Consider the following 53,828-nt stretch of genomic DNA (forward strand, 5'->3'; position numbering starts at 1 on the left):
GTCGCCGCCGGTGGCGTCGGAGCTCCAGATGTCGGTGGTGTCGCCCGAGCGCAGCTCGGTGAACACCGGCCGGCCGTTCGCGCGGAACGTCGGCTCGGTCTCGCCGGTGCCGGACAACGCCGAGATGATCGAGACCTTGCCGTCGGCGATCTGCTTGACGTCGCCGAGTGGGTCCTGCGCGTGCGTGGTGAACGCCAGCCGGGCGCCGTCGCGCGACCACGCAGGCTCGGATGAATCGCCCGGGTCCGGGACCGCACGGGTGACCGCGCCGCCGGTTTCGGCCATCAGCACCACATCGCCCGCGGGGTGGAAGCGGGTCGTGGTGAACGCGATCCGCGCCGGCCCCCACGCGGGCTGGGTGTCCGCGGCCGGGTCGGCGGTCAGGCGCACCGGGGCTCCGCCGGTGAGCGGGACGGTGTAGATGTCCCCGGCCGGGTCGTCGCGCGTGCTGCTGAACGCCAGGCGCGTGCCGTCGGGCGACCAGCTCGGCGAGTCGTCGGCGGCGGGGCCGGAGGTGACCTGACGCAGGCCGCGGCCGTCCACGCCGATCACGAAGAGCTTCCTGCTGCCGGTGCGTTCCGAGGCGAACGCGACCGAACGGCCGTCGGGCGAAAGCGCCGGGTGGGTGTCGACGGCGTCGTCGTCGGTCAGCCGTACCGGAGCCTTGGCGCCGTCACGGAAGGAGAACAGCTCGCCGTCGCGTTCGGCGCCGCCGGGGGAAGCGGGGCGGTGGCTCACCCACACGAGGACGCCGTCGCCCGCGGACGCGTCGGAGTCGACGTTCCCGATGCCGCTCGGCAGCGCCGCCACCGGGCCTTCCCCGGTCGCCTCGGCCAGGCCGGTGGTGGCCGCGCTGACGTACCCGACGCGGTACGGCGCCGCCACCGGTGCGGGCGCCTGCGCCGCGGTCGGCGAAAGTGCTCCGCCGATCGCCCAGCCGCCGAGCACCGCGACGACCGCGCTGCCCGCCACCACTCGGTTCGCGCGCATGGTCGGTCCTCCCCAAACTGTCGGTGACTCAGCCGGCCTCGAACAGCTCGATCTCGGAGATCGCGACGTCCGTGCCGTTGAGCGAGCGGTGCAACCCGACCACGTGCAGCTCGACGCCGGTCGCGCCCGCGCTGTTCTCGATCGGGACTTCCTGGGCGTCCGGCGTGTCGGCCAGCACCATGTCGTAGGTCTTGCCGGTGGAGAACACGAGGTGCAGCTTCTGCGGCCGGTGCGCGGCCTGGAAGTTCGCCGCGTCGCCGGAGTAGACGATCGCCTTCCGCAGGTCCGCCGGGTGGTCGAAGGTGAACACCAGCGCCGGTTCCCGGTCGGTCGGGGCGGCCCAGAACGTGTTCTTGGCGTTGTCGGTGACCAGCGGCGCCGCGTGCCCGGCCGCCTGCGCGGTCGCGGTCACCTTGACCGGGTGCACCGGGTTCAGCTTGGCCTCGAAGATCCCGGTCACCCGGCCCCACAGCCCGGCCCCCGCGGTGTTGATCGCGCCGCGGAACGGCTGGTAGAGCGCGTAGACCAGCGCCAAGAGCACCAGCATCACCGCGATCACCCGGCGGATCATCTTGCCGGCGGTCCGGCGCGCGGCCCCGGCCCGGCCGGTCCGGCGGCGGACGCCGTCCTTGCCCGGCCGCGCCCCCGCCTTCAGCTCCTTCGGCTTGCGGCCGAACAGCCGTCGCCACCACGACGTCTCGACGACCTGGGACTCGGCCAGCGACGCGCCGCAGCGGCCGCAGAAGTTCCGGGTCGGCGCGTTGCCCTTGCCGCACCGGCCGCAGATCAGGTCCCCGGGGGTGAGGACGTCTTCTTCGACGGTCTGCCGCACCGGCTGCCGCACCGGGGCGAGCGGCTCGGCGGGCTGCACGACCTGCTGCCGCGCCACCGGCTGCGCCGCCGGGGCGGCCACCGGTCCGTCGTCGTCCCACTTCAGGTACCGGCCGCATTCGCCGCAGAACTCGACTTCGGCGGGACCCTGGTGCCCGCACTCCGCGTAGGTGACCATCCGCTAGCCCTCCAGCACTTCGACCGTGACCCGCACGTGGGCGGGCACCGCGTCCACCACCGTCGCCGTCAGCCGGCGCACGTCGATCCGGGCCGGGTCGGGCACCCGCACCTGCACCCGTACCCAGGGCGGCCCCGGGTCCGGCAGCGGTGCCCCCGGCTGCGGCGATGCGACGACACCGCCGCTGTCGGTCACCTCGACCGCGCCACCGGTCAGCAGCCCGACGTGCTCGGCGAGGCCACGCCGCGTCCCGCGCCACCGGTGCAGTTCGACCGAGCGCGTCACCAGCTGCCGCAGCTGCGCCGGGCTCCAGCTTTCGTCGACGCGCAGCGCGACCCAGTGCGCCAGCCAGCCGGCGAAGTCCTCCGGGGCCACCCCCGGGTCGAGGTAGCCCGCGAAGTTGTCCAAAGTGGACAGGACGGGCGCGAGGACCTCGTCGAGCGCGCCGGTGAAGCCCTGCACGAACCGGTCCTCGGCGTACACCGCGGGCAGCTGCTCCCCGATCGGGTGCGGGCTCGGCAGCCCACGGATTCCCGTCCTCATGCGCCCGCCTCCCGGACCCGGAGCTGGTGCCCGAACGAGAAGGCGAGCGCGTTCGGCGGCAGGTCGAGCCGGTCGACCTGATCGCCGCGTTCGCGCGTGATCGGATTCGCGGCGAACAGGCGCACGTCCTCCACCAGCTCGACGCCGGGAAGCCGTTGCAGCACCGCGAACACCTCACCCGACTGCACCGGGCGCCCGAAGGGCCAGCCTTCGCCGTCCGGGCCGCCGCTGATCGGGTTGAAGTAGTCGTACAGGGCCTGGGTCGCCCGGGCGCCGAGCGTGCCGGCCGCCGTCCGGCGCCGGGCACGCAGCCGCGCGACCACCGTGATCCCCTGGTAGAAGGGCGGTTCCACGGACACGAGCGCGCCCACGCAGCGTCGCTCGTCGAGGTACCGCTCGATCCGGGCGCGCATGCCGGCATCGAGCATCAAGGTCGCGAAGGCCAGCTCGCCGGTGTCGGGCACCGCGGGCACGACGAGGACCCGGATCGCGCCGGTCTCGCGGCCGTCGGCGCCGTGCGCCGCGATGCACCGCACCCGGGCCGCTTCCGGCGCCGCTTCGCGCGCGAGCTGCTCGTAGTCCTCGGCCGTGACCGCGCGGTCGCGGGTGCGCAGCAGCAGCGGGCCGCGGACCGCCGCGTCCCGCACCGATTCGCCGTCCACCCCACCGATCGCGGGACGGCGGTTCACCACGCTGCTCACGAACGGGATCGGGTCCCGTTGCACCTCGAGGACTTCGCGGGCGACGTTGCCGCGCCGGCCGCCCCCGGACCGGTATTCGGGCACGCGGATCGCGGCGGACTTGGCCGGGAAGGCCCCGTAGTACCGGAGACCGCCCTCGGGCTGGCGCACCGCCGGGCCGAACGCGACCTGCCCGAGGGCCCGGTCGAGCACGACGTGCCGGTCGTCCGGGCCGGAGTCGGCGAACGACCGGACCTCCGTCCACTGCTGCCAGCCGTCCGGGCCGGAGACCTCGACGACCAGTTCGCCGTCCCCGACGACCACCGGGGGACGGCCGAGCGGGAACCGCTGGCCCGGCGTGCCGTCGGACGTCCCGACGACCTCGTTGCGGATGATCTCGGCGTGCACGGCGCCGACCGTGCCGCCGATGGTCGAGGCCTCGACCGCGTGCAGCCGCGGCGACCGCTGGTAGAACGGCTGGTTCTGCCTGGCTTCGACCAGGCGGCACCGCAGCCAGCCGGCCCGGCGGCGGGCGAGCACCGACATCGTGTGCCCGGGCGGGACGTGCACCACGATGTCGCCGGCCCGGTTGAGCGCGCCGGTGCTGTCCCGGTCGACCTCACAGGCCGCCCAGCCGGTGCCGTCCCAGGCCTCCCACAGCCACGGCGGGTCGCGCGGGTCGACGCCCTGGCCCTCGACCTCGCAGTTCATCCGCAGCAGCACCGCACAGCCGGGGACGGCGTCCGACAGCCCGAAGCAGACTGCGTCACCGGGGGCCGGGGTCTCGGTGAAGGCGGCGGGGCCGCCGCCGACGAGCAGGTCGTCGGTGCGGTCGACCGGCGGCACGCCGGTGTCGGACGTGCTGGTCGCCAGGTGCGCGAACGAGCACGGCACGATGTCGAGCGTGCGTTCCACGGTGAAGACCACCGGGTCCTCCACCTCGTTGCGCACGCTCGCGACCTGCTTGCCGGCCGCGACGACCACCGGGACGTCGCGGGCGGCCGAGAGCCAGAACGTCACGTCCGTCCGCGCGGCGGCGGGCGGGAACAGGCGGACCCCGATCAGGTCGAGGAAGCGCAGGTAGTGCAGGTCGGGCACCCGGTTGAGCCGGTAGAGCAGCTGGTCGACCATCTGCGCGAACGTCTCGATCAGCGTGACGCCGGGGTCGGAGACGTTGTGGTCCGTCCACTCCGGACAGTTGCGCTGGACCAGGTACTTGGCCTCGTCGACCAGGTCCTGGAACCGGCGGTCGTCGAGGTTGGGCATCGGCAGGGACATCACGCACCGTCCGCTTGGGAATCGAGCGCGGCGGACTCGTGCGGTGGGATGACGTAGAACGGGAAGACGAGGTTGCGCGGGTCGTTGGTGCCGCGCAGGCTGTAGCGGATGTCGATCAGCAGGGTCCCGCGGTCGGCCTCGTCGAAGCTGACGACGACGTCGTCGAGGGTGATCCGCGGCTCCCAGCGCTCCAGCGAGGTGCGGACCTCGTAGGCGATCTGCCCGGCGGTCGCCGCGTCGGCGGGCGCGAACACGAGGTCGTGCACCGCGCAGCCGAATTCGGGGCGCATCGGCCGCTCACCCGGCGAGGTCGCGAGGATCAGCCGGATGCTCTCGACGACCTCGCGCTCGCCGCCGACCAGCGCGATCGAGCCGGTCGCGTCCGTGTGCAGCGGGAACGCCAGTCCCCGGCCGAGGAAGTCTTTCCCGGTCACCGTCACGTCAGCCTCCGATCAGGACGGTCGGGCAGCCCATGACGATCGGCGCGCCGCAGGTGGCCATGTCGCCCATCCGGGCGGCCGGCATGCCGCCGACCAGCACCGTCGGGCAGCCCGGCGGCGCGATCGGCGTCGGCGGGTGCACCGCGGGCGGCGGGAACGAGCACGTGTGCAGCGTCCCGACGTTCGCGGCGGGCATCCCGCCGATCAGCACGGTCGGCACGCCGGGCCCGGCGATGACGCCCGGGTGCCCGGTCGGGTCGCCGACCCTCGCGGCTGGTGGCATGTCGCTCCCCCGTCAGTTGATCTTGACCACGCTGCCGCGCACGGTGACGACACCGCTGGCGGTCAGCTCCGTCTGGCCCTGGCCGGCGACCGAAACCGTGGCGCCCTCGACCTTCACACCCGCCGTGCCGTTCAGCTTGAGCTGGCTGCTCGCCTCGATGCTGGCGTCGGTCTGGGACTTCACGGACACCTTCTGGCCCTTGAGCTCCAGCGGCCCGCTCCCGGCGTCGATGCTGACGCCGTTCTGGGCCTTGACCGTGACGCTCTTGCCGCTGGTCACCTCGATGACCTGGTTCTTCTGGTCGATCTTGACCACGAACTTCGCGTCCCCGGAGGACAGGATGATGCCGTCGTCCTCGGCGAACTCCAGTTTGTGGCCCTTCCGCGAGACGAACCCGCGCAGAGCCACTTTCCCGCTGTTGCCGTCGACGACCGGCTTGGTGAACTTCGATGGCGCCGTATCCTTGCTGTTGTAGAGGCCGCCGAGCACGTAGGGCGCTTCGAAGTCGCCGTGTTCGAAGCCCACCAGGACCTCGTCACCGACTTCGGGCAGCACCAGCGCGCCGCGGTCCTTGCCCGCACCCGCCTGGACCGTGCGTGCCCAGGTGCTCGTGAACTCCTTGTCCAGCCACGGGAACGTGAGCTTGACGCGGCCGAGCTTCGCCGGGTCCTTGAGGTCGGTCACCTGCGCGGGGACGACACCCGGCCACGACGAGTTCTTCGCCCCGCCGGCGACCAGGCCGTACAGCGAGCGTTCCTGGCGCCCTGACACGGCGAACTCGGTGGTGTAGCCGACCTCCTCGTTGAACAGGTGGCGGGTGCTGGTCAGCGTGTACTTGCCCGAGAACGGCTGGCCGACGCCGGTGAGCGTGACGGCGGTGCCGGCGCGCAGCTTCGGGTTGCCCTTCGCGACGCCGTCGAGTTCGGTGCAGGCGCCCCCGAACCGGTCGGCCAGCGCCTTGGCGGTCGCGTCCGCCTCGCCCTGGGTGCGCCGGGGTGCGGCGGCGTCGAGGAAGGGCGGGCTCGCGAACTTCCCGGCCAGCGCGACCGGATCCACCCCCGGCACGTCCGTGCCCGCGTTCTTCGGGGTCGCGGTGGCGGTGATCGGCTGCTTGTTCTCGTAGTCCCAGCCGTTGACCCGCACCTCGGGGACCTGCTCGGCCGCGGTGACGCTGGCGCGCAGGCTCAGCAGCGTCCCGTGGGCTTCGAGGACCAGCGGGTCGGCGGTCGCCTTGGTGCTCGTGGAGGGCGCGCCGGACGGCTTCTCCGGCAGCTCGAAGTTCAGCTTCCCGTCCCGGACGGCGATCTGCGCGCCGACCGCGTCGGCCAGCCGGGACAGGAACTCCCAGTCGCTGACGTTGTCCTGGCTCAGCTGGGTGTTCGGCCGGCCGCCGAAGCCCTTGACGTCGTCGATCTTCCCGGTGGGCAGGTTCGCGCGCCGGGCGACTTTGCGCACCACGTCCGCGATCGTCATGTTCGGGTACGCCGCGACCCGGCGGCCGCGGAACAGCCGGTGCGCGTGGTCGTACCCGCGGACCTCGGTGAAGGTGCCGTGCGGGTCCAGGTCGACGGCGACCGCGGTGACCTCGCCCGAGAGCAGGTCCTGCGGGGCTTCGGGGTCGGACGTCTGGACCTTGAGCTTGATCTTCGCCCCGACCTTGAACTTGCCCTTCTCCAGCACGACCGCGCCGGGGTCGCGGAAGCGCAGCACGAAGGTGTCCGGCAGGTTCCGGCTGTCGTCGACGTAGGCGTAGCCGAGCATCACCCGGACATCGTCGGGCAGCGCGGTGCCTTCGACTTCGACGACGAGGGTGTTCGTGAAGGTCTCGTTAGCCATCGAGCTCCTCCAGCGCGGGCACCAGGAGCCGGGTGCCGGGCCGCAGCCGCATCGGGTCGTCGATGTCGTTGGCGTCGGCGATCGCACGCCACTTGCCGGCGTCGCCGTAGGCGCGGAACGCCACCGAGGCCAGCGAGTCCCCGGCGACGAGCACGTGCGTGTCCCGCGCGGCGAGCGCGCCGGACGTCGGGTTCTGGCCGCCCAGCTCGCCCGAGATCTCTTCCAGGTTCACCGTGCAGATCGCCCGCACCGGCGTCCCCGACGGCGTGAACAGCGTGTACTTCGCGGTGACGGAGGCGACGTAGGCCGGGAACCCGGTCATGCCGCCCCACTTGAAGATCACCCACGGCGGCGAGGGCTTTTTGTGCTGGCGGCTGTCCTCGGTGGCCACGCAGCAGGTGAACAGCTGCTCGACCTTCTTGACGACGGCGTCGTTCATCTTGTCGGTGGCGTCGAGGAACATCTCCAGCGCGAGCTTCGCCGGATCGGACCCCTTGAACTGCGGCGGCGCGCTCTTCTTGGCGTTGGGCTGGGCGTCCCGGCCCCATTTGGCGTTCTTGCTGACCGAGAACTCCTTGGGGTTGAACTGGAACTCGATGTCGAACATCCAGTCGCCGGGCGGCTGCCCGGTCCCGCCGGACTGCGGCGGCTTGTGGACTTTCAGCACCGCGCGCTGGAGATTGCTGGGCGCGCCTGAGCTGTAGGCCGCCGTGGACTGGGAGCCGGCCGAGGTGAAGGTGACGGGCGAGGGCATCTGTCAGCCCTTCTTCGCCGGGCTGAGGAAGCCGTGGTGGGCCAGTTCGAGGGTCTCGGTGGCGACCTTGGGCGAGTCGGGCGAGAGCTGCGGCCCGCTCCACCGCACCGGGACGACGCCTTCGAGGGCCCAGCTGGCGATCACCTTGCCTTCGAGGGTGCGCGCCTCGATGGTGGCGGTCTTGCGTTCGATCCCGCTGGCCAGGCTGGCGAACCATTTGGTGATCTGCGAGCTGGCCTCGGTGACCGGGCGCGAAAGCTTGATGTTCGAGTACTTGATCCGGGTCGGCAGCTGCCAGACCATGCCGTTGTTGCCGCCCTCTTCCCGCTGTTCCATGACGAATTCGCAACCGAGCCCGTCGCAGCTGGAGAACGCGCCGAGGTTGCCGAGGTTCTTGTCGTCCAGCTTGACGACGTAGCACACGGCGACGGCCTCTTCGGTGTCCGGCATCGGCGCTCCTCCTTCAGTGCGGGCGATCGGTGAGCGCGCCCCGGCGCTCCCGGTCGAGACGGAGTTCGGTCTTGAGGCGGCGCAGCAGCGGATCGAACAGCTTCTTGACGAGCTCTTCGGTTTCCGGCGGCTGCTGGTGCGGAACCGCGGCCGGCGCGGACGCGGGTGCCGGTGCGGGTGCGGCGGCCGGTTCCGGATCGCGCTGGACGACCGGCGCGGGAGGCGGCGGCGGGTCCGGTGTGGACGGTCGGACCGGGTCGGCGATCCTCGCGACGGGCAGTGCTTCGGTCGCGCGGAAGGCCAGTTCGGCGTGCCGTGCCGGGACGTCGACGGCGTGCGAGAGCGAGGTGGCCGGATTCCCGATGGCCCGAGTCACGGGGAGTGCCGGGATTTCGGCCGCTCGTGCCACCGGGAGCGGCGGCATCGCGGGCGCCACGCCATCAACGGCAGGGGCGGCCGAGAGCTGCGCGGTGGCTCCCGCCATCGGGGCGGGCGCCCCTTGCGGGGTTCGCGCGACCGGGAGGGGCGTGGTTCCGATGGTGTGTGCCGTCGGGAGTGGTGTGGGGGCGAAGTCTTCGGGGGATCTTGCCACCGGGAGCGAGGACATCGCCGTTCCCGCCGTCGAGGCTGCCGGGCCTTCGAGGGACCGTGCCACGGGGAGCAGCGGCACGGCAGTTCCTGCCATCGAGGTCGCCGGGCCTTCGACCGACCGAGCCACCGGGAGCAGCGGCACCGCGGCTCCCGCCATCGGACTCGCCGCTCCCTCGACCGACCGAGCCACCGGCAACGACCCGGCACCTGCCGTCGAGTTCGCCGAGCCTTCAGCGGACCGGGCCACCGGAAGCAGCGGCACCGCAGCTCTTGCCATCGGACTCGCCGAGCCTTCAGCGGACCGGGCCACCGGAAGCAGCGGCACCGCAGCTCTTGCCATCGGACTCGCCGCCCCCTCGAGGGACCCAGCCACCGGTGACGACCCGGTACCTGCTGTCGAGCCTTCGAACACCCCAGCCACCGGGAGCAGCCCGTCGATGGCGCGAGCCACCGGGAGCGGAACACTCTGCGGCGCGTCTGTCGTCGCGGCAGGTGAATCCTCGGCGGCCCGGGCGACCGGAAGGGGCGAACTCTCGCTCGTCCGTGTCACCGGAAGGGATGCGGCCTCTGCCGCGCTCGTCACCGGGAGCGCCGGAGTCTCGAGGGCGCGTGTCACCGGAATCGGTGATTCCTCCGCCGCTCGTGCCACGGAGAGTCCCGAGGCCTCGGCCGCCCGCAGCAGCGGAAGCGGCGGCACCGGGCGCGCCGGGGTCTCGACAGGCCGCAACACCGGCAGCGGCGATCCCGACGCGGCGGAAGGTGCCGGGGACTCGACCATCCGGGACACCGGCACCGGTGACTCATCGGCCACAGGTGCCGCGGAAAGCGCCGAACTGCCTTCCGTTCCCGGCAACGGAAGCGTCGCAGTCCCGACCGTTCGCGCCATCGGCAGCGGCGAATCCTGCGCACCCGGCGCCACCGGGTTCCCGGCCGCCCCTGGCACCTGCCGCGGAGAATCCTGCGCGGCTGGTCCCACCGGCAACGCCGGGGTTTCGATCGCTCGCGCCACCGGCAGCGACGGCTCACGCGCCGCCGACCCCACCGGCACCAGCGGCTCGGCCGCCGGTCGCGAGGTCTCCGCCGCCCGCGACAGAGCCGAATCCGGCACCCTCGACACCGTCAAGGTCTCAGCCGCGCGGGACACCGGCAAAGGTGACTCCTGAGCAGTCGGTACGACAGGAAGCGCCTCGCCCGCCCTCGGCACCTGAGGCAGCGACTCCTCCACCCCTCGTGTCAGCGAAACCCCCGCCGACTCAGCGGCGCCCAGCACCGGAAGCGAAGCACCTTCGACAGCTCGCGAGACCGAAACCGACGAGCCCTCCCCCGTTCGCACGACCGGGTCCTCGCTGCTCCGCGCCACCGGCAAGGACGGGGAAACGCTCGTCGAGCCGCCCGGTGTCCCGGGCGGCTCCGTGGTCCCGGAGCGGATCTCCGGGGTGTCGAACGGGCGAAAGGTGTTCACCGGCGGCGAACCGGTCGTCCGCGATACCGGCTCAGCTGGTGCCCCCGAAGCGCTCGAGACCGGCGCAACGTCGTCCGCGAGCCGCGACACCGGAAGCGGCGGGTTCGACTCCGGCAGCATCGGCGCGCCGAGTCCGAGCCGCCGTGGTGCTGCCTGCTCGGTCCGCTGGACGAGCGGCAACTCGGGCCGCGCCGGCTCAGCCGGGGCCGGGGGTTGGGGTGCCGGGGGTTCCGGCGCCGCCACCGGGACCACCGGGGTGGCGCCGGCCGCCGGAGTGTCCACAGGGGACGGCTCCGCGATCGCCTGGAGGGTCCGCACCGGCGGGCCGCTCTCGGCCGCCGCGGACGTCAGCGGCGGCATGGTCTCGCGTGCGGTGACGACCGGCAACACCAGCGGCAGGTCCCCCGGTTCCCCGGTGGCGCCGGTCCGCTGCACCGAGGCGCCGCGAAGCCGGGACGGCGGTCCCTGCTCAACCAGCGGCATGGGTGTCTCGGCGGGGCGCACCAGATCATCGATGAAGCCGGCGGGTTCCGCCGGGCCGACGCGGTGCCCGAGCGGCTCGAGGTAGCCGGGACTCTGCCAGGACGACAGCGTCGAGCTGAACCGCTGCACCGGGTTGACCAGCGGGTGCTCGGCCAGGACGCGCTGGATCGGCGCCACGCTCCGCCACTCCGCGCGCTTCACCGGCAGCGCGGCCGGCTCAGGCGCGGGCGGCGGGCTCGTCTCCTTCCTGCTCCACCACATTCCAGCGTCACCGTCCCTGGCTCATCCGGGTGTTGATCCGGGCGATCTCGGCGACGTAGGTCAACCGGTCGGGGTGTTCGAGGTCGAGGATGTCGTCGAGGGACCAGTGCAGGTGGTAGGCCACGTACGCGACTTCCTCGTGCAGCCGGTCGGCCGCGTACGTCACGATTCCCCCAGGCGGCCACCGGCGACGTCGACGACGAAGCCGTGACCGCACTCGGGGCAGGCGACGCCCGCCCTGGTGTGGCCCTCGCTGTTGACCCGGCGGTACATGTCCTGCAGGAACGCCAGGTCCGAGGCGAACAGGTTCTCGATGACCCCGGCGTGCACGTCGGTGATGTCGCCGATCCGGGTGACCACCCGGGCCAGCAGCACCACCGTGAGGAACGCCGAGTTCTCGCGCACCCGGTCGTCGCGCAGCGGGATCAGCTCGTCCCGCGCGGTGGCCAGCCGCATCACCCCGGAGTGGTGCACCTTGCCCTCGTCGTCGACGTACCCGCGGGGAAGCTCGAACGCGAACTCCGTCCGCAGCTTCGGCCGTTCCGCCCGGGACTCTCCCGCCACCGCGGAGGCGGGGGCCTCCGCGACCGGCGCCGACGCCATCACCCTGCGCATCGGCTCACTCGACTTCCATCTGCTCGTAGGTGACGACGAGCTTCTCGGTGAGCACGCTCGTGTCGCCGGCCTTCAGCGAACCGATCTCCAGGCTCTTCGGCCAGGCGTTGGTGAGCTTGTAGCGCTTGAGCGCGGTGCCTTCGTAGTCGTAGACGATGATGGCGCCGCCCTTGCGCGCCGTCGCCATCTTGCCGAAGTGCGCGTCCTTGACCCACTTCTCGAAGCTGTTGTCGTCGGTCAGGCCGCGGGTCAGCGTGACCTCGCCCGCCTTCGGACGGCCGGGCAGCTTCTTGATGACGTACTTGCCGTCCGCGGTGTTCTGCTTGAGCTCGATGACGTCCTGCTCCATCTTGAGGCCGGAGACCTCGGAGATCTGCTTGATCTGGACGCCGTCGATCTCGAGCCCGAAGGAGTGGCCTACCGCCTTGTCAAGATCGGGAAGTGCCATGTCGGAGTCCTTTCATCACTCGTTGACCAGGCTGGTGCCACCGGACATCTGAGCCAGCCGGAAGATCACGAACTCCGCCGGCTTCACCGGGGCGATGCCCACTTCGCAGATCACCTGGCCGAGGTCGATTCCCTCGGCGGGGTTGGTCTCCCGGTCGCACTTGACGAAGAAGGCTTCGTCCGGGGTGAGCCCGAACAACGCGCCCTTGCGCCACTCCATCACCAGGAACGCGCTGATCGTGCGCCGGATCCGCGCCCACAGCGCGTCGTCGTTCGGCTCGAACACGACCCACTGCGTGCCGCCGAGGATCGACTCCTCGAGGTAGTTGAACAGCCGCCGGACGTTCAGGTAGCGCCACGCCGGGTCGCTGGAGAGCGTCCGCGCGCCCCAGACCCGGATCCCCTTGCCGGAGAACGACCGCACGCAGTTGACGCCGATCGGGTTGAGCAGCTCCTGCTCCGCCTTCGTCAGGTGCGTCTCGAGCGCGAGCGCGCCGCGGACGACCTCGTTGGCCGGGGCCTTGTGGACGCCGCGGGTGGCGTCGGTGCGGGCCCACACGCCGGCCATGTGGCCGCTCGGCGGGAGGTACGTGTTGGTGCCCGAGGCGGGGTCGAGGACCTGGACCCACGGGTAGTACAGCGCGGCGTACTTCGAGTCGTATCCGGCCGCGTCCATCCGCCAGCTGCGGACTTCCTGCGGGTTGAGCGCCGGCGGCGGGTCGATGATCGCCATCCGGTCGCCCATCAGCTCGCAGTGCGCGATCATCGCGAGCTGCACGGCCTTGACCGTGTCGAGGTCGATCAGGTCGCGCTGGTAGGCGGCCATCAGGTCCGGCGCCGCGACCATGGTGATCTCGTCGATCGCCTCCAGGCCGCCGAACCCGGTCCGGTCGGCCACGTCGCCGACGTAGTCGTTCGCCGCGACCCGGCCCGGGACCGGCGGTGCCTCCGCCTCCTTCGGCGGTGCCGAGAGCACCGCGGTGCCCTTGTCGGGCTTGGTGACCGCGCCGCCGGTGGCGACCTCTTCGATCGTGATCAGGCCGGACTTCTCCCGCACCGCGGTGACGACGTTCTCCTTGGTGCGCTTGGTCGTCACGTTGTGCGTCTCGACGACCTTGCCGTCCTGCTTGACCAGCACGGTGAACCGGTCTTCGGCCGGGTTGTCGCCGCTCGGTTCGGCGACCTCGACGGTGATCTCGCCGCCCTGCTTGCCCTCCGGCAGTTCCTTGGCGACGAAGCGGTAGCCGCCGAGCACGGCCTGGCGGGCGGTGATCTGCTTCGGCGCGGCGCCGTTGTCCTGGGCGCGCGACCCGCCGATGCGGACGATGTAGCAGTTGGTGCCACCGTTGAGGAAGTAGCCGTAGACGGACTGGGCCAGGTAGCAGCCCTCGAGGAAGTCGCCGAAGGTCTGGGTGAACTGACCCCAGTTGGACACCAGCGTCGGGGTGTTGAAGGGACCGTCCGCCGCGAAGCCGACGAAGGCGGCGACGGCGGTACCCACGCCCTCGATCGGCCGTGCGCCCGCCTCGATCTCCTCGACGTACACCCCCGGCGTGAGATAGGTGGGCATGCGTGCCTCCCTTGTCGACGCACAAGTCTTGTCCCGGCGATGCTGCTGCCGGCGCGTTCTTCGCGGAACGGCCGTGCGGCTAGGCCCGCGGGAACCGATCTCTGCCCTTAAAGGCAACTGCCCGTTCGGGCACCCGTGCCCGCCCTTCCGGTCGTTGGCAACCGGCCCGGCGCGGCCGACAGTTGAACCCATGGCAACGGGGCGGGACCAGGCGCCACGAGAGCCGTCCGCGCAGCCCGCGCGTCCGGCCCGTCCCGCGCGCCGGACGTCCCCGCCCGCGCTGCTGCGGCTGCAGGCCTCGGCGGGCAATGCGGCGGTGTCGGGACTGGTCGCGTTGCAGCGGCAGGGTTGTCCCGCTCCCCCGGTCGCGCCGCCCGGCGTGACGCCCGCGGCCGACCCGCAGTTCCAGTCGCTGACGAAGGACGTCGGCGCCCAGGCGAGAGCGGCGAAAGCGCACCCACCCGCCGGCGCGGAGGTCAAGAAGGCGCAGGACGCCGCGGTGGCCCCCGCCGACGACAAGGACGCCCAGGCCAAGGCCGCGCAGGCGGACAAGATGGCGGCGGCGAAACCGGCTGGTTTCGACAAGGCGGCCTTCATCGCCGCGGTGAACGCCGCGATCGCCAAGCAAGCACCGCAGAACCTCGACGAGGCCGACAAGTTCGCCGGCTCCGGCAAAGCCGACCAGGTCAAGACCGAGGTGCTGGGCAAGGTCACCAGCGGCAAGGACGCTTCGGCCAAGGACGTCACCGACCGGACGAAGGAGCCGCCGGACCCCAGCCGGGCCGTGGAAAAGCCGGTCACCCCGCTGCCGGAAGCCCCGGCCCCGCCCGCGCTGGCCCCGCCGGACGCGCGCAAGGCGACGCCGGACAAGGCGCCGCCGGAACAGACCGATCTGCGCGCCGGCCAGTGCGAGACGCAGGGCAAGATGGCCGAGGCCGGGGTCACCGAGGAGCAGCTGGCCCAGTCCAACGAGCCGGACTTCACCGGCGCGCTGGCCGCGAAGCGGGAGGGTGAGCAGCACACGGCTTCGGCGCCCGCCGCGGTCCGCGAGTCCGAAGCCGGGCAGCTGGCCGCCGTGACGGGCGCGGCCCAGGCGTCCGGGCAGGCCGCGATGGCGGGCATGACGGGGGCGCGTTCGTCGTCGGCCCAGCGGGGCCAGGCGGGGAAATCGGCCACGAAGTCGAAGGACGAACAGGACCGGGCGAGGATCACCGGCGAGATCAAGGCGATCTTCGACGAGACGAAGACGAAGGTCGAGGGTGTGCTGGGCGCGCTCGACGACCAGGTGGCGAAGAAGTTCGAGGCCGGCGAGGCCCAGGCCAAGGCGGCGTTCACCGCCGACCACCAGGCCCGGATGAAGCGGTACAAGGACGAGCGCTACGACGGGATCACCGGCGCGGCCCGCTGGGCCTACGACCTGTTCGCGAGCCTGCCCGCCGAAGCGAACAACCTCTTCCTCGAGGCCAAGAAGGTCTACGAGGTCAAGATGCAGGGCGTCATCGGCGACATCGCGGACTTCGTCGGCCAGAAGCTGGGTGAGGCGAAGCAGCTGATCGCCGACGGGCGGACACGGGTGCAGCAGAAGGTGGCGTCCCAGTCGCCGGCGTTGCGCAAGATCGCGGGCGAGGCGGCGAAGGAGTTCGGCAGCCAGTTCGACGACCTCGAGAAGTCCGTCGACGAGAAGCAGGAGTCGCTGGTCGAGGACCTGGCCCAGAAGTACAGCGCGGCCCGCACCGCCGTCGACGAGGAGATCAAGGCGCTGCAGGCGGAGAACAAGGGCCTGTGGGACAAGGCGAAGGAAGCCGTCGGCGGCGCGATCGAGACGATCCTCAAGCTCAAGGACATGCTGCTCGGCGTGCTGTCGAGGGCCGCGAACGCGGTCGGGCTGATCATCGCGAAGCCGATCGAGTTCCTCGGCAACCTCGTCAACGCGGTCAAGACCGGCGTCATGAACTTCGGCGCCAACATCGTGCAGCACCTCAAGGACGGCCTGAAGGGCTGGTTGCTGGGCAACCTGGCCAGTGCGGGCATCGAGATCCCGGAGTCGCTGGACGCGAAGGGCATCCTGACGATGGTCATGTCCCTCCTGGGCCTGACCTGGGCGAGCGTCCGCGCGCGGATCCTCCGGTTCATCCCCGAGCCGGTGCTCGCGAAGCTGGAGCAGACGTTCGAGGTGGTCAAGATCCTGATCACCGAGGGCGTGCCGGGCCTGTGGCGCTGGGTGGTCGAGAAGCTGGGCGACCTCAAGGAGATGGTGCTCGGCCAGATCAAGGAATTCGTGATCGAGAAGATCGTGAAGGCGGGCATCACCTGGATCATCTCGATGCTCAACCCGGCGGCGGCGTTCATCAAGGCGTGCAAGGCGATCTACGACATCGTGATGTTCTTCGTCGACAAGGCGGCGCAGATCAAGGAGTTCGTCGATTCGGTGCTGGACTCGGTGGAGTCCATCGCCCGCGGCGGAGCCGGGGCGGTGGCCGGGCTGATCGAGCGGACGCTGGCGAAGGCGTTGCCGATGGTGCTCGGGTTCCTGGCGAGCCTGCTGGGACTGGGCGGGATCTCGGAGAAGATCAAGTCGATCCTGGAGAAGGTCCAGGCGCCGGTCGGCAAGGTGATCGACTCCGTGGTGGGGACGATCGTCAAGGCGGGGAAGAAGGTCTGGAGCAAGCTCAAGCGCGGGGGCGCCGCGGTTGCCGAAGGCGTCAAGGGTTTCAAGGACGCGTTCCTCAAGAAACTACGGGCGAAAACACCCGTCACCATGAAGGGCAACAGTCACGCGATCTACCTCGACAGCCGAGGCGGCCGCCCGGTCCTCATGATGGCAAGTCATCCTGATCCACTGATCGACAAGATCGACCGGGCACTTGCCCATGGCACCGTGAAGAGCAAGCCCGCCATCGTCGGGCAGCTCGCCACCATGCGCGGCATGGTCGTCGGCCACGAGGGCAAGCTGAGCGCCGCCTTCGACAAGAGCGCGAAGGAAGAAATCCAGAAAGCAGAAGCCGAAATCTGGCAGCAGCGCCAGCTGATCGCGTCGACACTTCAGGCGATCGGTCAGGAAATCGACCTTGAACTCCTCATCGAGTCCACCTATGTACTGGGTGGCGAAATCCGTTCGGAGCACCGAACGAACGGAAAGTTCCGCCCGACGTTCTATGGTGGCTTCAGCGGCGCCGCCAATGCGAAGCGCGCGGGCGAACTCAGTCGCCTGATGAGCCTCAAGTTCAAGGAAGCCGCCAAGTGGAAGAACGATCCCGTCTACCAGCTGGGCTCGTCCTACATCTGCCCGGGGAAGGACTACAATTCGCCACACCTGGTGGCAGGCATCGGAAACACCGCGATCAACCTGGACCACAGAAGTCCGAGCGTGATCCAGCACTGGAACACCATCGGCCGGAAGTCGGACCAAGCCACCCGCAACACGTTCTTCAACAAGCTCGACAATCTCTACGGCATGTGCGGAACGTGCAACAAGTCCAACGGCGCAGCCGAAAGCGGCACGGGGATCTGGAACGTCGAACCAGGGTTCAAGGGCCCGGACGGAACGTAGCCGGCCGGGAGACGACCATCGGAATCAGGAAGCCTCTTCCTCGCCCTCTTCCTCCCGCTGCACATACGTCTGCGCCATCTTCTCCTCCGCGCCTTCTTCGGCCTCAGGCGCTTCCTCCCGCTGAACAGCCGCCGAATCGTCCGGAGAAGCGTGTCCGCCGTCCTCGCACCGTTGAACCGCAGGCCCAGCCGGCGCAGGCGCCGACATCAGCCGGTCCGCGTTCGCGACAGCCTCGCGCTCGAACCGGTCCGAAGGATCCGACACCTTCACCCCACCACCGGTGTCCGTCCCGTCCACCGGTCCGCTCCGCTGCTGGACCACATGCGTCAGCTCGTGCGCCAGCATGTGCTTCCCGCCCTCGGACGCCGGGTCGTACTTGTCGCGCTGGAACACGATGTTCGATCCCACCGTGTAGGCCTGCGCGCTCACCGACTTCGCCGAGTCGTGCGCTGCCCCGTCGGTGTGGACGCGGACGTCGGAGAAGTCAGCGCCGAAGCGGCCCTCCATGTCCGCGCGCGTAGACGTGTCCAGCGGCGCGCCGCCACCGGAACCGACGACGTCGTGGACCGGGGAACGGTCCTCCTCCACCAGCGAGGCGGTCCCAGCGTTGCCGACCGCGCGCTGCAGGCCCAGCATGCCCGCCGGGCCCAGGACGTCCGTGCGGCCGGCCGCCGCCGCGCGGCCCAGCAGGTCGTGGTCGTCCCGCTCGAGCCGGTCGCCCTTGGGTCGCAGGTTCGGTTCGAGATCGTTGTCGTGACTGTGCCCGCGCATGGCCGCTCCCTCCGCCGCCGTCCCAGCTTGCCGCGCCGCGGCGCCGCGCGCCAGACCGGCGGGTTCGGCCGGACGGGCAGCGAACACTGCCCGAACGGGCAGCTCAGCCGTCGGTCACCATCGCCAGGTAGGGCCCGAACTCCCGGTCCAGGCAGAGCCGGCCCAGCTTGCGGTACTCCCGAGCGACCGCGCCGACCAGGTCGCTCATCGCCACCGGGCGCCCCGCCTCGGCGGCCAGGTACGCACCGGTGACCGCGGCCGAGCGGATGTGCCCGCCCGCCAGTTCGAAGGCCTCGGCGAGGAACCCGAGATCGAGGTCCGCGCCCCGCGGCAGCCGGGCGCCGAGGCAGCGGTCCCACAGCCGGTGGCGGAGTGCGACGTCCGGGAGCGGGAAGTCGACGATGACGTCGAGCCGGCGGGTGAAGGCCTCGTCGAGGTTGGCCCGCAGGTTGGTCGCCAGCACCGCGATCCCGTCGAACGTCTCCATCCGCTGCAGCAGGTACGCACTTTCGATGTTGGCGTACCGGTCGTGGGCGTCGCGGACCTCGGACCGCTTGCCGAAGATCGCGTCCGCCTCGTCGAACAGCAGGACGCCGTTGACGCCGGCGGCCTCGGTGAAGATCCGTTCCAGGTTCTTCTCCGTCTCGCCGACGTACTTGTCGACCACGGTCGCCAGGTTCACGGTGTAGAGGTCCAGCCCGAGCGACGAGGCGATGACCTCGGCGGACATCGTCTTGCCGGTCCCCGAGTCGCCCGCGAAGAGCCCGGTCACGCCGCGGCCGCGCCCGCCGCCCGGGCGCATCCGCCACTCGTCGAGCACCTGGTCGCGGTAGCGCGCCCGCGCCGCCAGTTCGTCCAAAAGGGACAGCACACCCGCGGGCAGCACGAGGTCGGGCCAGCCGACGGCCGGTTCGATCCGCCGCGCGAGCCGCTGCAGGCCCGCGGCGTTCTGGCTCCGCGCGCCCGCCCGGACGTGGGCCGTGCGGACCAGCCCGTCGTCGGCCAGCGCCGTCACCCACGCCGCCTTCGCCGCGCGGGCGATCTGTCCCGGGCCCAGCACGAAGTGCGCGGTCGCCTCGCCCGGGTCGACGTCGGGGGCGAGCCTGCCGTCGAGGCGGCTGCGCCAGAGCTCCGCGCGGCTCGCGACGGACAGCGGCACCGCGTCGAGCTGCAACGGCGGAGCCGCGTTCCACCGCGGGTCCCAGGTCCCGGTTCCGTGCACCACCAGCGGGATCGCCGGGTGCGCCAGCGCCTCCAGCCGCGGGTCGTCCACCGGGCCCAGCACGATCCCGGCGCCGCGCAGCAACGCCTCCCGCCGCAGCGACGCGGTGAGCTCGGCGTGGCCGGGTTCGGCCTGCCAGCGCGCCGCGTCCACCACGAGCGCCGGGAACCCGGCCGTGGCGAGGGCGCCGACGCCGAGCTCTTCGGCGCCGCCACCGGGCTGTTCCTTCAGGTAAACCAGGCCGACGTGGCCGCGGATCGCGCGAGCGAGCCGGTCCTGACCGGGCACTTCGACCAGTTCGGTGCCCAGGTGCGCGCAGCCGGCGAGCTCGGGGGCGAGCCGGTCGTCGCCGAGCAGGTGGTTCACCACCCGGTCGGGGACGCGCAGCGTGCGGGAGAGGAACGGCCGTTCGTCGTCGCCCACGGTGAGCAGGCCGCAGGTGATCAGCGGCGAGTCGGCGTCGAGCCGGGCGCGGCCGGCGGCCGACGCCTCGGGGATCCCGCACAGGCGCAGCGCCAGCCCGGCGCTCGCGCGGCGGCGCGTCACGTCGTCGTTGAGGTAGCCGTAGAACTGCTCGAACCGGCTGTCCAGATCGGGTGCGAGCGCGACCAGCAGCAGTTCGACGTCGACGCCGGTGAGTCCCGCGCGCTCGGCGAGCGGGCGCAGCCTGCCGTCCGGGACGGAGTCGGTGAACGGGGTGAACGGCTCCCGGTGGCCGTCCAGCAGCGCGTCGATCGCTTCGTTGGACAGGTACAGGCCGCGGAAGGGGTCGTCGGGGTTCGGGTCGGCCGCGCGACGGCCGTCGACGGCGTCACGGATGCGCTGTTCGAGGCGGGCGAGCCGCTCGAACAGGTACTCCAGGCTCACCGCGGCTTCCGGTGGGTGCGCGCCATGGCGACCCGGCGCTGCCCTTCGACGGCCCCGGCCGCGGACACGTGGTGCCCGATGAGCTCGCCGTCGCCGGTGTCGAGCTTGAGGCCTTCCTTGGCGGGCGGCCCGGCCGGGTACACCCGTCCACTGTGGATCGGAGCGGAGACGACGACGTCCAGCGACGGCTTGAGTTCGCCCCCCAGCGCGGTCCACACGTCGGCGAAGGCGCGGTCTTCGGGTGGCGGCAGCGCGACGGTCATCGGCACCGGCAGCCCCATCTCGGCCAGCGACCCGGTGAGCACCTCGGCCGGTACGGCCTCGTGGCGCAGCAGGCCGAGCAGCAGGTCCGACAGCACGCGGTGTTCGTCCTCCGGACGCTGGGTCCACGCCGTGACCAGGTAGGACAGCTTGACGTGCTTGGGCGGCAGGTGCCGCGCCGCGACTTCCCCGCGCTGGTCGTACTCGTTGAGCAGCCCGCGCGAACGGCGCCGCATGTCCTCGCGCACGTCGTAGAGGTAGATGTTCACGGTCGGAGCGTTGCGCCGGGCCGCCCAGTCCTTGGTGGGCGCGTCGAAGGCGACGTCGACCTCACTGCCGCGCAGCGCCTCGTCCTTCACCAGCCGCCGCAGCGCCTCGTCGACCTCGTGGATCACCGGCGGACCTCCTCGCACTGGCGGTGCCTCCACGATGATCGCGGCGGCCCGGAGTGGCCAGCCGCGCAGCGGCAAACCTTCGGGTACGCCCGGCTGCCCGTACGGGCAATCGCCGGCCCTGCTCGCGCTGTCCGGGGAGGGGCGTTCCGACAGCGTGCCGGTCGAAGACGCGGCCCCGCCGATCTTGTAACCGCGCCCGGTGTCGCGACGACTACCGGTTCAGGAGAACGAGGTGACGCCATGCGATGGATTGCGGGCACGATCGGGCTGGTCTTGGGTGTGCTGGCGGCCGGCTGCGGGGGCCCGAGCCCACCGGAGCCGCGGACTTCGCTCGCCACCGACACCGCGACGACGGCCTCCGCCTCCTCCGCCTCCTCCGCCGAGCCGCCCGCCGGCTCGACGGGGCCGACCTCGGCGGCCGGGCCGGCGACCTCGGCTTCCCGGCCTGCCGGGTCGACCTCCAAGACGACCAGGAAGCCACCGCCGCCGGCGAAGAGCACGCCCACGACGGCGAAACCGCCGGCGAAGGGCTCGCCCGTGCGCACGGCGCCCATCGACATCGTCGGCAGCTCCTACGCTCAGACGGGGCCGTTGACGAAGGCCGAGCTGGCCGACGAATGCGGCGGCACGCTCTGCGTCACGGTCGCCGACACGGTCGAAGGACCGCCGGACCCGGACCTGGACTGCAAGGTCAAGCGGATCATCCAGCAGGTGCCCATCTACCGGGGCGACACGATCACCGTCGTGCTCGCCGACCCCTGTGGCGACTTCACCGAACCGTCCCCGACCACCGGGTAGCCGCGACCATGGTGAAGCGGCTCAGGCACCGCCCTCTTCGGCGCACGCCTTCTCCGGCGGAGGCGAAGCCCGAAAGCCCCTTGAGGGCGCTGCGGCTGCTCGGCTCGGTGATCGCGCCGACGACGCTGCTCACCGGGCTGCTGTTCTTCTTCGGCAGGCAGCACGCCAACTGGCTCCTCGACTACTTCGGGGTGCCCCTCTCCACGATGGGCCTGACCGCGCAGGACTACCTGGTCCGCAGCGCGGACGGTCTCTTCGCCCCGATCGCCGTCGTGATGGCCGCCGTCTTGGCGCTCCTCTGGCTGTACCGCTTCCTCCGTGCACGCCTCACCGAGGCGGCGTGGCGCCGGCTGCTCCGCGTCGCCACGCCGGCAGCCGTCGGGTGCGGGCTGGCCGGGCTCGCGGTGGCGGCTGTCGGCATCGTGAGCCCGGAAGCGTTCGCCGCGTCGTACGCCGTGCCGGGTGCCGGCCTCTCCCTGGGCGTCCTGTTCCTCGTGTCCGCCTCGCGCCTCCTCGCGGCGAGGACGGGACGGCCGCTGCCGGCCGCGGTCGCCACCGCGGAATGGCTGGCGGCGTTCGCCATGGTCAGCGTGGGGCTCTTCTGGGCCGTGGCCGACTATTCCGCGTCGGTCGGCGTGGGCCGGGCCATCCAGATCGAGGCTGCGCTGGCCACACCGCCGGAGACCGTGCTCTACAGCGCGAAAAGCCTGAACCTGACCGCGCCGGGCATCCGGGAAACCCCGTGCCGCAACCCGGACACCGCCTACCACTACCGCTACACCGGGCTGAAGCTGATCCTGCAGTCCGGTGGCCAGTACTTCCTCCTGCCCGTGCAGTGGCACAAGGCCGACGGGACCGCCCTCGTGCTGCCGCGCACCGATTCCCTGCGGCTGGAGTTCACCCCCGTGGCGGATCCGGACGTCCCGTGCTGAGCACGGGACGTCCGGCTGGTCAGCAGTGCGGCATCACGTCGTCGAAGGAGGCGCAGTCGTCCTGGTCCCAGGGGGTCGTCTGCCACTGCTCGGCCGTGAGCGTCCGGGAGGTGTCGCCCGCGACGAACTTCCAGGGCCCGTAGTAGTCGTTGCTGAACCAGTAGTTGCCCTGGTCGTGGGTGATGGCGTCCTGGACGAGCGTGCCCTTGTACGGGGACCACGACGGGTACGTCCCGTAGTTGGCCAGCAGCGCCATCTTGCCGCAGAGGCCGCTCGTGCAGCCGATGTGGGCCGGGTCGAAGCGGAACGTGTTGTCGTGCACCTCGACCAGCTGGGTCTTCCAGCGGCAGTCGTCGTACAGCGGCCCGGACGCGATGCCCGGTGCCGAGCACTGCGTGCGGTCGGTGACGAGCTTGGTGCAGGTGTTGATCGAGGTGTTGGCCGGGCTGTTGCAGAACCGGTCGGCGTTCTCCCATGCGGTGATGCCGGACCAGTTGTCTTCGAAGGTGTTGTCGTAGATGTCGATCAGGTGGGTCCGCGCAGGTACCCGCGGCTCGCCACCCGATTCGGACAGGTACACGCTCGCCACCGGGAAGTTGTCCCCGCGGTCGGAGCGGCGCTTGCCGGCGACCAGGCTGTTGCGCCGCAGGACGTTGTCGCGGAACACGAGGTTGTAGCTGATCTCGTAGAACATGGCCTCGGCGTCGTTGTCCTCGATGAGGTTGTGCTCGACGAGGAAGTCGTTGTTGTCGGTGTCGGCCCAGAGCCCGGCGCCGTGGTTGTGGTGGATCCAGTTCCCGCGGACGTCGGCCTTGTCGACCACCCAGAACTTGATTCCGCCGCTGCAGCCGCAGCCGGGACTGCGGGTTTCCCAGTCGTCGGTGTTGTTGCCCGATATTTCGTTGCCTTCGATGATCAGCGCGGTGATCGTGCTGTCCGACCGGTACGCGTTCATTCCGTATTGCCCGTTGTTGCGCAGGCAGCTGTGCCGCACCTCCTGGCGGGCACCGGCCATGATTCCCGCGCCTTTGTTGTTCTGCACGGTGGTGTTTTCGATGATCCAGTGCTCGCCGGAATCGTGGTTCACCACGCCCTGGTCCTGCGGGGCGACGAAGTTCTGGATCGTGAGCCCGCGGATGACGACGTTCTTCGCCTGCTGGGTGAAGGCCGCCCGGTTGACGCCCTGCCCGTCGAGCACCGCACCGGGGGCGCCGAGGTAGACGTCGCCGTCCTTGGGGATGACCTGCCCGAACGGGTCCAGTGCCAGCGTGTGGACGCCGGGGGGTAGCCAGAACGTCGTGCCCGGCGGCGACTCCTGCGACTTGCGGTAGAGGTCGCCGGGTACCGCGGCGTCGACGGTGACGGCGCCCGCGGGCGCCGTGGCGTTGGCCAGTGGCTGGTGATCGCACACCGGCCCGGGCGTGATGGTGGCCGCGGCCGCGGCCCCCACCGAACCGGGCGGTGCGACGAACGCGGCCAGCAGAACGACGGCCAGAATGGTTCTCATCGGCGACATGCCGTGAACCTACGCAATTTACCGCGAAACGGCTTGGTCCGAACGAGTCGATTCCGGCTCTTTTCGAGTGTACCAGGTAACGAAAAAAACAGTGATTACTCCACGACTGTGAATACCGACGACTGTGAATACCGTGGGAACAATATCTGGACGGCCCTGTTATCGTGGCCGGACGGGGACGCCCGGCCGAAAAACCGCGCCGATGCGCCCTCTGACGCGCGCCGCGGCGTGCCGCCGGGTGCGCCGCCTGCCGCGTTCCGGTCGACCGACCGGCCGAGGGCGCCACCGACGACCGGGGCACGGCGGCCGGGCCGCCCGGCGGCCGGACCCCAACTTTTTCGGCTAAACGGAGAACTACCTGAGCGAGTGATTTCGCGCCATCCATTCCGGCCACCGTCGCAGCGGCGAAGTAAGCTGTTTCGACTCCATTCCGGATCTGTCCTCCACTCGGCGGTTCCCGCGCACCGATCGGGTATTTGCGCAGGTCAAAGCCCTATATCGGCGGTAGCGTCACCTACCGGACAGAACAGCTGCCCCGACGTCCGGGCCCCCGATCAAACCCGGCGTCGCACTCAGGAAGGGAACCCCGAACAATCATGTCCACATTGCGACGACTGGCTGTCGCCGGCGCTTTCGCGTTGCCGCTTTCCCTCGTCATCGCCTGCCCGGCGACCGCTCATCCGCTCGGCTGGCCGAACGACTCCTGGAGCAACGACTCCTGGAGCAACGACTCCTGGAGCGCGGAAAGCTCCGGCAGCTGGGCCGGCATCGGTGGCGCGGGCACGACCGACACCCACGAGGGCGGGACCAGCTGGGGCCACCACTGGTCAGAGCAGGACACCGCGGTGGCCGGCATCGGCGGCGCCTACGTGACGCACAGCGGTGAGTCCGGCAACGACGGCTGGAACCACGCCTGGCACCACACCGTGCACAACGGCTCGGACGACGGTGACTGCGACGACTACGACGGGGACCACCACCACGGCGACTACTACCACCACGGCGACTACGACGACGACACCCCCGCCGTGACCGGGCACCAGGCCGTGAGCCACCCCGACCCGGTGGACCAGGAGCCTGCCGGTTACGTCCACCCGGTGTACGACGCCGATGACGACGCCGATGACGTCGGCTACCACGCCGAGTCGCAGTCGGCAGGCGTGGACGGCGCGTCGTCGGCGCACGTCGTGAGCCACGCGGGTGAGCACCACGCCGCCTACGAGGCGGAGAAGCTGACGGCCGGCCCGTACGGCGCATCGTCGGAGGGTGCGCACGCGCTGGCCGTGCCCGACTACGCCGGCTACCACGCCTGGTACACCGCGGCCGGCGTCGGCGGTGCCGCGACGCACTCGGTGTCTTCGGTGGCCGACGCCACGGACGGCGACCACTGGGTCGTCGACCACGACGTGAACGACGACCACGACTACGACCGGGGCTGACGTCCCCGGGCACAGCCGAGGCTGAGCGAGCCGGGTCCGCACTCCGCGGACCCGGCTCGCTCAGTGCGCGGAAACGGCGGACAGCAAGCCCAGCACCGCGGCCGACTTCGCCTCGTCGAGGAACCGCAGGCCCATGAAGTTGTCACCGGGACTGAAGCCGGGCAACGCCCAGACCGCTTCGTACGGCAGTTCGACGCGGCGGTAGTGCCGCAGGCTGTAGACGTTGCTGAACAGGCATTTCCCCGGGTCCGGGCGCCACAGGCGGCGCGCGAACCCGGGGTTCCGGAACCCGTGCCCCACCTCCGCGGTGGCCTGGACGTGCTTGCGGCCGGTGAAGAGCACGACGTCGCCGGTGGTCACGGTGTCCATCCGGCGGTCGTACTTGTCCTTGGCGCCCCAGAACCGGGCCCGGCCGCCGGGGTGCAGGGCGTTCAGCCGGGCGAGGTCCGCGGGGTCGAGGAGGTCGGCCAGCTCACCGAAGGCGACGGTCCGCTCCAGGGATTCCGCGCCGTACCGGAGCGCGTCCGCGGTGCCGTAGGCAGGTTGGATGAAGACCTGGGCCACGGCCTCACCGTAGCTCAGCCGCCGTGGGTGGTGTCGCTCTGGTAGTCGGTGTAGGTGTACGGGTTGTCGAGGATCTTGGTCTCCGGGACGTCCGGGTTCATCCCCTGCCGCCACGCCTCCTCCCCCAGCTGCGCGCGCAGGTGCTCGACCGTCTCCTCGACGCGCCGCCGGACCGCGGGCAGGTCGACGCCCACCAGCCGGCCGTCGCGCTTGACGACGCGGCCGTTGACCAGCACCGTGTGGACGTCGCCGCGCTGGGCCTGGAACGCCACGTGGCCGTAGGGGTTCAGCAGCGGGAACGACACCGGGGACGCGTCGTTCTTCAGCAGCACCACGTCGGCCTTCTTGCCGACCTCGAGGCTGCCCAGGTCCGAGCGGCCCAGCGCCGCGGCGCCGCCACGGGTGGCCCACTCCACCACCTGCTCGGCCCGCAGCGCCGCGTGCGTGACCGTCTCGCCCTTGGCGTGCGCTTCCAGGTGCTCGCGGGACCGGTCGGCGCCCAGGGTGGCGCGCATCGCGGAGAACAGGTCGCCGCTCCACCACACCGAGGTGTCCATCGACAGCGACACCGGGATGCCGTGCTTGCGCAGGGCCCAGGTGGGCGGATAGCCCTGGCCGGCGCTCTGCTCGCTCTCCGTCGAGACCGACACCGACCCGCCCGTGGCGGCGATGCGGTGGTAGGAGTCCGCCGAGAGCGACGCGCCGTGGACGTAGATCGTCTCCGGCGTCATGAACCCGTGGTCGTGCATCAGCCGGATGCTGTCGTCGCCGGTCGCGCCCCACACGCCGGCGTGCGTGGTCACCGGCACGCCGAGCTCGCGGGCCACCTCGAAGGCGGCCTTTTCCGGGAAGGCCGGGTCGCCGGTGACGTCGAAGGCGAGCTGGAAGCCGAGCAGGTCGTCGCCGGTGATGCGGCGGGAGACGAAGTCGCGGAACTCCGGCGTGCCGGTCCAGGTCGCCGGCGAGTCCTGGATGTTGCCGTAGGCCAGCACGAACCGGCCGGGCACCGCCTGCAGCGCGTCCGCGGCGGCGTCGGCGTGCTGGGTCGTCTGCAGGCCGTGCGACCAGTCGACCGTCGTGGTGACGCCCGCTTCGAGGGCTTCCAGCGCGCCGAGCACGTTGCCGGCGTAGATGTCCTCGGGGCGGAACACCTTGCCCCACTCGAGGTAGTACCAGACGAAGTACTGGGTCAGCGTCCAGTCGGCGCCGTACCCGCGCATGGCGGTCTGCCACAGGTGGCGGTGGGTGTCGATCAGGCCCGGCAGGACGATGCCGCCGGTGGCGTCGATCTCGGTCGTGCCGGGCGGGACGTCCAGCGCGGGCCCGATCGCGGTGATCCGGTCGCCTTCGACGAGGACGTCTTCGCCGGTGAGGACGCGCCGGGTGGCGTCGAGGGTCAGCACCGTGCCGCCGCGCAGGACGACCGGACCGTCGGTGGACTGCGTCATCACTGCCTCCGTTTGCGTACACTTGTCCGCTGTACGGACAATCAGTGGCGAAGTCACCCTCGCCCAGTGCCGCGCCGGTGTCAATCCCCGCCGCTACGCTGCGGGGGACGACAGCGGAGAGGGGAGGTGGCGCATGCCACGCGAGGGAACCGGTCCCGATTTCATCGAAGCACTGGCGCGCGGGCTCGAGGTGATCACCGCGTTCGAGCCGCACCGGCCGGAGATGACGCTCGCCGAGGTGGCCGCCGCCACCGGCCTGGCCCGCCCGACCGCCCGCCGGATCCTGCTCACCCTCGACGAGCTCGGCTACGTCCGCACCGACGGGCGCGGCTACGCCCTGACCCCGCGCGTGCTCGACCTCGGCGTGGCCTACGTGCGCTCGATGGGCCTGTGGGACGTCGCCCGGCCGCACCTGGAACGCCTGGTCGCCCGCACGAACGAGTCGTGTTCGATCGCCCAGCTCGACGGTTCGGACATCGTGTACGTCGCCCGGGTCGCGGTGCCGAAGATCGTGGGCCTGAGCGTGCAGATCGGCACCCGGTTCCCCGCCCTGCCGACGTCACTGGGCAAGGTCCAGCTGGCGGCACTGCCGCCGGAGGAGCTGGAGGCGGTGCTGGCGGAGCCGACCCGGTCGGGGCTGGTGCCGCGCTGGCAGCCGGACCGCGCCGAGCGGGACGCCGCCCTGCGCGAGGTCCGCGCCCGCGGCTGGGCACTCACCGACGAGCAGCTCGCCCTGGGCATCCGGTCGGTGGCGGCACCCCTGCGCGACGGGTCCGGGCGGGTGATCGCCGGCGTCAACGTCAACTGCCACGCCGCCGAGACGCCGGTCGAACGGCTGCTCGACCACCACCTGCCGCTGCTGCTGCAGACCGCCGGGGAGATCAGCGCCGACTTCTCGCGACTGGACGCCGTCCCGCACGTCACCGTCCCCGCCGGTCCGTGACCACCCTGCCCTGACCACCCTGCCTTGACCGCGGCGGCCCTCGGGAGCAAACTGCGGACACTGGTCCGTCAGACGGACACGAGTGGAGGAGTTGGCTTGGAACCATCCACCGGCCCCCTGTCCGGGCTGCTGGTCGCGGACTTCTCCCGGGTGCTGGCCGGCCCGTACGCCACGATGCTGCTCGCGGATCTGGGCGCCGACGTCGTCAAGGTCGAGGGTCCGCACGGCGACGAGACGCGCACGTGGATGCCGCCGGTGCGCGGGGACGTCTCGACCTACTACCTCGGCGTCAACCGCGGGAAGCGGTCCATCGCGCTCGACCTGCGCGACGATGCCGACGCCGCCGTCGCCCGGGAGCTGGCGGCCCGTGCGGACGTGCTGATCGAGAACTTCAAGCCCGGCGGCCTGACCAAGTACGGCCTGGACTACGCGACGGTCGCCCAGGCCAACCCCGGCAGCGTCTACGCCTCGATCAGCGGGTTCGGCGCCGGCGGCGGCGCGCACGTCCCCGGCTACGACCTCATGGTGCAGGCGATTTCGGGCCTGATGAGCCTGACCGGTGATCCGGAGGGCCCGCCGTACCGGGCCGGGATCTCGGTGTTCGACGTCATGGCGGGCAACCACGCGGTGATCGGCATCCTGGCCGCCCTCCGCCACCGCGACGCGACCGGACAGGGCCAGCACGTCGAGGTCAACCTGCTGTCCTCGGCCCTGACCGGGCTGGTCAACCACAGCTCGGCCTACGCCGCCGGTGGTGTCGTGCCGTACCGGATGGGCAACGCCCACCCCAGTGTCTTCCCCTACGAGCCGCTGCCGACGGCCGACGCCGACCTGATCGTCGCCGCGGCCAACGACGGGCAGTTCCGCCGGCTGTGCGAGGTGCTGGAGCTGCCCGACGTTCCGGAGGATCCGCGGTTCGCCCGCAACGCCGACCGCACGAAGCACCGCGAAGAGCTCCGGCCGATCCTCGTCGAGCGGCTGGCGAAGCGCGGCGCGGTGGACTGGTTCGACGCGCTGACCGCCGCCGGTGTCCCGTGTGGACCGATCAACACCATCGACGGCGGGTTCGCGATGGCCGAGCGTTTCGGGCTCGACCCGATCGTGGAGGTCGGCGACGGCGACCGCGCGGTGCCCACGACCCGCCACCCCATCCGGTTTTCCGCGACCCCGGCCGCCTACCGGCTGCCGCCGCCGGAGCTGGACGAACACGGCGCCGAGCTGCGGGCGTGGCTGACGGAGCCCGCCGATGCCTGACCCCGGCTACGAAACCGCCCTCGGTGCGTCCACAAAGGACAAGATCACCCTGCTCGGCCGGGACCTCGCCGAGGACGTCATGGGCACCGTCGGGTTCGGCGAGCTGGCCTTCTGGCTGGCGACGCAGCGTCGTCCGGCCAGAGGGGAAACCAGGGTCTTCGAGGCGGTGCTGGCCGCGCTGGCCGACCACGGCTTCACCCCGACGGCGATCGTCACGCGGCTGACCTACCTGTCCGCGCCGGACTCGGTCCAGGGTGCACTGGCCGCCGGGCTGCTGGGCGGCGGGTCGCGGTTCCTCGGCGTCACCGAGGACTGCGGCCGGTTCCTGCACGACGTCCTGTCCGGAGTGGACACCCTGCCCACCGGTGACGGCGAGTGGGACGCGCTCGCGCTCGAAACCGTCGAAAAGCGCCGCGCGGAACGGAAGTTCGTCCCCGGGCTCGGGCACCACGTGCACAAGGACGGCGACCCGCGCACGCGGCGGCTGTTCGAGATCGCCGGCGAGGAAGGCCTGCGCGGCCCGCACCTGGAGCTGTTCGCCGCGATCGGCCGGGTGCACCCGCGGGTGCTGGGCAAGACGCTGCCGCTCAACGGCGCCGGCGTCTGCGGCGCCGCGCTCGCCGACCTCGGGCTGCCGCTGGAGCTGCTGCGCGGGTTCGCGCTGCTCGCCCGCACGGCCGGGCTCATCGGCCAGCTCGCCGAGGAACTGCGGCACCCCGTCGCCAACGACATCTTCCTGTCGGTCGACCTGAACAACCGGTCGGTCCCGCCGGATCCGCACGCGTGAGAGGAACGCCGATGCAGCTGGTCACCGAGGACAACATCACCGAACTCGCCGCGCGGCGCTGGGCGAGCGCGCACGACCCGCGGACCGCGGAGCTGATGGCCGCGCTCGTGCGCCACCTGCACGCCTTCGCCCGGGAAGTCCGGTTGAGCGAAACCGAGTGGATGGCCGCGATGCGGTGGCTCACCGAGACCGGGCAGATCAGCGACGAGAAGCGGGAGGAGTTCATCCTCGCCTCCGACGTGCTCGGCCTGAGCATGCTGGTGGTGCAGATGAACCACGACTTCGACGCGCGGGCCACCCCGGCCACCGTGCTCGGCCCCTTCCACATCGAGGGTTCGCCGGAGAAGGAGTTCGGCGGCGACATGTCCGACGGCCTACCCGGGACACCGCTCTACATCACGGGCGCGGTCCGCGGCCTGGACGGCTTCCCCGTCGTCGGCGCGGTCCTCGACGTGTGGCAGGCCGACGAGGAAGGCGCGTACGAGTCGCAGATCGCGGACGTCGACGAGGCCCGGCTGCGCGCGAAGTACACCACCCGCGCCGACGGGACCTACTGCGTGCGCACGATCGCACCGAAGGGGTACTCGATCCCGATGGACGGCCCGGTCGGCGAACTCATCGGCGGCACCGACATCAGTCACTTCCGGCCTGCCCACGTGCACTTCCTGATCAACGCCGCCGGGTTCGAGCCGCTGATCACGCACCTGTTCCAGGAGGGCGCGCAGTACCTCGACAGCGACGTCGTCTTCGGCACCAAGCAGGAGCTGGTCGTCGCGTTCGAGCCGCGCGATCCCGGACCGACGCCGGACGGCGGCGTCTCGGACCAGCCGTGGCTCGAGGCGCGGTACGACTTCGTCCTGCAGCCGGTGTGACCGCCGGTGCGCGCGGCTGAGATCCGGACGCCCGGGCAGCCCCCGGTGGTGACCGACCGCGGGGAGCCCGAGCCGGGACCCGGCCACGTCACCGTGCGGGTGACGGCAGCGCCGATCACCCCGCTCGACCTGCTCTGCGCGTCCGGCACGTCCTACTTCGGCGTCCCGGCCACGCCGTACGTGCCGGGGGCCCAGGGCGTGGGGGTGCTGACCCAGCCGACACCGGCGCAACCGGCGGGCACCCCGGTCTGGTTCGCCACGGCGGCGGGCATGCGCCCCGGGGACGGCAGCATGGCCGAGTCGGCCGTGGTCGCGGCCGACGATCTGGTCGTCCTGCCGGACGAGGCCGACCACGCGCTCGTCGCGGCGCTCGGGCTGTCGGCGGTCGCGGCGTGGCGGTGCTTGACGGGCCCGGGAGAGCTGGCCGCGGGCGAGACCGTGCTGGTGCTCGGCGCCGGTGGGGTGGTCGGGCAGTCGGCGCTCCAGCTGGCGCGGGTGGCCGGGGCCGGGCGGGTCGTCGCGTGCGCGCGGTCGGACACCGCCCTGGAACGGGCCCGGCGGCTGGGCGCGGACAGCACCGTCCGGCTCGAAGACGGTGATGACGTCGAGCGGCTGGCCCGGCGGCTGGCTGCGGCCGCCGGGCCGATCGATCTCGTGCTGGACCCGCTGTGCGGGATCCCGGCCGCGGCGGCGTTGCGCACCCTGCGTCCGGGCGGCCGGCTGGTCAACCTCGGCAGCGCCGCCGGGGAAGTCTGCCCGGTCCCCTCGGCCCTCCTGCGCAGCCGGTCGCTGCACATCCACGGCTACACGAACAACGAACTCACCGCCGACGAGCGCCGGGAAGCGGTGCTGACGGTGGTGGGGCACGCGGTGGCCGGTGCCCTCACCGTCGAGCACGAGCGCGTCCCGCTGCGCGACGCCGGTGAGGCCTGGACGCGGCGGGGCCGGGTCGTGCTCGTGCCCTGATCAGCGGCCGTATCCCTCCGCGGCGAGTACCTTCCCCATCAGCTCGTAGGCGGCCGGGTCGTCCGGGGCCACGGTCGCGAGGCCGTCGACGTAGCGGTTGTACATGCAGAACGCCGCGGCGATCAGCACCGTGTCGTGCAGTTCGACGTCGGTGGCGCCCTCGGCGCGGGCCGCGGCGACCAGCTCCGGGGTGACGGCCCGGCCGGTCTCCCGCGTCGCGAGCGCGATCCGCAGCAGCGCCTTGAGTTTCTCCGGCACCGGCGCGTCGTCGACCCCGGCGCACGCCGCGTCGACCACCGCACGGCCACCGTCGAGGGTTTCCGCCGCCGCGGCGGCGTGGCTGCCGTGGCAGAAGCGGCATTCGTTGCCGTTCGACACCACCGCTGCGATCAGTTCCCGCTCGCCGACGGTCAAGCTGCTCGGTCCGCGCAGCAGGGTCTGCGCCAGTGCGTTCAGCGGCACCGCGGTCTCCGGCCGGAAGGCCATCAGCGACCGGATCCCGGGCAGCTGCGGGTCGAGCGGGATGTGCGGCATCGGTCCTCCTGGCGGGGCGAAAGATCTTCCCTCGAGTCTTTCGGCCCGCCGCGGCCCGGCCAACCTCCGTGTTGCCCAACCGGACCGCCGCCGAAAGCCGTAGCCCGAGGGTGGGATGGCGGCCGTGACCGCCCGGGGAAGAACACTCGGTGCGAATACACGGGGTGAGCAACGATCGTGCCAAAAACGGCCCCACCCTGGGGGGCGGCCGGTAGCGTGCGCGTCCATGCGGGTGATGAGGGGGACAGATGGACGACGCAGAGTGACCAAGCCGTGGCGGGCCGCCCCGAAGGCCGCGCTCTCCAGCCCGCTGACGCTGGTCGTGGCGGCGGTGACCTCGCTGCTGGCGTGCTTCCTCGGGACGGCCGCGGTCCTGCAGGCCTCGGCGGCCGGCGGCGCGGCCGTGACCTACCAGACGGGGATCACCTGCCCGGACAGCTACGGCCCGATGTTCGGCAAGGGCAACATCCCGGTGCGGGACATCCCCGCGGTGACCGGCGCGATCGAGCGGCACGCCGCCGCCAACGGGTTCGGCGCGCCCGTCGTCGGCGAGTTCACCAACGTGCTCCCCGGCACCGAGTTCAACGGCGATCCGCACTACAAGGTCCGCCTCGGCTTCCGCGACCGGATCGGCCTGGACCACCTGGCGCTGCAGCAGGGCACGCGCGCGCCGGGGCTGTGGCTGGGCAACGTGGTGGCCGACGCCGAGCACATCGGCGTCGGGACGAAGCCGAGCATCCAGGGCATCGCGCTGCCGCCGGTCACCGGCATCTACGGCGACCTGCTGGATCCGCCGCCGCGGTGGTGGTGCTCGCAGCAGTCCGGCGCCGTCGTCGACCGGCTGGTCGACGACCCGATCGACTCCATCGTCTTCGCGACCGACCGCGAGACGTTCGACGACTCGATCAAGGCGCTGGGCCTGCCGACGGTGCAGTACTTCCACGTCTCGTTCTACGAGCCGGCGCCCACGACGCTGAGTGCGGCGGAGGACCTCCTGCAGCGTTCGCGCGATCTCGTCGCCGACGTCCGCGCCGACCTGACCGCCCAGGGTCTCGGTTCCCTGGTCGCCGCCGACGTCCCGACCTTCGAGCGCTCCGTGCAGATTTCCCGCCAGGCACAGGACAACGTGTTCGTCTCGATCCTGCCGCTCGCGCTGATCAGCGTCCTGGTCGGCTGCGCCGGCCTCGGCACGGTCGCCCTGCAGTGGTACCAGCGGCGGCACGCCCAGCTGCGGCTGCTCTCCGCCCGCGGCAGCGGCCCCGCGGCGCTGGGCGGCCTCGCCGTCGCCGAGCTGGGCCTGCCGATCGTGCTCGGCGGCGCCGCCGGTGCGGGCGTGGCGAGGCTGCTGCTCGGCGTGTACGGCCCACCGGGGGCGCCCGATCCGGCCGCCGAGCTGCGCGCCGCCGGGGTCGCGGCCGCGACGCTGGTGGTGTCGCTGGTGCTGCTGGCCCTGATCGTCGCCGTGCGGGTGCACCGGGAGTTCGAGCTGGGCCGGGTGCGCCGCGCGGGCCACCGGATGCGGCTGCCGGCGTACTTCCCGTGGGAGCTCGCGACGGCGGGCATGGCGTGGCTGGGGTGGACCCGCCTGGCGCGCTACGGCACGACGTCACGGCTGGGCAATCCCCTGCCGCAGGTGGATCCGCTGGCGCTGACCTACCCGGTGTTCGTCGTGCTGACCGTGGGCCTGCTGACCGCGCGGCTGGCGTGGCTGGCGCTGCACGCCTCCCACCGGGCCCGGTTCTGGTCGCGCCCGGCGCTGCAGCTGGCGATCCGGCGGCTGGCCGGCGCCCGCGCCCCGGTGACCGGCGTGCTCGTCATCGGCACCCTCGCGATCGGGACGCTGGCCACCGGCATCGGCATCGCCGACGGCCAGGAGGCGGCGCTGGACACCAAATCGGCCATCTTCGTCGGCAGCAACGCCCGCCTCGACACCGACAGCCCGATCGGCGTGGGGACCGTCGCGATGCCCGCGTCGCTGGCGGGGACCAGCACGGTGGTCGGCGAGCTGACCGGGACCGGCAGCGTGGTCCTGGTGGTCGACCCCGCCACGTTCGCCCGCGGCGCCGCGGTGGACCGCGTCCCGGCCGGCGACCTCGACGGGCTGCTGCGGAAGATCTCGCAGCGGGACCCGCACGGCACGCCGGTGATCCGGATCGGGCACCGGGCGAAGCAGGACGGAAAGCTGCCGGACGGGCTGCCCGACGCGGTCGTCGCCGGCGACCTGCCGGTGTTCCCGATGATCGGCACGTCCCCCGGCTACGTCATCTCGCGCACCGTGCTCGACCACGCGCAGCTGAACGGCATCCCGAAGTGGAGCGTGCTGACGACGGCACCGATGGCGGAGGCGACCACCGCACTGCGCGCGGCGGGGGTGTTCATCCCGAACCGGATCAGCCGTGAGTCCGCTTTGGACGGTCTGCCGTTCTTCGTGGTGTCGTGGACGTTCTCGTTCGTGGCGCTGCTCGGCGCGGTGCTCGGGGTGGTGGCGATCCTGGCGCTGCTGGTCGCGGTCGAGGTCCGGCGGAAGCAGAACGCCCTGGCCGGTGCGCTGGTGCTGCGGATGGGCATGCGGCCGCGGACGCTGCTGGCGAGCCACCTGATGGAGCTGGGGGCGCTGAGCGGGCTGGCGATCGTCGTCGGGGTCGTCTGCGGGGTCTCGGTGGCGGGCCTGTCGGTGCCCCGGTTCGACCCGGCGACGTTCCTCGCGCCCCGGTCGGAGCTGCCGGATCCGCTGCCGTTCGTGCTGACCGTCGTCGTGATCGGCGTGGCGGTCGTCGCGCTGGCCGGCTGGATCGCGGTGCGCTCGGTGCGCACCGCCCGGACCGCGGAGCTGATCCGTGCCTGAAAAACCGATCTTCCAGCTGCGCGGCATCGGCGTCGACTACCAGACCCCCGCCGGGCTCGTCACCGGCGTCGACGACGTCAGCATCGACGTGCCCGCGCGCGGGATGACCGTGCTCGCCGGGCCGTCCGGCTCGGGGAAGTCGACGCTGCTGCGGGTGCTGGGGCTGTTCGAGCAGCCCGCACGCGGCACGCTGACCTTCCAGGGCGCCGACGTCGGCGCCCTCAGGCACCGGGAGCGGCGGGCGCTGCGGCGCCACCACCTGGGGCTGGTGTTCCAGAACCCGGCCGACAACCTGCTGGGCTACTTGAGCGTGGCCGAGAACCTGCACGCCGCCGCCGAGGCGGCCGGGACCGAGTGCAACGCCGAGGACATCCTCGGGCAGCTGGGCCTGCACGGCACCGGCGGGTGGAAGATCACCGCGCTGTCGGGCGGCCAGCAGCAGCGGCTGGCCTTCGGGTGCGTGCTCGCCGCGCGCTCGACGGTGATCCTCGCCGACGAACCGACGTCGCAGCTGGACGAGGCGTCGGCCGACCTGGTGCTGGACACCCTGCGGTACCTGGTGGACCAGGACTTCGCGGTCCTGGTCGCTTCGCACGACGAACGCCTCATCGAGCTCGGCGCGCGGGTGGCCCGGCTGCACAAGGGCGCGCTCGAAGGCATCGAAGAACGGGAGCCCCTGCCATGACCGAGTCCCTCGTGGAGGCCGTCGGCCTGCGCCGCAGTTTCACCCACCCCAGCGGGGACATCGAGGTGCTGCGCGGGCTGGAGCTGCGCGTCGGCGCCGGCGAGCTGGTGACGGTGTCGGGCCGGTCCGGGTCCGGCAAGAGCGCGCTGCTGGCGCTGCTGTGCGGGTTCGACTCCCCCGACTCCGGCTGTGTGCTGCTCGACGGCGTCCCGATCACCGGCGCCCCGCCGTGGCACACCTGCGCGGTGCTGCCGCAGGCCCTCGGGCTCGCCAACGAGCTGACGATCGCCGAAAACGTCGCCCTGCCGCTCCGGCTGCGCTCGGACGTCCCGCGCCCGTCCCCCGCGGCGATCACCGGCCGGGTCACCGAGCTGCTGGACGAGCTCGGCATCGGCGAACTCGGCGACCGCTACCCCCTGGAGGTGTCGTTCGGGCAGCAGCAGCGGGTGGCGCTGGCCCGCGCGGTCGCCGGGCGCCCCCGGGTCCTGCTCACCGACGAGCCGACCGCGCACCTGGACGCCGCGTCCACACCGCGGGTGCTGCGGCTGCTGCGCCGGTGCGCCCAAGAGGGCGCCGCGGTCATCGTCGCCACCCACGACGAGGAGGTCCACCGCATCGCCGACCGCCGCGTCCGCCTGCTCGACGGCGTCCTCACCGCACTGCTCGATTAGAGCCGCAGCACGATCTTGCCCCGCCGCGGCCCGGTGACGGCGTGCGCCGCGGCGGCCTCCGCCAGCGGGTAGACGGCCTGAAGCGGCACGTGGAACCGGCCTTCCCCGAAGAGCGCGGCGGCGTGCGGGAGGCCGTGGCGCCCGTCCGGCTGACCGCCCAACGCGCCGACGGACAGGCGGACGCCGTGCTCCGGGCCGCTGAAGTCGGCCAGCGTGACCACCTTCGCCGTCGTCCCCGTCAGCTCGATCAGGTCCGGCAGCGAACCCCGGCCCGCGACGTCGAGCGCCGCGTCGACCGGACCCCGGACGCGGTCGCGCAGGCCGGGGCCGTACGGGACGGGGAGCGCGCCCAGCTCCGCGAGGAAGTCCTGGTTGTCCGGTGCGGCCGTGCCGATCACCCGGGCGCCGCGAGCCAGCGCCAGGAGCACGGCGAGGCTGCCGACCCCGCCGGACGCGCCGTCGACCAGCAGCGTCGAGCCTTCGCGGACGTCGAGCAGGTCGAGCGCGCGGGTCGCCGTCTCGACGCCGGACGCGGCGCCACCCGCCTGCTCCCACGGCATCGACGGCGGCTTCCGCGTCCAGAACGCGAGAACCGCGAACTCGGCGCTCGCCCCGCCGAGCCGGGTGACGTCGACCGCGCCGAAGACCTCGTCGCCCACCGCGACGCCGTCGGCGTTCGCCTCGTCGACCACGCCCGCCGCGTCGACGCCGGGAATGTGCGGCAGCACGATCGGCGAGCGCGACCGGCCGGCGCGGATCGCCAGGTCGACCGGCGAGACCCCGGCCGCCCGCACCCGGATCCGGACCTCACCCGGGCCGGCGTGCGGCTCCGGCAGCGAGCCGAGGGACAGGACTTCAGGCGGGCCGAACCGCTCGAACCGGGCTGCGAACACGGGCACTCCTCATCTGGGGAACGTCCGCGCCTACGGTAGGAGCGAACACCGGCGACGAACGGGAAGTGAGAGCCGTGCGGGACGAACCGACTCGGAAACGCCGGGTGGACGCCGAAGACAACCGGCGGCACCTGGTGGCGGTGGCGCACGCGGCGTTCGCGCAGGACGGCTCCGGCCTGCCGGTACGCGAGATCGCGCGGCGCGCCGGCCTCGCGCCGGCGACGGTCCACCGGCACTTCCCGTCGCGCGACGACCTCCTCGCGGCCGTGCTCGACGGTCAGGTGCGGCGGTGCGAGCGACAGCTGCGGGCCGCGCTCGCCGACCCGGACAGCCGCCGCGCGCTGACCCGGACGTTCCACCGCTTCGGCGAATGGCAGGTCGCGGAGCGCGGTCTCGCCAAGGCGCTGAGCGGCGCGGCCTTCGCCGGACAACGCCACGAGCACGCCGAAGCGTTCGCGCGGCTGGTCGAGCGAGCCGGCGCGGAAGGCGTCCTGCGGCCGCGGGTCTCGGTCGACGACGTCCGGATCGCGCTGACGGCGATCACCTCGGCGCGCGCGCTGCCCGCCGCCCGCCAGCTGACCCGGGTGCTGCTGACGGGCCTGCTGGCGTAACCGATCAGGAATCGAGAAGCGCTGGTCAGCGGCCCGGGAATAGCGTCGTAGCCGTACCGCAGACCACGACTTCAGGAGCACCGCGATGAGCACCCAGGGGATCAAGACCGTCCTGCACCCCGTCACCGACCTGGCCGCGGCCAAGGCCGTCTACACCGCCCTGCTGGGCACCGAACCGCAGGCCGACGCGCCCTACTACGTCGGCTACGACGCCGAGGGCCAGCACATCGGCCTGGTGCCCAACGGCGCGCAGCAGGGCATGACCGGGCCGGTGACGTACTGGCACGTCGCCGACATCGAGGCGAAGCTCGCCGAGGTCACCGCGGCGGGTGGGAAGGTCAAGGACGAGCCGAAGGACGTCGGCAACGGGCGCCTGGTGGCGTCCTTCACCGACCCCGACGGCAACGTTCTCGGCGTGCTGCAGGACGCGCCGGCCTAACCGATTGCGGTGGCCCGGCTGACCTCCTCCCAGGCGGCCAGGTCCGCCGCGACGGTCTCGTGGTGGGCGCGGATCGCTTCGACGGCGTCCGCGCCCAGCGCGAGCCGCAACGGGGCGTCCTCACTGCCCACCGCCCGGACGATCGCCGCGGCGGCCTTGGCCGGGTCGCCGGGCTGGGTCCCGTCCATGGTTTCGACCGCTTCGCGGGTTCCCGCGGTCGAGACGGCGTAGGCGTCGATCGTGCGCGACCGGTGCATGCGGCCGCCACCGAACTCGGTGCGGAACGCGCCGGGCTCGACGATCAGCACCCGCACCCCGAACGGCGCGACCTCCGCGGCCAGCGCCTCCGAGAGCCCTTCCAGGGCGAACTTCGCCGCGCAATAGGCCCCGAAGCCCGGCATGGACAGCTGACCGCCCATCGAGCTGATCTGCACGACCGTGCCGCTGCCCTGCGCGCGCAGGTGGGGCAGCACGGCTTTGGTGACCGCGACCGCGCCGAAGAACATAACGTCCATCAGCGTCCGCAGTTCGTCCATGGTGAATTCTTCGACCGCGCCGACCGAGCCGTGGCCGGCGTTGTTGACCACGACGTCGATCCGGCCGAACTCCTCGAGCGCGGTCTTCACCGCGGTGTCGATCTGCCCGGCGTCGGTGACGTCCAGTGCCGCGATCCGGACCCGGTCGCCGCCGCGGTCCTGCAGTCCGGCCAGGGTTTCCGGGCGCCGCGCGGTGGCCAGCACGCGATCGCCCGCGGCCAGCGCGGCCAGCGCGATCTCCCGGCCGAAGCCGGCGGAGCAGCCGGTGATCAGCCAGACGCGGCCATCGGTGTTCGTCATCTTCGTGTCCTCCCAGTGCTTTCCTCCCTTCCATCCTGGAGAGGATCACCGGCGCACCGCCAACACCGATGTCCTGCCGCGGCTACAGTCTGAGCCTGTGACCCCCGAGTTGCGGCAGTTCCGCTACTTCGTCGCCGTCGCCGACGCGACCAGCTTCACCCGCGCCGCCGCCGTGCTGCACATCGCGCAGCAGTCGCTGTCCCAGCAGATCACCGTGCTGGAACGCGCCCTCGGCGCGCGGCTGTTCGACCGCGACGCCCGCGGGGCGCGGCTCACCGCCGTCGGCCGGCTCTTCCTGCCGGAGGCCCGCGCGGTGCTGGCCCGCGCCGAAGAAGCCGTCGCGACGCTCGGGCGGGCGGTGCGCGGCGAGATCGGCGACATCCGGCTGGTCTTCCTCGCCACGACGGCGAACTACCTGCTGCCCCCGGTGGTCCGCGCGGTGCGGGAGCGCTACCCCGGGCTGGCGGTGACCACCGCCGAGGCGCCGATCGCCGAGCTCGTCGAGGGCCTGCGCGAAGGCCGGTTCGACCTGGCGTTCACCCGGCCACCACTGGTCGGGGACCTGGCGTCGCGGACGCTGCTGACCGAAGAGGTGTGCGCCGTACTGCCCGTGGAGCACCCGCTGGCCGGGCGGGCTTCGCTGAAGCTGGCCGACCTGGCGGGCGAGCCGTGGGTCCTCACCCCACGCGGCAGCTGGGAACCGTGGCACCGCAGCTACGACGACGATTTCGCCGCCGCAGGGTTCACCCCGCGGGTGGTGCAGCGGGCCGCCACCGTGCAAGGTCTGCTCGGGCTGGTCGCGGCGGGCGTCGGGGTCACCCGGCTGGCCCGCTCGTCCCACAGCCTCCGCCGCACCGGCGTGGCGTTCGTGCCGCTGGACGGCGATGTCGCCCGCACGGAACTGGTGTGGTTGCCCGGCAACGACAACCCGGCGGTCCGGGCGATCGCCGACGTCGCGGCCGAACTGGCGGCGGCCACGGACCTGACTCAGGCGGGTTGACCGCTTTCGGTCGGCAGACCGGCGGTCACCCAGTCCTCGATGCCCGCGGCGTACTTGCGGACGTCGGTGTAGCCCAGCCGTTCCAGCTGCGCCGCGACCTGGCTGCTGTTGGCGCACGCGGGGTTGGAGCAGTACGTGACGATCGGCGTGGCCTTGTCCGGCAGCAGTTCCGGCGCCTTCGCCGCCACGTCGCCGGCGACGAGGTTGAGCGCCCCGGGCAAGTGCCGGGCCGCGTAGTACGACTCGGGCAGCGCGTCGACGAGGACGAGGTCGCCGGCGGCGAGCCCGGCGCGGACCGCGTCGCGGTCGATGGCCTCGGTCATGGGTGCTCCTTCAGAAGTTCTTGGCGGTGTCGCGGGCGGCTTCGCCGGCGACTCGGGCGGCTTCCCCGGCGTCACCGGTGAGGGTGGGGTGGAACCGGATCTCGGTGACGTCGTCGATGCCGGTCCAGTTCAGCCAGCCGGTGAAGAACGGCGCCTGGAAGTCCGCGCCGAACTCCGGGCCGAGGCCGGGGGCCCACACCGCGCTGGTGTAGATGACCGCGGCTCGCTTGCCCCGGCCTGCGAGCAGGTGCCGGTAGCCGGCGACCGGGTCGACGCCGAAGACCCAGCCGGGCTGGGACACGACGTCGACGAACTGCTTGAGCACGTAGGGCACGCCGGAGTTCCACATCGGCACGCTGAACAGGATCCGGTCGGCGGCGTCGAACCGGGCGAACGCCGCCTTCGCCGCCGCCCAGGCCGCGGCTTCCTCGCCTTCGGGTGTGCCGGCGCCGAAAACGGTCATCTTGGCGCCGGCCGCGGCCGGGCCGAACGCGGGCAGCGACCCGTCCCAGAGGTCCCATTCGTCGATTTCGGCGTCCGGGTGGAGGGTGCGGTAGGTGTCCAGGAAAGTAGCTGCCAGGCGCAGCGACTGGGAGTCTTCGCCACGCGGCGACGCGGAAATGTGCAGGAGGTCAGGCATTTCGGAGCTCCTCGGAAGGGGCAGGCTTTCGCCGGACGGAGAATCGGACTAGAGTCCGCTTATGCCTTCGCACCGTAGCGGACCGCAGTCCGCTTCGTCAACGCCGACCGAACTGCCGATCCTCGGCGCCCCCGTCCGCGAGCGCGCCGACGCCGCCCGCAACCGCATCCGCGTCCTCGAGGCCGCGGAAACACTCTTCGCCGAACGCGGAGTCGACGCGGTCACCATGGACGACATCGCGGGCGCCGCCGGCGTCGGCAAGGGCACCCTCTACCGCCGGTTCGGCGACAAGGGCGGCCTCGCCATGGCCCTGCTGGACCAACGGGAACGCGAGCTGCAGCAGCGCATCCTCACCGGCCCGCCACCACTGGGCCCCGGCGCGGAACCCGCAGACCGGCTCGGCGCGTTCGTCGAGGCCTACCTCGGCTTCCTCGACCGGCAGCTCGACCTCGTCCTGCTCTCGGAGACCGCGACGACCGGCGCGCGGTTCCGGACCGGGGCGCACACCCTGTGGCGACAGCACTGCCGGCACCTGCTCGAAGCCGGCGGCGCGACCGGCCCCGAAATCGCCGCGGACGTCCTGCTCGCGGCGCTCGCGGCCGAGCAGGTCCGGCACTGGCGACGAGACCGGGAGATCACCTCCGCCACACTCACGGAGTCGCTCGTCCGGCTGGTGCGGACCTGGCTGCCCCGTGAACAGTGACACACGGTGTCCGGGGCCGGAGTAGATCACCCGGTCCGTAGAATCGACGGCGATGCGACGTCTTCGGTGGTACTGGGGGGCCCTGGTCCTCGTGTGCGTGGCCCTGCTGGCCGGGTTCTTCGTCTTTTTCGGCTCCGAAAGCAGGCCAGGGCAGCCCCAACCGCGGCAGGGCCCGCCCGGCACCGGACCGCTCACCGTCGTCGCGATGGGTGACAGCACCGTTTCCGGCGAAGGCGCCGGCCAGTACACCGCCACCACCAACGGCCAGGGCGGCAACTGGTGCCACCGCTCCCCCAACGCCTTCGTGGAGAAGATCGCCGTCCCGGGCATCACCGCACACGTCAACCTCGCCTGCTCCGGCGCACCCGCCGAGCAGGTCGCCCTCGGCGACGTCAAACAGTGGACCGAAGGTTCCCAGGCGCAGCAGCTGGCCGCGCTGGTCAAGGACCACCGGGTGGCCGCGGTCGTGATCGCGGTCGGCGCGAACGACGAACCCAAGTTCTCCAACCAGGTCAACGACTGCTTCAAGGCGTGGTTCGACGCCGGCGGCCCCCCGTGCAGCACGGCACTGAAGCAGACCTGGCAGTCCAAAGTGGACGCGATGGTGCCGAAGGTGGCGACCGCGGTCTCGGACGTGAAGAAGGTGCTGGCTTCCGCCGGCTACGTCCCGGCGGACTACCAGCTGATCCTGCAGTCCTACGCGGCACCGATCGGCCCGGACCTGCCGGAGGACCTGCGCACCCTCAACGGCTGCCCCTTCCGGACCGAGGACCTGCGCTGGATCGCCCAGACCGGCATCGGCGTGCTGTCCTCGGGCCTCAAGACCGCCGCCCAGCAAACCGGCGCCCGGTTCCTGGACCTGGCCAAGGCGGGCGTCAAGCACGAGGCGTGCAGCGGCGGCGCGAACCCCGCGACGGAGTGGTTCACCCGCCTGACACTGCAGCTGGCCGACCTCGGCCGGACCGAGCGCGCCGGGCACGCGCTGCAGGAGTCGTTCCACCCCAACGCAACCGGCCACACGGCGATCGCCAACTGCCTGACGGAGTTCATCGCCGCCAAGGACGGCAACGCCTCCTGCCTCGCCGGAGCGGACGGCAAGCTCCACGCGGCCCCGGAGGTCGTGGCCCGCTGAGGCGCAGCTTCCGCAGTGGCCCGCTCCCCGCCCGGACGGCGGCGTCTCAGAGGTCGAGGGCGGCTCGCAGCGCGATGTCGATCCGCTCCTGGACGTCCTGGTCGATCTCGGCCACGCGCTCGTCGAACCACGGGCGGTAGAGCCGGGTGAGGTTGAGCGTCGAGACCCAGTAGCGGGCGTCGACGGCCACGCCGAGGATGTCCATCGGGTCGCGGTCGAGCAGCTCGGTGCCGAGCAGCCAGGGCCGCTCGGACTCGTTCACCCCGTCCGAGGACAGCAGCACCACCGTGCGCTGCCGGGCCGGATCGGTCGGGGGGTGGTACGTCCAGACTTCACCCCTGCGCACGCAGATCCTGTTCCGCCGCGCTGCGCTCGGCCTCGTCCGATTCCGCGACGGCCGGCTCCGGCCTCTGCGGGGTGTAACCCGTGCGCACCGCCTCGCGCCTGGCCGCCTTCGACAGCCAGGACGAGACCGAGATTCCGTGGGCTTTCGCGGCTCGTTCGGCGAATTCCAGTGCGCCGCTGTCCAGCGAAAGAGTGACCTTACGTGTTGCCATACCTTTTACCGTACCAGCGCCCCGGCCGCCGGACGGAGCGCCGGAGTCAGAACGTCGGCGAACGTCCCTCGAACGGCGTAGAGAGCACCACCGTCGTCCGGGTCGAGACCTTCGCGGCTTCCCGGATCCGGCGCAGCAGGTCCTCCAGCGCCAGCGGCGACTGGACGCGCACCAGCAGGATGTAGGACTCGTCGCCGGCCACCGAGTAGCACGACTCGATCTCCTTGATGTGCTGGATCCGCTGCGGGTAGTCGTCCGGCGCGCCCGGGTCGTTCGGCGTCAGCGAGATCAACGCCGTCAGCGGCAGGCCGATCTGCTCGCCGTCGAGCCGGGCGGTGTAGCCGAGGATGACCCCGCGCTGCTCGAGGCGGCGCACCCGCTGGTGCACCGCCGACACCGACAGGCCCACCCGTTCGGCGAGGTCGGTGAAGCTACGCCGGCCGTCGGACGCCAGCTCTTGGACGATCGACTGGTCCAGCGGCTCCAGGCCGCCGGTCGTCATGCGTCCAGCACGACGAGCTCGTGCGGCTGGTTGTTGACGGACTCGACGCCGTCTTCGGTGACGATGACGATGTCTTCGATCCGGGCGCCCCACCGGCCCGGCTGGTAGATGCCCGGCTCCACGCTGAAGGCCATGCCCGGCTCCAGCGGCAGTGCGTTCCCGGCGATGATGTACGGCTCCTCGTGCACGTCCAGGCCGATGCCGTGGCCGGTGCGGTGGATGAAGTACTCGCCGAAGCCCGCCTCGGCGATGACGTCCCGCGCGGCGGCGTCGACGGCCTCGGCGGTGACGCCCGGCTTCACCGCGGCGACGGCGGCGGCCTGGGCGCGCTGCAGGACCGCGTAGGTCTCGGCCACGTCGGCGTCCCGCGGCGCGCCGACCGCGTAGGTGCGGGTGGAGTCGGAGTTGTAGCCGGCAGGCAGCGGCCCGCCGATGTCGACGACCACGACGTCACCCTTCTCGATGACGCGGCCGGATACGTCGTGGTGCGGGCTGGCCCCGTTCGGGCCGGAGCCGACGATCACGAAGTCGGCCTGGACGTGGCCCTCCTCGACGATGGCCGCGGCGATGTCGGCGCCGACCTCGGCCTCGGTGCGGCCGGGCCGCAGCCACTCGTGGACCCGGGCGTGCACCCGGTCGATGGCCGCGCCCGCGTCCCGCAGCGACGCGATCTCGGCGGCGTCCTTGCGCATCCGCAGTTCGCGCACGACGGGGCCGGCCAGGGTCTGCTCGGCCTCCCCGAGCGCGGCCCGCAGCGCGAGCACGTGCAGCGCGGGGGTGAAGTCGCTGACCGCGACCCGGCCGGGCTTCCCGAGCCGGTCCGCGACGAGCTTGTAGGGGTCGTCGCCGTCGACCCAGGTGAGCAGTTCGACGCCGAGCTCGTCGGTGGGGACGTCGGCGTACCCGGGCGCCTCCAGCTTCGGCACGACCAGCGCGGGAGGGCCATCGGCCGGCACGACGAGGGTGGTGAGCCGCTCGAACGAGCCGCCGGCCTGGCCGAGCAGGTACCGCAGATCGGAGCCGGGCGCGATCAGCAGGGCATCGGTGCGCGCAGCGGCCGCGGCGGCGCGAGCGCGCTCCAGCCGGGCGCGCAGGGCGGCGGCATCGGGGGCGGGCGTGTGGAGGGATCGGCGCGACATGAGAGCGAGCCTAGTGGGGCGCCCGGCCGGAGCGCGCTCGCCCGGGCCCGCGACATGCCGGGCCGGGTGACACGGTTCCCCCGGCCACGAGGGGCCCGGGGTGAGGCGAGCACTCTCGTCGGAAGCACCAGGCGACGTGCGGCCGCGGGCGCACGCTCGACTGGTTCCCGGGCGGCGTTCGTCTGGTTCCGCGGCAACGTTCGCGGCGTGCGGCGCGGGCAAACCCTCGGCGGCACCAGGCGGCGTGCGGGCGGGCATCCCCGCCGCGCCCGTTCCGGGCCGCCGATGGGTGGCGCGCCCCTCACGCCGCCCCGGGGTCTGGCAGGCTGTGCGGGTGACCGGATCCCTTGCGCTGCTCGACTCCGCGAGCCTGTACTTCCGTTCGTTCTACGCCCTGCCCGACTCGATGCGCGCCGCGGACGGGACGCCGGTGAACGCCGTGCGGGGGTTCGCCGACACGGTCGCGCGGATCCTCACCGACCGGCGGCCCGCGCGGCTGGTGTGCTGCCTGGACGCGGACTGGCGGCCGAAGTTCCGCACCGACCTGCTGCCCAGTTACAAGGCGCACCGCGTCGCCGAGGAAGCCGGCAGCGGCCCGGACGTCGAAGAGGTGCCCGACACGCTCACCCCGCAGGTGCCCATCATCCTCGAGCTGATGGAGGCGTTCGGGTTCGCCACCGCCGAAGCCGCCGGCTACGAGGCCGACGACGTCATCGGCGCGCTGGCGACTCGCGAGAAAACCGATCCGGTCGAGGTGATCACCGGTGACCGGGACCTGTTCCAGCTGGTGCGCACAGAGCCGTCGCCCGCGTCGGTGATCTACGTCGGCAAGGGGTGGGCCAAGGCCGAACTGCTCGGGCCCGCCGAGATCGCCGAGCGCTACAGCCTGCCCCGCGAGACCGCCGGGCCGGCGTACGCCGACATGTCGGTGATGCGCGGCGACCCCTCCGACGGGCTGCCCGGCGTCGCGGGTATCGGCGAGAAGACCGCCGCGAAGCTCATCACGCAGTTCGGGTCGCTCGACGCCCTGCTGGCGGCCGCCACGGCCGGGGACGCCCGGGTCCCGCTCAAGACGCGGCTGCGGCTGAAGGACGCGGCGGACTACCTCGCCGTCGCCCCGACCGTGGTCCGGGTGGCGGTCGACGCGCCGGTCGAACAGTCCCGCCCCGACATCGTGCCCGCGACGCCGGCCGACCCCGGGCGCGTCGCCGAACTCGCCGAGCGGTGGAACCTCGGTCGCTCCGTCGAGCGGCTCCTCAAGGCGCTGCCCGGCGCCTGAGCCGCCCGGTCAGAAGTGCGTGCCGCACCACGGCGCGGTGACCGTGGTGAACAGCTCGTCGGCCCGCGCCACCGCGGCCGCGTCCCGCACTTCGATCCGGCCCGCGTGCGCCAGCGCCGTCGCGCTCCACTGCCCGAGGTAGAGCATGCCGAGCGTGTCGACGTCGAGGGCCAGGTCCGCGGCCGCGCCGGTGCGCCGCGCGCCGTCCGGGCCGACCTCGTAGTGCCCGGTGTTGGCTGGCAGCAGCCGGTCGGTCACCGCCAGCACCACCGGGCCGGCCGCGCGGTAGGTGCGGGCCCCGAGCGCGGCCGTGACGTCGACCGGCCGCAGCCACAGGTCGTCCTCGACGGCAACGGTGGCCGCGTGCCGGTGGTCGGTCAGCAGCAGGGCGAGAGGTTCGTCGACCGGGCGGTGACGGGCGTGCACCGTCGAGACCAGGTCCACCGACAGCAGGTACCGCCAGAGCGCGGCCCGGGCGGCCGGGCCGGCGGCGTGCAGATCGCGGACGTCCAGGACGACGCGGTGGTCCGGCGCATCGGCAGACCGCCGGTCGACCGTGCTGTACACGACGAAACCGTCGTCGCCGTCTGGTCCACTGTGGACAGCGACGAGGTGGTCGCCGTCCGGGCCCACGTGCCCGTCGTGCGAGATCGGCCACCACAGGTCCGGACGCCCGATCATGCCCGGCCGGTGCAGTCCGATCCGCCGGTACAGCGCCGGCACCGCCCGCACGGCCTCCTCGGGTGTGAGCAGCCGGACGTCGCCGCCGGCCGGGACGCACTCGTGGAGCCGGCCCGCCACCCGCAGGCTCTTGCCGAGCGCGGCCGAACCGTAGCCGAACCTCCCGTAGATGGTGGGTTCACTGGCGTGCAGGACGGCGAGCGGCAGCCCGCGCGCCGCGAAGTCCGCCAGCTGCGCCCTCATCATCGCGCTCAGCACCCCGCGGCGGGTCCGGTCCGCGCGGACGCCGACGCCCTCGACGGCGGCGACCGGCACGGCCCGCCCGCCCGGGACGGCGATCTCGGTGGCGAAGGAGCTGACGATCCCGATCGGGGTTCCGCCGTCGAACGCACCGAACTTGTCCGCGGCGGGCCAGGAATCCCCGACCCGGTCCCAGACGTCGTCGGCGACGCGCCGGGTGTGCAACGCCCGGCGCAGCAGGTCGAACGTGCTGCGCCGCTCTTGCTCGGCGATCGGGCGGACGTCGAAGGCGGTCATCCACCCGATCCTGCCGTCCCGGGCCGGACCCGGCACCCGGTTTTCCTCCGCTCGGAAGCGTCCGCTCAGAAGTGGCTGCCGCTCCAGGACGCCACGCGGGTGCCGAAGAGCACGTCGGCGGCCGCCGGAGCGGCCGGGTCACGCACCTCGATCCGGCCCGCGTCGGCCAGTGCCGAGGGGTGCCACGTGCCGAGGTAGATCATGGCCAGCGTGGTGACGTCCAGCCGAAGCCCGGCAGGGCGGTCCGTCCGCTCGGCACCGTCCGGGGTGACGCGGTAGGCGCCGCTGTTGCCCGGCAGCAGCGGATCGGTCACCTCCAGGACCACCGGGGCGGCCTGCCCGTACTCCCGGCCGGCCAGTGCCCTCGGGACGTCGACGAGCCGGATCCAGTGCTCGTCCCCGATCCGGTCGACGTTCCCGCTGCGGTGATCGGCCAGCAGGAGCTCGATCGGATCGTCGAGCGGGCGCGAGTCCGCGAAGACCCGGTCCACCAGGTCGACCCCGAGCAGGAACCGCCACAACCCGGCGAACGCCGTGGCGGAACCGGCGAACAGGTCCGCCACCTCCAGCGTCTTGGTCCACGGGTGGGCCGGCACGCCGTCGACGAAGTAGATCGCGAACCCGTCCGGGCCGCCGGGGCCGTGGTGCACGACCGCCTTCACCGGCGAGGTGTGCCGACGCGCCTGCGTCTCGTAGAGCCGCCACAGCACCTCCGGCCGGGTCATCATCCCCGGCCGGTGCTCCAGGCGGTCGTACACACCGGGGCAGGTTTCGAGCGCCCGGTCGAGGTCCAGCAGCTCCAGTTCGCCACCCACCGGGGCGTCCGGCCGCAGCCGCGCCCGCCGCCGGTCGACGCTGTAGGCGCGGTACCGCGTTGCCAAGCCGTAGCCGAACCGGCCGTAGATCCCGGCTTCCGAGGCGAGCAGATTGGCGAACACCACCCCCCGCGCCGCGAAGTCCGCCAGCTGCGCCGTCATCAACGCCCGCAGCACCCCACGGCGGGTGCGATCGGCGCGGACGCCCACCGACGTGACCCCCACCATCGGCAGCCGGGCACCGCCGGGCACCGTCAGCTCGGCGTCGAACGACCGCGCGGTGCCGATGAACTCCGGGTCGAACGCCCCGATCGCGCCGCCGGGCTGGTAGTACCGGGCCGCCCGCGCCCATTCCGTGTCGTCGGCCGGCGGGAAGTGCACGGTCTCCCGGAACAGGTCGCTCGCCGCCCGGTGCTCCTCGGCGCCCAGCGTCCGGATCTCGAAGTCACTCATGCCCGGATCATCTCCGGAAACGCCAAGGCCCGGCCACCCGGACGAACCGGTGGCCGGGCCTCGGTCAACGCTACTTCGAGACGGGCGGGGAAACCTCGTAGTTCCCGCCGTCGCCCTTGACGGTGATCGGCACCTGCTGCGGCTTGCCGGCGATCGTGGCGGTGCACTCGAACTTCGCGCCGTCCGCCACCTTCTGCTCGGCGGGACAGGTGACCCCGGTGACGCCGTCGATCTTGTAGGTCTCGGTCAGCAGCTTCTGCACATCGGTCTGCATCTGGGTGTTGTTGAAGACCTGCGTCTTCAGGAACCCGGGCGCGACGAAACCGAGGACGAGGAAGACGGCGACGACCACGACCGCCGCGACGACGCCGATCAGCAAGCCCTTCTTCGACTTCGCCGGCTTGTCCCCCTCCGGGGCAGCCGCCCCGGGGAACTGCTGGCCGTAGTCGTACTGACCGGGCGGCTGCTGGCCGTACTGCGGCTGGGCCTGCGGCCCGCTCTGCGGGTACGCCCCACCCGGCTGCTGCCCGTACTGCGGCTGCGCCTGCGGCCCGCTCTGCGGGTACCCGCCACCGGGCTGCTGCCCGTACGGCGGCGGCTGCTGACCCCACTGCGGCTGCTGCGGCGGGGCGTACCCCGGCTGCTGCCCGTACGGCGGCGGCTGCTGGGGCTGCTGCGGCTGACCCCACTGCTGCTGGTTCGGCTGCTGGTTCGGGTCGTAAGAAGGCTGCTGCGGCTGCCCCCACTGCGGTTGCTCCTGCGAGCCGCTCGGCGGGTACGCGCCGCCCGGCTGCTGCCCGTACTGAGGCTGCTGTGGGTCGTTGCCGCCATACGGCGTGCTCATCGTCTGCCTCCGCCTGCTTCGCTCATCAAGCTGTCCACCCCGAAACACCGGCAAGCCGCACACACGGTGTCGCTGGCGATCCAACCACAGGTCGGAGCCGAGCACACGTGTCCACGCTCATCACCCGCACTACCGGAGAGCAGGGCTAACACCGAGTTCACGCCGCACCCGCGGCCACGATCCCGCGGCGCAGGGCCTTCACCGCGTCGGCCGCCGCCGCCCCCACCGGGTCGGCCTTGCCGAGCACGTCGCGGATCTGGTCGAGCAGGTCGATCACCTGACGCGACCAGCGCACGAAGTCACCCGCCGACAGCTCCTGACCGTTGGCCTCGGCCGCGGTGAGCACCTTCTCCAGCGACTCGCCACGGGCCCAGCGGTAAACCGGCCAGGCGAACCCCGCGTCCGGCTCCCGCGTGCGGTCCAGCCGGTGCCGCCGCTCGTCCTCGGTCAGCTCCACCCACAGCCGCGCCGTCTCCTGCCACGCCTCCGGCACCGCCCCACCCGGCAGCCGGGGCTCACCTGCCGTGTCCCGGCGTGCCTCGAACACCAGCGTGGACACGACCGCGGCCAGCTCGGCCGCGTCGAGGTTGCGCCACACGCCGTGCCGGATGCACTCGGCGGCCAGCAGGTCGGACTCGCTGTACAGCCGGGTCAGCCGCCGGCCGTGCTCGGTGACGCGGTCCTCGGCGCCCTCCGCCGCACCCTTGGGGGAAGCGCTGCCCGCGGCGGCGAGGTACCCACGCTCACCGAGCAGGGCGAGGATCCGGTCGAACGCCCGTGCCAGCGAGTGCGTGGTCGCCGCCACCTTCCGCTCCAGCTGCTGGGTCTCCGCGGTCAGTCTCTGATACCGCTCGACCCAGCGCAGGTTCGCCTCGCGCTCGGCCAGCCCGTGACACGGATGAGCTCGCAAAGCCCGCCGCAACGCGGCCAGCTCACCGTCTTCGTTCGCCCCCGAACGCCGCGTCTGCCTGCCGGGCAGCGCAATCCCGGCGTTCCGCAGCGTCGAGGCGATGTCCCGGCGCGCCCGCGGCGAACGCAGCTCGATGTGCTTGGGCAGCTTGATCCGCCCCAGCACCTCCACCGGCGCGGGAAAGTCCGCCACCGACAACGGCCCCGACCACCGGTCCTCGGTCACCACCACCGGCCGGGGCTCCCGGATCGGGTCCAGCCCCGGGTCGACGACCACCGCCAGTCCCGCGCGGCGGCCGGCGGGCACGGCGATGACATCGCCCTTGCGCAGCTTCTCCAGCGACTCCGCCGTGCCGGCCCGGCGCACCGCGGTGTTCTGCCGGGACAACGCCTTCTCCCGCGTCGAAATCTTCGCGCGCAGCTCGACGTACTCCAGCACCTCGTCGAAGTCCCCGGTCACCGCGGCCGCATAGCCCTTCAGGGCTTCCTTGTTCCGCTCGATCCGGCGCGCGGTGCCCACCACCGACCGGTCCGCCTGGAACTGGGCGAACGACTGTTCCAGCAGCTCACGCGCCTCGGCGGCGCCGACCTGGGCCACCAGGTTGACCGCCATGTTGTAGCCCGGCCGGAACGACGACCGCAGCGGGTACGTCCGGGTCGAAGCCAGCCCGGCGACCTGCTTGGGGTCCACCCCCGGCTGCCACGCCACGACAGCGTGCCCCTCGACGTCGATACCGCGCCGCCCCGCCCGGCCCGTGAGCTGGGTGTACTCCCCCGGCGTCAGCTCGACGTGCGCTTCCCCGTTGTACTTCACCAGCCGTTCGAGCACGACCGTGCGAGCGGGCATGTTGATCCCCAGCGCCAGCGTTTCGGTGGCGAACACGGCCTTCACCAGCCCGCGGACGAACAGCTCCTCCACGGTCTCCTTGAACGCCGGCAACAGTCCCGCGTGGTGGCCGGCGATCCCGCGTTCGAGCGCTTCCCGCCACTCCCAGTAACCGAGCACCCCGAGGTCGCCCTCGGGCAGGTCCGCCGTGCGCTCCTCGATGACGCGCCGGATCTCGTCGACCTCACCCGGCCCGTTCAGCCGCAGTCCCGACCGGACGCACTGCGCCACGGCGGCGTCGCAGCCGGCCCGCGAAAAGATGAACACGATCGCCGGCAGCAACCCCGCCCGGTCCAGTTGCTCGACGACGTCGACCCGCGACGGCGGCCGGAACCGCGGCATCCGCGACGGCGCACCCCGCCGGCCCCGCGGCCCGTGGAAGCCGGCCGGCGCGTACTGCCGCCCGATCTCCTCCGTCCGGCGCAGCAGGGTCGGGTTGATCCGCAGCTCGGCCCCCGGCGCGTGCACGTCGTCCCCGGCGAACAGGTCGAGCAGCCGGTTCCCCACCAGCATGTGCTGCCAGAGCGGCACCGGCCGGTGCTCGTCGACGACGACCGTGGTGTCACCCCGGACCTCCACCAGCCATTCGCCGAACTCCTCGGCGTTGCTGACGGTCGCCGACAGCCCGACCACGCGGACGTGCTCGGGCAGGTGCAGGATCACCTCTTCCCACACCGCGCCGCGGAACCGGTCGGCCAGGTAGTGGACCTCGTCCATGACGACGTAACCGAGGTCGGTGATCGTGGACGAGCCGGCGTAGAGCATGTTGCGCAGCACCTCGGTGGTCATCACGACCACCTGGGCGTTGCCGTTGATCGAGGTGTCCCCGGTCAGCAGGCCGACGGCGTCCGCGCCGTGGCGGCCGACGAGGTCGGCGTACTTCTGGTTCGACAGCGCCTTGATGGGCGTCGTGTAGAAGCACTTGCGGCCCTCGGCCAGCGCCAGGTGCACGGCGAACTCGCCGACCACGGTCTTGCCCGCCCCGGTGGGCGCGCAGACCAGCACGCCGTGGCCGCCCTCGAGGGCCTCGCACCCGCGGATCTGGAAATCGTCGAACTCGAAGGACGCCTCCGCGGCGAAGCGCGTCAGCTGGGGGTACTTCCCACGGTGCGCGGAGGCCGCATAGGCCTCGGCCGGGGACGGAGCAGGGCTATCGGCCACCTCGTCAGGGTTCCACATCCTCCCGGCGGTCCGCACGCCGCGTGACGAACGGCGCGCCGATGGGACCATCGTATAGGGCGTTATACGCTGACGTGACGGCCCTGCCGGTGGGCGGTGGGACGACCGTCAGGCGAGAACGGTCAGCGCGCCCGGGACGCAGCTGACCGTCACCGGCACCGTGCCTTGGGGTTCCCCGTCGGCGTAGGCGGGCCAGGTGTTGCCCGTGAGGGTGACCGAGCGGGCGCGCAGGGTGCGGACGGCGGGGTGGGTGAGGTGCTTGCCGGTGCGCAGGCCCGGGAGCAGGCGGATCAGGACGCGGCGGGTGGCGTGGCCGATGATCGTGACGTCGAAGACGCCGTCCTCGGGGTCGGCGGTGGGGCTGGTTGCCCTGGCGGTGTTCGTGAAGTCGTCGGACGGCGCGGTTCCGGTGCACGTGTAGGTGACGGTCTGGTGCGGGGCCATCGCGCCGAGCGGTT

52 protein-coding genes and 1 pseudogene (1 of these 53 cut by a window edge) are annotated in these 53,828 nt (G+C 72.2%); 19 read left to right on the plus strand and 34 right to left on the minus strand.

The features are described from left to right. The 10 genes in view from AB0F15_RS23020 to AB0F15_RS23065 are tightly spaced (at most 28 nt apart) and all read right to left on the minus strand, a layout consistent with a single transcriptional unit that may run on beyond the window. A protein-coding gene (locus tag AB0F15_RS23020) for a VWA domain-containing protein (RefSeq protein WP_360273677.1) crosses the window boundary here: on the minus strand, positions 1–990 show its start. It extends 3,033 nt beyond the left edge of the window; the window shows 990 of its 4,023 coding nt (coding positions 1–990); its start codon is at positions 988–990; its stop codon lies beyond the left edge, outside the window. A gap of 28 nt (positions 991–1,018) precedes the next feature. Further along, positions 1,019–1,999, minus strand: coding sequence for a zinc ribbon domain-containing protein (locus tag AB0F15_RS23025; protein ID WP_360273680.1), 981 nt, complete (start codon positions 1,997–1,999; stop codon positions 1,019–1,021). Positions 2,000–2,002: 3 nt separating this feature from the next. Next, positions 2,003–2,542: a phage tail protein gene (locus tag AB0F15_RS23030; protein ID WP_360273683.1), complete on the minus strand. Its 540-nt coding sequence runs from the start codon at positions 2,540–2,542 to the stop codon at positions 2,003–2,005. Continuing rightward, the gene (locus AB0F15_RS23035) at positions 2,539–4,500 is read right to left on the minus strand and encodes a putative baseplate assembly protein (RefSeq protein WP_360273686.1); all 1,962 of its coding nucleotides are present in this window, start codon (positions 4,498–4,500) and stop codon (positions 2,539–2,541) included. Before AB0F15_RS23035 ends, AB0F15_RS23030 begins: the two co-directional genes overlap by 4 nt. Next, entirely contained in the window at positions 4,500–4,934 is a 435-nt protein-coding gene (locus AB0F15_RS23040) for a GPW/gp25 family protein (RefSeq protein WP_360273689.1), read from the minus strand. The genes AB0F15_RS23035 and AB0F15_RS23040 overlap by 1 nt, the downstream gene beginning before the upstream one ends. A 7-nt stretch (positions 4,935–4,941) precedes the next feature. After that, positions 4,942–5,223 (minus strand): PAAR domain-containing protein, encoded by a 282-nt coding sequence (locus AB0F15_RS23045; RefSeq protein ID WP_360273692.1) that lies wholly within the window; start codon positions 5,221–5,223, stop codon positions 4,942–4,944. 12 nt (positions 5,224–5,235) lie between these two features. Further along, on the minus strand, positions 5,236–7,059 hold the full coding sequence (locus AB0F15_RS23050) for a VgrG-related protein (protein WP_360273694.1): 1,824 nt from the start codon (positions 7,057–7,059) through the stop codon (positions 5,236–5,238). Beyond that, on the minus strand, positions 7,052–7,813 hold the full coding sequence (locus AB0F15_RS23055) for a LysM peptidoglycan-binding domain-containing protein (protein ID WP_360273697.1): 762 nt from the start codon (positions 7,811–7,813) through the stop codon (positions 7,052–7,054). The genes AB0F15_RS23050 and AB0F15_RS23055 overlap by 8 nt, the downstream gene beginning before the upstream one ends. Before the next feature lie 3 nt (positions 7,814–7,816). After that, positions 7,817–8,263, minus strand: a complete 447-nt coding sequence (locus AB0F15_RS23060) for a phage tail protein (protein WP_003098522.1) — start codon at positions 8,261–8,263, stop codon at positions 7,817–7,819. 13 nt (positions 8,264–8,276) lie between these two features. Further along, on the minus strand, positions 8,277–8,639 hold the full coding sequence (locus AB0F15_RS23065) for a hypothetical protein (protein ID WP_360273700.1): 363 nt from the start codon (positions 8,637–8,639) through the stop codon (positions 8,277–8,279). Between the two features lie 652 nt (positions 8,640–9,291). Here AB0F15_RS23065 and AB0F15_RS23070 point away from each other — a divergent pair. Beyond that, the gene (locus AB0F15_RS23070) at positions 9,292–10,017 is read left to right on the plus strand and encodes a hypothetical protein (protein WP_360273703.1); all 726 of its coding nucleotides are present in this window, start codon (positions 9,292–9,294) and stop codon (positions 10,015–10,017) included. Between the two features lie 1,050 nt (positions 10,018–11,067). Here the strand turns inward: AB0F15_RS23070 and AB0F15_RS23075 are convergent. The 4 genes from AB0F15_RS23075 to AB0F15_RS23090 are packed head-to-tail and all read right to left on the minus strand — an operon-like array spanning position 11,068 to position 13,692. Continuing rightward, a complete protein-coding gene (locus AB0F15_RS23075; protein WP_003098516.1) occupies positions 11,068–11,226 on the minus strand; it encodes a DUF6760 family protein in 159 nt (52 codons plus the stop codon). Next, positions 11,223–11,675, minus strand: a complete 453-nt coding sequence (locus AB0F15_RS23080) for a hypothetical protein (RefSeq protein ID WP_360273705.1) — start codon at positions 11,673–11,675, stop codon at positions 11,223–11,225. The genes AB0F15_RS23075 and AB0F15_RS23080 overlap by 4 nt, the downstream gene beginning before the upstream one ends. A gap of 4 nt (positions 11,676–11,679) precedes the next feature. Continuing rightward, the gene (locus AB0F15_RS23085) at positions 11,680–12,123 is read right to left on the minus strand and encodes a phage tail protein (RefSeq protein ID WP_360273707.1); all 444 of its coding nucleotides are present in this window, start codon (positions 12,121–12,123) and stop codon (positions 11,680–11,682) included. 15 nt (positions 12,124–12,138) lie between these two features. Then, positions 12,139–13,692 (minus strand): phage tail sheath subtilisin-like domain-containing protein, encoded by a 1,554-nt coding sequence (locus AB0F15_RS23090; protein WP_360273710.1) that lies wholly within the window; start codon positions 13,690–13,692, stop codon positions 12,139–12,141. A 190-nt stretch (positions 13,693–13,882) separates the two neighbouring features. Between AB0F15_RS23090 and AB0F15_RS23095 the strand changes: the two genes are divergently transcribed. After that, on the plus strand, positions 13,883–17,242 hold the full coding sequence (locus AB0F15_RS23095; protein WP_360273713.1) for a hypothetical protein: 3,360 nt from the start codon (positions 13,883–13,885) through the stop codon (positions 17,240–17,242). 24 nt (positions 17,243–17,266) lie between these two features. On the opposite strand, the gene AB0F15_RS23100 is transcribed toward AB0F15_RS23095, so the two are convergent. From AB0F15_RS23100 to AB0F15_RS23110, 3 genes are all read right to left on the minus strand, one after another. Beyond that, positions 17,267–18,013, minus strand: a complete 747-nt coding sequence (locus AB0F15_RS23100) for a DUF4157 domain-containing protein (protein ID WP_360273715.1) — start codon at positions 18,011–18,013, stop codon at positions 17,267–17,269. 103 nt (positions 18,014–18,116) lie between these two features. After that, complete coding sequence (locus tag AB0F15_RS23105; protein WP_360273718.1) at positions 18,117–20,102, minus strand: ATP-binding protein; 1,986 nt, start codon at positions 20,100–20,102, stop codon at positions 18,117–18,119. Next, positions 20,099–20,758: a DUF4255 domain-containing protein gene (locus tag AB0F15_RS23110; RefSeq protein ID WP_360273720.1), complete on the minus strand. Its 660-nt coding sequence runs from the start codon at positions 20,756–20,758 to the stop codon at positions 20,099–20,101. Before AB0F15_RS23110 ends, AB0F15_RS23105 begins: the two co-directional genes overlap by 4 nt. A 240-nt stretch (positions 20,759–20,998) precedes the next feature. On the opposite strand from AB0F15_RS23110, the gene AB0F15_RS23115 reads away from it, so the two are divergent. Both AB0F15_RS23115 and AB0F15_RS23120 read left to right on the plus strand, forming a co-directional pair. After that, positions 20,999–21,556 (plus strand): hypothetical protein, encoded by a 558-nt coding sequence (locus tag AB0F15_RS23115; RefSeq protein WP_360273723.1) that lies wholly within the window; start codon positions 20,999–21,001, stop codon positions 21,554–21,556. Positions 21,557–21,636: 80 nt separating this feature from the next. After that, positions 21,637–22,488, plus strand: a complete 852-nt coding sequence (locus tag AB0F15_RS23120) for a hypothetical protein (RefSeq protein WP_360273725.1) — start codon at positions 21,637–21,639, stop codon at positions 22,486–22,488. A 19-nt stretch (positions 22,489–22,507) separates the two neighbouring features. On the opposite strand, the gene AB0F15_RS23125 is transcribed toward AB0F15_RS23120, so the two are convergent. Further along, on the minus strand, positions 22,508–24,004 hold the full coding sequence (locus AB0F15_RS23125) for a right-handed parallel beta-helix repeat-containing protein (protein ID WP_360273727.1): 1,497 nt from the start codon (positions 24,002–24,004) through the stop codon (positions 22,508–22,510). Between the two features lie 596 nt (positions 24,005–24,600). Between AB0F15_RS23125 and AB0F15_RS23130 the strand changes: the two genes are divergently transcribed. After that, positions 24,601–25,443: a hypothetical protein gene (locus AB0F15_RS23130; RefSeq protein WP_360273729.1), complete on the plus strand. Its 843-nt coding sequence runs from the start codon at positions 24,601–24,603 to the stop codon at positions 25,441–25,443. A 60-nt stretch (positions 25,444–25,503) separates the two neighbouring features. Here the strand turns inward: AB0F15_RS23130 and AB0F15_RS23135 are convergent, their stop codons facing one another. Together AB0F15_RS23135 and AB0F15_RS23140 are read right to left on the minus strand one after the other, a co-directional pair. Continuing rightward, the gene (locus AB0F15_RS23135) at positions 25,504–26,007 is read right to left on the minus strand and encodes a hypothetical protein (protein ID WP_360273732.1); all 504 of its coding nucleotides are present in this window, start codon (positions 26,005–26,007) and stop codon (positions 25,504–25,506) included. Between the two features lie 14 nt (positions 26,008–26,021). Then, positions 26,022–27,455 (minus strand): amidohydrolase family protein, encoded by a 1,434-nt coding sequence (locus AB0F15_RS23140; protein WP_360273734.1) that lies wholly within the window; start codon positions 27,453–27,455, stop codon positions 26,022–26,024. A 133-nt stretch (positions 27,456–27,588) separates the two neighbouring features. On the opposite strand from AB0F15_RS23140, the gene AB0F15_RS23145 reads away from it, so the two are divergent. From AB0F15_RS23145 to AB0F15_RS23165, 5 genes are all read left to right on the plus strand, one after another. Further along, positions 27,589–28,398, plus strand: coding sequence for an IclR family transcriptional regulator C-terminal domain-containing protein (locus AB0F15_RS23145; RefSeq protein ID WP_360273737.1), 810 nt, complete (start codon positions 27,589–27,591; stop codon positions 28,396–28,398). Positions 28,399–28,494: 96 nt separating this feature from the next. Further along, on the plus strand, positions 28,495–29,652 hold the full coding sequence (locus tag AB0F15_RS23150; protein ID WP_360273740.1) for a CaiB/BaiF CoA-transferase family protein: 1,158 nt from the start codon (positions 28,495–28,497) through the stop codon (positions 29,650–29,652). Further along, on the plus strand, positions 29,645–30,439 hold the full coding sequence (locus AB0F15_RS23155; RefSeq protein ID WP_360273743.1) for a citryl-CoA lyase: 795 nt from the start codon (positions 29,645–29,647) through the stop codon (positions 30,437–30,439). Before AB0F15_RS23150 ends, AB0F15_RS23155 begins: the two co-directional genes overlap by 8 nt. Positions 30,440–30,450: 11 nt before the next feature. After that, positions 30,451–31,311, plus strand: coding sequence for a dioxygenase (locus AB0F15_RS23160; RefSeq protein ID WP_360273746.1), 861 nt, complete (start codon positions 30,451–30,453; stop codon positions 31,309–31,311). 48 nt (positions 31,312–31,359) lie between these two features. Next, positions 31,360–32,277: a zinc-binding dehydrogenase gene (locus AB0F15_RS23165; protein WP_360273749.1), complete on the plus strand. Its 918-nt coding sequence runs from the start codon at positions 31,360–31,362 to the stop codon at positions 32,275–32,277. On the opposite strand, the gene AB0F15_RS23170 is transcribed toward AB0F15_RS23165, so the two are convergent. Next, entirely contained in the window at positions 32,278–32,811 is a 534-nt protein-coding gene (locus AB0F15_RS23170; protein ID WP_360273752.1) for a carboxymuconolactone decarboxylase family protein, read from the minus strand. It lies immediately after the preceding gene. A gap of 262 nt (positions 32,812–33,073) precedes the next feature. Between AB0F15_RS23170 and AB0F15_RS23175 the strand changes: the two genes are divergently transcribed. Genes AB0F15_RS23175 through AB0F15_RS23185 form a run of 3 tightly spaced genes read left to right on the plus strand, consistent with a single transcriptional unit; the run spans position 33,074 to position 37,012 of the window. Then, complete coding sequence (locus AB0F15_RS23175; RefSeq protein ID WP_360273755.1) at positions 33,074–35,656, plus strand: ABC transporter permease; 2,583 nt, start codon at positions 33,074–33,076, stop codon at positions 35,654–35,656. Beyond that, positions 35,649–36,341, plus strand: a complete 693-nt coding sequence (locus AB0F15_RS23180) for an ATP-binding cassette domain-containing protein (RefSeq protein WP_360273758.1) — start codon at positions 35,649–35,651, stop codon at positions 36,339–36,341. The genes AB0F15_RS23175 and AB0F15_RS23180 overlap by 8 nt, the downstream gene beginning before the upstream one ends. Further along, positions 36,338–37,012 carry an ATP-binding cassette domain-containing protein gene (locus AB0F15_RS23185; RefSeq protein ID WP_360273761.1) on the plus strand — a complete coding sequence of 225 codons (675 nt, stop codon included), beginning with the start codon at positions 36,338–36,340 and terminating at the stop codon, positions 37,010–37,012. Before AB0F15_RS23180 ends, AB0F15_RS23185 begins: the two co-directional genes overlap by 4 nt. Here the strand turns inward: AB0F15_RS23185 and AB0F15_RS23190 are convergent. Next, complete coding sequence (locus AB0F15_RS23190; RefSeq protein ID WP_360273764.1) at positions 37,009–37,905, minus strand: NADP-dependent oxidoreductase; 897 nt, start codon at positions 37,903–37,905, stop codon at positions 37,009–37,011. The genes AB0F15_RS23185 and AB0F15_RS23190 overlap by 4 nt on opposite strands. Before the next feature lie 104 nt (positions 37,906–38,009). Between AB0F15_RS23190 and AB0F15_RS23195 the strand changes: the two genes are divergently transcribed. Together AB0F15_RS23195 and AB0F15_RS23200 are read left to right on the plus strand one after the other, a co-directional pair. Then, on the plus strand, positions 38,010–38,516 hold the full coding sequence (locus tag AB0F15_RS23195; RefSeq protein ID WP_360273766.1) for a helix-turn-helix domain-containing protein: 507 nt from the start codon (positions 38,010–38,012) through the stop codon (positions 38,514–38,516). Between the two features lie 85 nt (positions 38,517–38,601). Then, on the plus strand, positions 38,602–38,955 hold the full coding sequence (locus tag AB0F15_RS23200; protein WP_360273769.1) for a VOC family protein: 354 nt from the start codon (positions 38,602–38,604) through the stop codon (positions 38,953–38,955). On the opposite strand, the gene AB0F15_RS23205 is transcribed toward AB0F15_RS23200, so the two are convergent. Beyond that, positions 38,952–39,791 (minus strand): oxidoreductase, encoded by an 840-nt coding sequence (locus AB0F15_RS23205; RefSeq protein ID WP_360273772.1) that lies wholly within the window; start codon positions 39,789–39,791, stop codon positions 38,952–38,954. The genes AB0F15_RS23200 and AB0F15_RS23205 overlap by 4 nt on opposite strands. A gap of 97 nt (positions 39,792–39,888) precedes the next feature. Between AB0F15_RS23205 and AB0F15_RS23210 the strand changes: the two genes are divergently transcribed. Next, on the plus strand, positions 39,889–40,791 hold the full coding sequence (locus tag AB0F15_RS23210) for a LysR family transcriptional regulator (RefSeq protein ID WP_360273775.1): 903 nt from the start codon (positions 39,889–39,891) through the stop codon (positions 40,789–40,791). Here the strand turns inward: AB0F15_RS23210 and AB0F15_RS23215 are convergent. Both AB0F15_RS23215 and AB0F15_RS23220 read right to left on the minus strand, forming a co-directional pair. Continuing rightward, on the minus strand, positions 40,779–41,114 hold the full coding sequence (locus AB0F15_RS23215; RefSeq protein WP_360273778.1) for a rhodanese-like domain-containing protein: 336 nt from the start codon (positions 41,112–41,114) through the stop codon (positions 40,779–40,781). The two genes, AB0F15_RS23210 and AB0F15_RS23215, sit on opposite strands and share 13 nt — an antisense overlap. A gap of 10 nt (positions 41,115–41,124) precedes the next feature. Beyond that, the gene (locus tag AB0F15_RS23220) at positions 41,125–41,754 is read right to left on the minus strand and encodes an NAD(P)H-dependent oxidoreductase (RefSeq protein WP_360273781.1); all 630 of its coding nucleotides are present in this window, start codon (positions 41,752–41,754) and stop codon (positions 41,125–41,127) included. Positions 41,755–41,815: 61 nt separating this feature from the next. Here AB0F15_RS23220 and AB0F15_RS23225 point away from each other — a divergent pair, with 61 nt between their 5' ends. Continuing rightward, entirely contained in the window at positions 41,816–42,457 is a 642-nt protein-coding gene (locus AB0F15_RS23225; RefSeq protein ID WP_360273784.1) for a TetR/AcrR family transcriptional regulator, read from the plus strand. A 52-nt stretch (positions 42,458–42,509) separates the two neighbouring features. Then, positions 42,510–43,589, plus strand: a complete 1,080-nt coding sequence (locus AB0F15_RS23230; RefSeq protein ID WP_360273787.1) for a GDSL-type esterase/lipase family protein — start codon at positions 42,510–42,512, stop codon at positions 43,587–43,589. A 46-nt stretch (positions 43,590–43,635) separates the two neighbouring features. Here AB0F15_RS23230 and AB0F15_RS23235 read toward each other — a convergent pair whose 3' ends face one another. From AB0F15_RS23235 to AB0F15_RS23250, 4 genes are read right to left on the minus strand one after another with little or no spacing between them, the layout of a single operon-like run. Further along, positions 43,636–43,935, minus strand: coding sequence for a hypothetical protein (locus AB0F15_RS23235; protein ID WP_191306169.1), 300 nt, complete (start codon positions 43,933–43,935; stop codon positions 43,636–43,638). After that, the gene (locus AB0F15_RS23240; RefSeq protein WP_360273791.1) at positions 43,922–44,146 is read right to left on the minus strand and encodes a hypothetical protein; all 225 of its coding nucleotides are present in this window, start codon (positions 44,144–44,146) and stop codon (positions 43,922–43,924) included. Before AB0F15_RS23240 ends, AB0F15_RS23235 begins: the two co-directional genes overlap by 14 nt. 46 nt (positions 44,147–44,192) lie before the next feature. After that, positions 44,193–44,648 (minus strand): Lrp/AsnC family transcriptional regulator, encoded by a 456-nt coding sequence (locus AB0F15_RS23245; protein WP_103342705.1) that lies wholly within the window; start codon positions 44,646–44,648, stop codon positions 44,193–44,195. Continuing rightward, positions 44,645–45,787 carry a Xaa-Pro peptidase family protein gene (locus AB0F15_RS23250; RefSeq protein ID WP_360273794.1) on the minus strand — a complete coding sequence of 381 codons (1,143 nt, stop codon included), beginning with the start codon at positions 45,785–45,787 and terminating at the stop codon, positions 44,645–44,647. The genes AB0F15_RS23245 and AB0F15_RS23250 overlap by 4 nt, the downstream gene beginning before the upstream one ends. A 334-nt stretch (positions 45,788–46,121) precedes the next feature. On the opposite strand from AB0F15_RS23250, the gene AB0F15_RS23255 reads away from it, so the two are divergent. Beyond that, entirely contained in the window at positions 46,122–47,066 is a 945-nt protein-coding gene (locus tag AB0F15_RS23255; RefSeq protein WP_360273797.1) for a 5'-3' exonuclease H3TH domain-containing protein, read from the plus strand. Between the two features lie 9 nt (positions 47,067–47,075). Here the strand turns inward: AB0F15_RS23255 and AB0F15_RS23260 are convergent, their stop codons facing one another. The 5 genes and pseudogenes from AB0F15_RS23260 to AB0F15_RS23280 all read right to left on the minus strand — a co-directional run. Continuing rightward, positions 47,076–48,284, minus strand: coding sequence for a GNAT family N-acetyltransferase (locus AB0F15_RS23260; RefSeq protein WP_360273800.1), 1,209 nt, complete (start codon positions 48,282–48,284; stop codon positions 47,076–47,078). Positions 48,285–48,349: 65 nt separating this feature from the next. After that, a complete protein-coding gene (locus tag AB0F15_RS23265; protein ID WP_360273803.1) occupies positions 48,350–49,552 on the minus strand; it encodes a GNAT family N-acetyltransferase in 1,203 nt (400 codons plus the stop codon). A 70-nt stretch (positions 49,553–49,622) separates the two neighbouring features. Next, positions 49,623–50,396, minus strand: a complete 774-nt coding sequence (locus AB0F15_RS23270; protein WP_360273806.1) for a DUF4333 domain-containing protein — start codon at positions 50,394–50,396, stop codon at positions 49,623–49,625. Between the two features lie 157 nt (positions 50,397–50,553). Then, positions 50,554–53,352 (minus strand): DEAD/DEAH box helicase, encoded by a 2,799-nt coding sequence (locus AB0F15_RS23275; RefSeq protein WP_360273809.1) that lies wholly within the window; start codon positions 53,350–53,352, stop codon positions 50,554–50,556. 126 nt (positions 53,353–53,478) lie between these two features. Continuing rightward, positions 53,479–53,828: pseudogene (locus AB0F15_RS23280) on the minus strand (sphingosine kinase); the annotation flags it as partial.

Source organism: Amycolatopsis sp. NPDC026612 (assembly GCF_040638285.1).
In the GTDB taxonomy this organism is placed as follows: Bacteria; Actinomycetota; Actinomycetes; order Mycobacteriales; family Pseudonocardiaceae; genus Amycolatopsis.

What these genes read in the sequence shown, in the direction of transcription:
- AB0F15_RS23035 (WP_360273686.1), bottom strand. Translation starts at nt 4,500, where the DNA reads ATGTCCCTGCCGATGCCCAACCTCGACGACCGCCGGTTCCAGGACCTG.
- AB0F15_RS23215 (WP_360273778.1), bottom strand. Translation starts at nt 41,114, where the DNA reads ATGACCGAGGCCATCGACCGCGACGCGGTCCGCGCCGGGCTCGCCGCC.
- AB0F15_RS23240 (WP_360273791.1), bottom strand. Translation starts at nt 44,146, where the DNA reads ATGGCAACACGTAAGGTCACTCTTTCGCTGGACAGCGGCGCACTGGAA.
- AB0F15_RS23160 (WP_360273746.1), top strand. Translation starts at nt 30,451, where the DNA reads ATGCAGCTGGTCACCGAGGACAACATCACCGAACTCGCCGCGCGGCGC.
- AB0F15_RS23055 (WP_360273697.1), bottom strand. Translation starts at nt 7,813, where the DNA reads ATGCCCTCGCCCGTCACCTTCACCTCGGCCGGCTCCCAGTCCACGGCG.
- AB0F15_RS23250 (WP_360273794.1), bottom strand. Translation starts at nt 45,787, where the DNA reads ATGTCGCGCCGATCCCTCCACACGCCCGCCCCCGATGCCGCCGCCCTG.
- AB0F15_RS23115 (WP_360273723.1), top strand. Translation starts at nt 20,999, where the DNA reads ATGCGATGGATTGCGGGCACGATCGGGCTGGTCTTGGGTGTGCTGGCG.
- AB0F15_RS23085 (WP_360273707.1), bottom strand. Translation starts at nt 12,123, where the DNA reads ATGGCACTTCCCGATCTTGACAAGGCGGTAGGCCACTCCTTCGGGCTC.
- AB0F15_RS23185 (WP_360273761.1), top strand. Translation starts at nt 36,338, where the DNA reads ATGACCGAGTCCCTCGTGGAGGCCGTCGGCCTGCGCCGCAGTTTCACC.
- AB0F15_RS23140 (WP_360273734.1), bottom strand. Translation starts at nt 27,455, where the DNA reads ATGACGCAGTCCACCGACGGTCCGGTCGTCCTGCGCGGCGGCACGGTG.
- AB0F15_RS23030 (WP_360273683.1), bottom strand. Translation starts at nt 2,542, where the DNA reads ATGAGGACGGGAATCCGTGGGCTGCCGAGCCCGCACCCGATCGGGGAG.
- AB0F15_RS23050 (WP_360273694.1), bottom strand. Translation starts at nt 7,059, where the DNA reads ATGGCTAACGAGACCTTCACGAACACCCTCGTCGTCGAAGTCGAAGGC.
- AB0F15_RS23205 (WP_360273772.1), bottom strand. Translation starts at nt 39,791, where the DNA reads ATGACGAACACCGATGGCCGCGTCTGGCTGATCACCGGCTGCTCCGCC.
- AB0F15_RS23230 (WP_360273787.1), top strand. Translation starts at nt 42,510, where the DNA reads ATGCGACGTCTTCGGTGGTACTGGGGGGCCCTGGTCCTCGTGTGCGTG.
- AB0F15_RS23095 (WP_360273713.1), top strand. Translation starts at nt 13,883, where the DNA reads ATGGCAACGGGGCGGGACCAGGCGCCACGAGAGCCGTCCGCGCAGCCC.
- AB0F15_RS23200 (WP_360273769.1), top strand. Translation starts at nt 38,602, where the DNA reads ATGAGCACCCAGGGGATCAAGACCGTCCTGCACCCCGTCACCGACCTG.
- AB0F15_RS23225 (WP_360273784.1), top strand. Translation starts at nt 41,816, where the DNA reads ATGCCTTCGCACCGTAGCGGACCGCAGTCCGCTTCGTCAACGCCGACC.
- AB0F15_RS23170 (WP_360273752.1), bottom strand. Translation starts at nt 32,811, where the DNA reads ATGCCGCACATCCCGCTCGACCCGCAGCTGCCCGGGATCCGGTCGCTG.
- AB0F15_RS23155 (WP_360273743.1), top strand. Translation starts at nt 29,645, where the DNA reads ATGCCTGACCCCGGCTACGAAACCGCCCTCGGTGCGTCCACAAAGGAC.
- AB0F15_RS23125 (WP_360273727.1), bottom strand. Translation starts at nt 24,004, where the DNA reads ATGTCGCCGATGAGAACCATTCTGGCCGTCGTTCTGCTGGCCGCGTTC.
- AB0F15_RS23270 (WP_360273806.1), bottom strand. Translation starts at nt 50,396, where the DNA reads ATGAGCACGCCGTATGGCGGCAACGACCCACAGCAGCCTCAGTACGGG.
- AB0F15_RS23080 (WP_360273705.1), bottom strand. Translation starts at nt 11,675, where the DNA reads ATGCGCAGGGTGATGGCGTCGGCGCCGGTCGCGGAGGCCCCCGCCTCC.
- AB0F15_RS23130 (WP_360273729.1), top strand. Translation starts at nt 24,601, where the DNA reads ATGTCCACATTGCGACGACTGGCTGTCGCCGGCGCTTTCGCGTTGCCG.
- AB0F15_RS23060 (WP_003098522.1), bottom strand. Translation starts at nt 8,263, where the DNA reads ATGCCGGACACCGAAGAGGCCGTCGCCGTGTGCTACGTCGTCAAGCTG.
- AB0F15_RS23245 (WP_103342705.1), bottom strand. Translation starts at nt 44,648, where the DNA reads ATGACGACCGGCGGCCTGGAGCCGCTGGACCAGTCGATCGTCCAAGAG.
- AB0F15_RS23070 (WP_360273703.1), top strand. Translation starts at nt 9,292, where the DNA reads ATGGCGCGAGCCACCGGGAGCGGAACACTCTGCGGCGCGTCTGTCGTC.
- AB0F15_RS23265 (WP_360273803.1), bottom strand. Translation starts at nt 49,552, where the DNA reads ATGAGTGACTTCGAGATCCGGACGCTGGGCGCCGAGGAGCACCGGGCG.
- AB0F15_RS23025 (WP_360273680.1), bottom strand. Translation starts at nt 1,999, where the DNA reads ATGGTCACCTACGCGGAGTGCGGGCACCAGGGTCCCGCCGAAGTCGAG.
- AB0F15_RS23090 (WP_360273710.1), bottom strand. Translation starts at nt 13,692, where the DNA reads ATGCCCACCTATCTCACGCCGGGGGTGTACGTCGAGGAGATCGAGGCG.
- AB0F15_RS23145 (WP_360273737.1), top strand. Translation starts at nt 27,589, where the DNA reads ATGCCACGCGAGGGAACCGGTCCCGATTTCATCGAAGCACTGGCGCGC.
- AB0F15_RS23260 (WP_360273800.1), bottom strand. Translation starts at nt 48,284, where the DNA reads ATGACCGCCTTCGACGTCCGCCCGATCGCCGAGCAAGAGCGGCGCAGC.
- AB0F15_RS23045 (WP_360273692.1), bottom strand. Translation starts at nt 5,223, where the DNA reads ATGCCACCAGCCGCGAGGGTCGGCGACCCGACCGGGCACCCGGGCGTC.
- AB0F15_RS23220 (WP_360273781.1), bottom strand. Translation starts at nt 41,754, where the DNA reads ATGCCTGACCTCCTGCACATTTCCGCGTCGCCGCGTGGCGAAGACTCC.
- AB0F15_RS23100 (WP_360273715.1), bottom strand. Translation starts at nt 18,013, where the DNA reads ATGCGCGGGCACAGTCACGACAACGATCTCGAACCGAACCTGCGACCC.